The sequence below is a fragment of the Methylobacterium sp. J-077 genome, assembly GCF_022829365.1.
In the GTDB taxonomy this organism is placed as follows: Bacteria; Pseudomonadota; Alphaproteobacteria; order Rhizobiales; family Beijerinckiaceae; genus Methylobacterium.
Genome location: NZ_JAKSYJ010000215.1, coordinates 1 through 55,929 on the forward strand (window position 1 = coordinate 1; position 55,929 = coordinate 55,929).

The 55,929-nt window shown below is 71.4% G+C and carries 52 protein-coding genes, 1 tRNA gene and 2 riboswitches (1 of these 55 only partly in view); of the genes, 27 read left to right on the forward strand and 26 right to left on the reverse strand.

Annotated elements, in window-relative coordinates:
* Positions 1-63 precede the first annotated feature (63 nt).
* The 5 genes from MKL11_RS25970 to MKL11_RS25990 all read left to right on the forward strand — a co-directional run bounded on the left by MKL11_RS25970 (position 64) and on the right by MKL11_RS25990 (position 4,485).
* Positions 64-140 (forward strand) — tRNA-Met (locus tag MKL11_RS25970).
* Positions 141-604: 464 nt separating this feature from the next.
* Positions 605-814 (forward strand): hypothetical protein, encoded by a 210-nt coding sequence (locus tag MKL11_RS25975; RefSeq protein WP_243948523.1) that lies wholly within the window; start codon positions 605-607, stop codon positions 812-814.
* 169 nt (positions 815-983) lie between these two features.
* Positions 984-1,469 (forward strand): MucR family transcriptional regulator, encoded by a 486-nt coding sequence (locus MKL11_RS25980; RefSeq protein WP_243948539.1) that lies wholly within the window; start codon positions 984-986, stop codon positions 1,467-1,469.
* A 127-nt stretch (positions 1,470-1,596) separates the two neighbouring features.
* Entirely contained in the window at positions 1,597-3,054 is a 1,458-nt protein-coding gene (locus MKL11_RS25985) for a Do family serine endopeptidase (protein ID WP_243948542.1), read from the forward strand.
* An 87-nt stretch (positions 3,055-3,141) separates the two neighbouring features.
* Positions 3,142-4,485, forward strand: a complete 1,344-nt coding sequence (locus tag MKL11_RS25990) for a replication-associated recombination protein A (RefSeq protein ID WP_243948544.1) — start codon at positions 3,142-3,144, stop codon at positions 4,483-4,485.
* Positions 4,486-4,493: 8 nt separating this feature from the next.
* Here the strand turns inward: MKL11_RS25990 and MKL11_RS25995 are convergent, their stop codons facing one another.
* A complete protein-coding gene (locus MKL11_RS25995) occupies positions 4,494-4,958 on the reverse strand; it encodes an Lrp/AsnC family transcriptional regulator (RefSeq protein ID WP_243948688.1) in 465 nt (154 codons plus the stop codon).
* Between the two features lie 196 nt (positions 4,959-5,154).
* Here MKL11_RS25995 and MKL11_RS26000 point away from each other — a divergent pair, with 196 nt between their 5' ends.
* Positions 5,155-6,165: a 1-aminocyclopropane-1-carboxylate deaminase gene (locus tag MKL11_RS26000; protein ID WP_243948546.1), complete on the forward strand. Its 1,011-nt coding sequence runs from the start codon at positions 5,155-5,157 to the stop codon at positions 6,163-6,165.
* A 217-nt stretch (positions 6,166-6,382) separates the two neighbouring features.
* Positions 6,383-8,152 carry a gamma-glutamyltransferase gene (gene ggt / locus MKL11_RS26005; protein WP_243948548.1) on the forward strand — a complete coding sequence of 590 codons (1,770 nt, stop codon included), beginning with the start codon at positions 6,383-6,385 and terminating at the stop codon, positions 8,150-8,152.
* Between the two features lie 67 nt (positions 8,153-8,219).
* On the opposite strand, the gene purD is transcribed toward ggt, so the two are convergent.
* From purD to MKL11_RS26020, 3 genes are all read right to left on the reverse strand, one after another.
* Positions 8,220-9,497 carry a phosphoribosylamine--glycine ligase gene (purD, locus tag MKL11_RS26010; RefSeq protein WP_243948555.1) on the reverse strand — a complete coding sequence of 426 codons (1,278 nt, stop codon included), beginning with the start codon at positions 9,495-9,497 and terminating at the stop codon, positions 8,220-8,222.
* A gap of 94 nt (positions 9,498-9,591) precedes the next feature.
* Positions 9,592-9,900: a hypothetical protein gene (locus MKL11_RS26015; protein WP_243948557.1), complete on the reverse strand. Its 309-nt coding sequence runs from the start codon at positions 9,898-9,900 to the stop codon at positions 9,592-9,594.
* A 76-nt stretch (positions 9,901-9,976) separates the two neighbouring features.
* Positions 9,977-11,218, reverse strand: coding sequence for an oxalate decarboxylase family bicupin (locus tag MKL11_RS26020; protein WP_243948559.1), 1,242 nt, complete (start codon positions 11,216-11,218; stop codon positions 9,977-9,979).
* 283 nt (positions 11,219-11,501) lie between these two features.
* Between MKL11_RS26020 and MKL11_RS26025 the strand changes: the two genes are divergently transcribed.
* Both MKL11_RS26025 and MKL11_RS26030 read left to right on the forward strand, forming a co-directional pair.
* Positions 11,502-12,788: an efflux RND transporter periplasmic adaptor subunit gene (locus MKL11_RS26025; protein WP_243948560.1), complete on the forward strand. Its 1,287-nt coding sequence runs from the start codon at positions 11,502-11,504 to the stop codon at positions 12,786-12,788.
* A gap of 163 nt (positions 12,789-12,951) precedes the next feature.
* Entirely contained in the window at positions 12,952-15,381 is a 2,430-nt protein-coding gene (locus tag MKL11_RS26030; protein WP_243948563.1) for a membrane-bound PQQ-dependent dehydrogenase, glucose/quinate/shikimate family, read from the forward strand.
* Between the two features lie 65 nt (positions 15,382-15,446).
* Here MKL11_RS26030 and MKL11_RS26035 read toward each other — a convergent pair whose 3' ends face one another.
* The 9 genes from MKL11_RS26035 to MKL11_RS26075 form a co-directional block, all read right to left on the reverse strand.
* The gene (locus MKL11_RS26035) at positions 15,447-16,394 is read right to left on the reverse strand and encodes a dihydrodipicolinate synthase family protein (RefSeq protein WP_243948565.1); all 948 of its coding nucleotides are present in this window, start codon (positions 16,392-16,394) and stop codon (positions 15,447-15,449) included.
* Between the two features lie 109 nt (positions 16,395-16,503).
* A complete protein-coding gene (yjfF, locus tag MKL11_RS26040; protein ID WP_243948567.1) occupies positions 16,504-17,517 on the reverse strand; it encodes a galactofuranose ABC transporter, permease protein YjfF in 1,014 nt (337 codons plus the stop codon).
* Positions 17,517-18,488, reverse strand: coding sequence for an ABC transporter permease (locus MKL11_RS26045; protein ID WP_243948569.1), 972 nt, complete (start codon positions 18,486-18,488; stop codon positions 17,517-17,519). The genes yjfF and MKL11_RS26045 overlap by 1 nt, the downstream gene beginning before the upstream one ends.
* Positions 18,488-20,026: a sugar ABC transporter ATP-binding protein gene (locus tag MKL11_RS26050; RefSeq protein ID WP_243948571.1), complete on the reverse strand. Its 1,539-nt coding sequence runs from the start codon at positions 20,024-20,026 to the stop codon at positions 18,488-18,490. The genes MKL11_RS26045 and MKL11_RS26050 overlap by 1 nt, the downstream gene beginning before the upstream one ends.
* Positions 20,027-20,061: 35 nt before the next feature.
* The gene (gene ytfQ, locus MKL11_RS26055) at positions 20,062-21,027 is read right to left on the reverse strand and encodes a galactofuranose ABC transporter, galactofuranose-binding protein YtfQ (protein WP_409565914.1); all 966 of its coding nucleotides are present in this window, start codon (positions 21,025-21,027) and stop codon (positions 20,062-20,064) included.
* A gap of 833 nt (positions 21,028-21,860) precedes the next feature.
* Positions 21,861-24,119, reverse strand: coding sequence for a xanthine dehydrogenase family protein molybdopterin-binding subunit (locus MKL11_RS26060; RefSeq protein WP_243948573.1), 2,259 nt, complete (start codon positions 24,117-24,119; stop codon positions 21,861-21,863).
* A gap of 11 nt (positions 24,120-24,130) precedes the next feature.
* Positions 24,131-25,171 (reverse strand): FAD binding domain-containing protein, encoded by a 1,041-nt coding sequence (locus MKL11_RS26065; protein ID WP_243948575.1) that lies wholly within the window; start codon positions 25,169-25,171, stop codon positions 24,131-24,133.
* Positions 25,168-25,668: a (2Fe-2S)-binding protein gene (locus tag MKL11_RS26070; RefSeq protein ID WP_147856504.1), complete on the reverse strand. Its 501-nt coding sequence runs from the start codon at positions 25,666-25,668 to the stop codon at positions 25,168-25,170. The genes MKL11_RS26065 and MKL11_RS26070 overlap by 4 nt, the downstream gene beginning before the upstream one ends.
* A 121-nt stretch (positions 25,669-25,789) precedes the next feature.
* The gene (locus MKL11_RS26075; RefSeq protein WP_243948577.1) at positions 25,790-26,011 is read right to left on the reverse strand and encodes a DUF2945 domain-containing protein; all 222 of its coding nucleotides are present in this window, start codon (positions 26,009-26,011) and stop codon (positions 25,790-25,792) included.
* Positions 26,012-26,166: 155 nt separating this feature from the next.
* On the opposite strand from MKL11_RS26075, the gene MKL11_RS26080 reads away from it, so the two are divergent.
* Both MKL11_RS26080 and MKL11_RS26085 read left to right on the forward strand, forming a co-directional pair.
* A complete protein-coding gene (locus tag MKL11_RS26080; protein ID WP_243948578.1) occupies positions 26,167-26,418 on the forward strand; it encodes a type II toxin-antitoxin system ParD family antitoxin in 252 nt (83 codons plus the stop codon).
* A complete protein-coding gene (locus MKL11_RS26085) occupies positions 26,415-26,729 on the forward strand; it encodes a type II toxin-antitoxin system RelE/ParE family toxin (RefSeq protein ID WP_243948579.1) in 315 nt (104 codons plus the stop codon). Before MKL11_RS26080 ends, MKL11_RS26085 begins: the two co-directional genes overlap by 4 nt.
* Before the next feature lie 5 nt (positions 26,730-26,734).
* Here the strand turns inward: MKL11_RS26085 and MKL11_RS26090 are convergent, their stop codons facing one another.
* Positions 26,735-26,998: a hypothetical protein gene (locus tag MKL11_RS26090; protein WP_243948581.1), complete on the reverse strand. Its 264-nt coding sequence runs from the start codon at positions 26,996-26,998 to the stop codon at positions 26,735-26,737.
* Positions 26,999-27,247: 249 nt separating this feature from the next.
* Between MKL11_RS26090 and MKL11_RS26095 the strand changes: the two genes are divergently transcribed.
* The 3 genes from MKL11_RS26095 (at position 27,248) to MKL11_RS26105 (ending at position 30,907) form a co-directional block, all read left to right on the forward strand.
* Positions 27,248-28,444 (forward strand): sensor histidine kinase, encoded by a 1,197-nt coding sequence (locus MKL11_RS26095; protein ID WP_243948693.1) that lies wholly within the window; start codon positions 27,248-27,250, stop codon positions 28,442-28,444.
* 141 nt (positions 28,445-28,585) lie between these two features.
* Positions 28,586-29,614, forward strand: a complete 1,029-nt coding sequence (locus MKL11_RS26100) for a patatin-like phospholipase family protein (protein ID WP_243948583.1) — start codon at positions 28,586-28,588, stop codon at positions 29,612-29,614.
* Positions 29,615-29,770: 156 nt separating this feature from the next.
* The gene (locus MKL11_RS26105; RefSeq protein WP_243948585.1) at positions 29,771-30,907 is read left to right on the forward strand and encodes a hypothetical protein; all 1,137 of its coding nucleotides are present in this window, start codon (positions 29,771-29,773) and stop codon (positions 30,905-30,907) included.
* Between the two features lie 557 nt (positions 30,908-31,464).
* Here the strand turns inward: MKL11_RS26105 and MKL11_RS26110 are convergent.
* The 6 genes from MKL11_RS26110 to MKL11_RS26135 all read right to left on the reverse strand — a co-directional run bounded on the left by MKL11_RS26110 (position 31,465) and on the right by MKL11_RS26135 (position 39,013).
* A complete protein-coding gene (locus MKL11_RS26110; RefSeq protein WP_243948592.1) occupies positions 31,465-33,138 on the reverse strand; it encodes a DEAD/DEAH box helicase in 1,674 nt (557 codons plus the stop codon).
* Positions 33,139-33,217: 79 nt separating this feature from the next.
* Positions 33,218-33,985: a precorrin-6A synthase (deacetylating) gene (cobF, locus tag MKL11_RS26115; RefSeq protein ID WP_243948594.1), complete on the reverse strand. Its 768-nt coding sequence runs from the start codon at positions 33,983-33,985 to the stop codon at positions 33,218-33,220.
* Between the two features lie 84 nt (positions 33,986-34,069).
* On the reverse strand, positions 34,070-35,023 hold the full coding sequence (locus MKL11_RS26120; RefSeq protein WP_243948596.1) for an ornithine cyclodeaminase family protein: 954 nt from the start codon (positions 35,021-35,023) through the stop codon (positions 34,070-34,072).
* 129 nt (positions 35,024-35,152) lie between these two features.
* Positions 35,153-36,274, reverse strand: coding sequence for a DSD1 family PLP-dependent enzyme (locus tag MKL11_RS26125; RefSeq protein WP_243948605.1), 1,122 nt, complete (start codon positions 36,272-36,274; stop codon positions 35,153-35,155).
* A gap of 53 nt (positions 36,275-36,327) precedes the next feature.
* Complete coding sequence (locus MKL11_RS26130; RefSeq protein WP_243948695.1) at positions 36,328-37,461, reverse strand: pyridoxal-phosphate dependent enzyme; 1,134 nt, start codon at positions 37,459-37,461, stop codon at positions 36,328-36,330.
* A gap of 289 nt (positions 37,462-37,750) precedes the next feature.
* Positions 37,751-39,013, reverse strand: a complete 1,263-nt coding sequence (locus tag MKL11_RS26135) for a D-amino acid dehydrogenase (protein WP_243948607.1) — start codon at positions 39,011-39,013, stop codon at positions 37,751-37,753.
* A 70-nt stretch (positions 39,014-39,083) separates the two neighbouring features.
* A riboswitch (glycine riboswitch) is annotated at positions 39,084-39,190 on the reverse strand.
* Positions 39,191-39,193: 3 nt separating this feature from the next.
* Positions 39,194-39,297, reverse strand: a riboswitch (glycine riboswitch).
* Between the two features lie 145 nt (positions 39,298-39,442).
* Here MKL11_RS26135 and MKL11_RS26140 point away from each other — a divergent pair.
* The 3 genes from MKL11_RS26140 to MKL11_RS26150 all read left to right on the forward strand — a co-directional run bounded on the left by MKL11_RS26140 (position 39,443) and on the right by MKL11_RS26150 (position 41,307).
* Positions 39,443-39,778, forward strand: a complete 336-nt coding sequence (locus MKL11_RS26140) for a hypothetical protein (protein ID WP_243948609.1) — start codon at positions 39,443-39,445, stop codon at positions 39,776-39,778.
* 281 nt (positions 39,779-40,059) lie between these two features.
* Positions 40,060-40,485, forward strand: a complete 426-nt coding sequence (locus MKL11_RS26145) for a GFA family protein (protein WP_243948610.1) — start codon at positions 40,060-40,062, stop codon at positions 40,483-40,485.
* Positions 40,486-40,701: 216 nt separating this feature from the next.
* Positions 40,702-41,307, forward strand: coding sequence for a glutathione S-transferase (locus MKL11_RS26150; RefSeq protein WP_243948613.1), 606 nt, complete (start codon positions 40,702-40,704; stop codon positions 41,305-41,307).
* Positions 41,308-41,471: 164 nt separating this feature from the next.
* On the opposite strand, the gene MKL11_RS26155 is transcribed toward MKL11_RS26150, so the two are convergent.
* Positions 41,472-41,939: a DoxX family membrane protein gene (locus tag MKL11_RS26155; RefSeq protein ID WP_243948616.1), complete on the reverse strand. Its 468-nt coding sequence runs from the start codon at positions 41,937-41,939 to the stop codon at positions 41,472-41,474.
* Positions 41,940-42,119: 180 nt separating this feature from the next.
* A complete protein-coding gene (gene argE / locus MKL11_RS26160; protein WP_243948617.1) occupies positions 42,120-43,304 on the reverse strand; it encodes an acetylornithine deacetylase in 1,185 nt (394 codons plus the stop codon).
* A 157-nt stretch (positions 43,305-43,461) separates the two neighbouring features.
* On the opposite strand from argE, the gene MKL11_RS26165 reads away from it, so the two are divergent.
* From MKL11_RS26165 to MKL11_RS26195, 7 genes are all read left to right on the forward strand, one after another.
* Positions 43,462-43,761 (forward strand): hypothetical protein, encoded by a 300-nt coding sequence (locus MKL11_RS26165; RefSeq protein ID WP_243948619.1) that lies wholly within the window; start codon positions 43,462-43,464, stop codon positions 43,759-43,761.
* Between the two features lie 40 nt (positions 43,762-43,801).
* Entirely contained in the window at positions 43,802-44,236 is a 435-nt protein-coding gene (locus MKL11_RS26170; protein ID WP_243948622.1) for a GlcG/HbpS family heme-binding protein, read from the forward strand.
* A gap of 80 nt (positions 44,237-44,316) precedes the next feature.
* Positions 44,317-45,183, forward strand: a complete 867-nt coding sequence (locus tag MKL11_RS26175; RefSeq protein WP_243948624.1) for an alpha/beta hydrolase — start codon at positions 44,317-44,319, stop codon at positions 45,181-45,183.
* Between the two features lie 160 nt (positions 45,184-45,343).
* Entirely contained in the window at positions 45,344-47,224 is a 1,881-nt protein-coding gene (locus tag MKL11_RS26180; RefSeq protein WP_243948626.1) for a sensor histidine kinase, read from the forward strand.
* Between the two features lie 271 nt (positions 47,225-47,495).
* Entirely contained in the window at positions 47,496-47,795 is a 300-nt protein-coding gene (locus MKL11_RS26185) for a hypothetical protein (RefSeq protein WP_243948628.1), read from the forward strand.
* A 162-nt stretch (positions 47,796-47,957) separates the two neighbouring features.
* Complete coding sequence (locus MKL11_RS26190; RefSeq protein ID WP_243948630.1) at positions 47,958-48,635, forward strand: carbonic anhydrase; 678 nt, start codon at positions 47,958-47,960, stop codon at positions 48,633-48,635.
* Between the two features lie 258 nt (positions 48,636-48,893).
* Complete coding sequence (locus MKL11_RS26195) at positions 48,894-49,184, forward strand: hypothetical protein (protein ID WP_243948632.1); 291 nt, start codon at positions 48,894-48,896, stop codon at positions 49,182-49,184.
* Positions 49,185-49,199: 15 nt separating this feature from the next.
* Here the strand turns inward: MKL11_RS26195 and MKL11_RS26200 are convergent, their stop codons facing one another.
* The 3 genes from MKL11_RS26200 to MKL11_RS26210 all read right to left on the reverse strand — a co-directional run bounded on the left by MKL11_RS26200 (position 49,200) and on the right by MKL11_RS26210 (position 51,570).
* Positions 49,200-49,418, reverse strand: coding sequence for a hypothetical protein (locus MKL11_RS26200; RefSeq protein WP_243948641.1), 219 nt, complete (start codon positions 49,416-49,418; stop codon positions 49,200-49,202).
* A 264-nt stretch (positions 49,419-49,682) separates the two neighbouring features.
* A complete protein-coding gene (locus tag MKL11_RS26205; protein ID WP_243948643.1) occupies positions 49,683-50,333 on the reverse strand; it encodes a hypothetical protein in 651 nt (216 codons plus the stop codon).
* Positions 50,334-50,463: 130 nt separating this feature from the next.
* The gene (locus MKL11_RS26210) at positions 50,464-51,570 is read right to left on the reverse strand and encodes a replication protein RepA (RefSeq protein WP_243948646.1); all 1,107 of its coding nucleotides are present in this window, start codon (positions 51,568-51,570) and stop codon (positions 50,464-50,466) included.
* A 749-nt stretch (positions 51,571-52,319) separates the two neighbouring features.
* Here MKL11_RS26210 and MKL11_RS26215 point away from each other — a divergent pair.
* Together MKL11_RS26215 and MKL11_RS26220 are read left to right on the forward strand one after the other, a co-directional pair.
* A complete protein-coding gene (locus MKL11_RS26215; RefSeq protein ID WP_243948648.1) occupies positions 52,320-53,150 on the forward strand; it encodes a TrmH family RNA methyltransferase in 831 nt (276 codons plus the stop codon).
* A gap of 126 nt (positions 53,151-53,276) precedes the next feature.
* Entirely contained in the window at positions 53,277-53,531 is a 255-nt protein-coding gene (locus MKL11_RS26220; protein ID WP_243948650.1) for a hypothetical protein, read from the forward strand.
* Positions 53,532-53,661: 130 nt separating this feature from the next.
* Here MKL11_RS26220 and MKL11_RS26225 read toward each other — a convergent pair whose 3' ends face one another.
* The gene (locus MKL11_RS26225) at positions 53,662-54,561 is read right to left on the reverse strand and encodes a polysaccharide deacetylase family protein (protein WP_243948651.1); all 900 of its coding nucleotides are present in this window, start codon (positions 54,559-54,561) and stop codon (positions 53,662-53,664) included.
* Between the two features lie 143 nt (positions 54,562-54,704).
* Here MKL11_RS26225 and MKL11_RS26230 point away from each other — a divergent pair, with 143 nt between their 5' ends.
* Positions 54,705-55,929: the 5' portion of an MFS transporter gene (locus tag MKL11_RS26230; protein ID WP_243948654.1), read on the forward strand. 167 nt of this gene lie beyond the right edge of the window; 1,225 of the gene's 1,392 nt are visible here — the first part of the coding sequence; its start codon is at positions 54,705-54,707; the stop codon falls past the right edge of the window.

The following is a 55,929-nucleotide window of genomic DNA, read 5'->3' on the forward strand; positions in this document are numbered from 1 at the left end:
CGCTACGGCCCCGGACCGCGCCACAACGCGCAACGCCAGCCCGGACCAGCCGAACAACCTTGGCGCGGGGTGGAGCAGCCCGGTAGCTCGTCAGGCTCATAACCTGAAGGTCACAGGTTCAAATCCTGTCCCCGCAACCAACCATCATCAAAACACCCACACACCACTCGAAACCCGGCCCGCTCAACGCGGCCCGGGTTTTCTGCGTTCCAGGGCCGCGTCTGTCTGCGTGAACCGCTCCATGGATCGGATGGCACCGGGCTCGTGAGCCTGGATTGATGAATCGTTCGGCCTCAGCCTGATTGCGCATCGGCCCGAACGGTGGGTGCAAGCTTTCGGGACGACGCGGGATCAGGGACCGACAGCACCGTTCCGGATCCGATGCCCGAGACGATGGCGTGCCTGACCGTTCCAGGCGGGTATGGCCGCTCTCCGCAGCGCGTTCAGCCCCAACACCGGATCGGTCTTGGACTGCGCCAAGCCGGACGCTCGATAGCGGCAGATGCTCGGTGCCGCCGCCGACGCAGGGTCCCTGATGTGACAGGCGGAGAGGCCCTGTAGCGAGGTCGCCACGTCAGCCGACGGGCACGCTGGAGTTGCGCTGGTGGCTGCGATTGCAGCCAAGCGCTGGTGCTTGCATTCCGCACTGCAGCATACCGGCACGACCAAATACCGATCCTGGAAGAAACCAAGTCTTTATTTCATCACTCATGGCCAGTTTCTGTCAGTTGTGGGCTGCTACGCTTCGGCTTGCGGATCGATGCAGCAGTTTCGATTGCGCGCAAGCAAGATTGCCGGCGACCATTTTCCTTGAGGTTGAGCGCCTAATGCGCCTGTTCTTGTGCTGTTTCTGATTGTATATAGCGATATCGAATTTGAGACTTGACGGGTCATTGAAAAGCGATTGTATCGACCCGCGAGATCGCGACGCTGTGCTTGCGTTCTGGCCAGTTTCGACATGACGAGAAGGCGGCGTACACGATATGACTCGACCCGATGGCGATAAGAGCCGCTTCGTCGCGCTCGCATCCGAGATCGTCTCGGCCTATGTGAGCCACAACCACGTGCAGAGCGCGGATCTGCCGAAACTCCTCAACGACATCCACGGCGCGATTCAGGGCGTCTGCGCCGGCGGCGCGACCGCGGCGGCCCCCAGCAAGGCGACCGCCCACGAGGTCCGGCGCTCGGTGACGCCTGATTTCCTGATCTCGTTCGAGGACGGCAAGCCCTACAAGACCCTGCGCCGCCACCTGACCCTGCGGGGCCTGACGCCGGAGGCCTATCGCGCCAAGTGGGGCCTCGACCCCGATTACCCGATGACCGCCCAGAGCTATTCGGCGCAGCGCTCGCAACTCGCGCGCTCGCTCGGCCTCGGCCAGCAGCGCCGGAAATCCGCCGCGCCGCCGGCTCCCGAGCCCGCCCCCCAGGCCGCCAGGAAGCGGACAGTACGCCGCAAGGAAGACGCCTGACCGGTATGGCCTGCAGGCTTGCGGCGACGGTGTCGCGGGCCTGCCGCAATCGGCTCCGATAGCGTAGGCCGCACGGCACGCCGCCGCCGATCCGGACGGCGCGCCCGACCCGCCGCCGGAGCCCCGCATGCTGATCCGCCTCGTCCTGCCCGCCCTCGTCGCAACCCTGCTGGCCGCCGGCCCCGCCGGGGCGCAGATGGCCCGCACCGAGGCTCCCGCCGCCCCGAAGGAGGGGACGGCCAAGACGGTCCCGCTGAGCCGGACCGACATCCAGCTCTCGTTCGCCCCCGTGGTGAAGCGGGCCGCCCCCTCGGTGGTGAACGTCTACGCCTCCCATGTCGAGAAGCGCTCCACCGCGCGCGCCAGCGCCATGGAGGAGTTCATGCGCCGGTTCTTCGGCGAGCCGGAGGGCGGCCGCGGCCCCCGGGGCGACCGGGCTCAAAGGTCGCTCGGCTCCGGCGTGCTGGTCGATGCCGACGGCCTCGTGATCACCAACAACCACGTCATCGACAACATGAACGAGGTGCGCATCGCGCTGTCCGACCGCCGGGAGTTCGAGGCGACGATCGTGATGCGCGACACCCGCACCGACCTGGCGGTGCTCAAGCTCAAGGAGGCCCCGAAGGGCCTGGTGCCGATGCCGTTCGGCGATGCCGACGCCCTAGAGGTCGGCGACTTCGTGATGGCGATCGGCAACCCGTTCGGCGTCGGCCAGACCGTGACGCAGGGCATCGTGTCGGCGCTGGCGCGGACCCAGGTCGGCTCGGCGGACTACCAGTACTTCATCCAGACCGACGCGGCGATCAACCCGGGCAATTCCGGCGGCGCGCTCGTCGACCTGCGCGGCCAGCTGGTCGGCATCAACACTGCGATCTACTCGCAGTCCGGCGGCAGCCACGGCATCGGCTTCGCGATCCCCGTGGGCATGGTCAAGGCGGTGGTCGATGCGGCCCGCGACGGCGCGAGCGTGGTGCGTCGGCCCTGGCTCGGGGCGCGCATCCAGAGCGTCACCCCGGACATCGCCGACAGCATGGGCCTCGACCATCCGACCGGCGTGCTGGTGGCGAGCCTGCAGCCCAAGAGCCCCGCGGACGAGGCCGGGCTGAGGCGCGGCGACCTGATCCTGACGGTGGACGGCCAGGAGGTCGCCGACCCGGAGGCGTTCGGCTACCGCTTCGCGCTGAAAGGTGTCCAGGGCCAGACCCGCTTCGGGATCCTGCGCGGCACGAACCGCCAGACGGTGACGGTCAAGCTCGCCCCCGCCCCGGAGACACGCCCGCGCGACGTGCTGAAGGTGCGGACCCGCTCGCCGTTCCAGGGCGCGACCCTGGTCAACACCTCGCCGGCGGTGGCCGAGGAGTTGCAGGTCGACTTCCCGGCCGAGGGCGTGGCCGTGCAGGCGGTGGACGAGAATTCCATCGCGAGCCGGCTCGGCTTGGCGAAGGGCGACATCATCGTGGCGGTCAACGGCGTGCCGGTGGCGACCACCAAGGACCTCGACCGGGTCACCCGCAACACCCTCAATTCCTGGGAGGTGGTGATCAACCGCAACGGCGAGATCATGACCTCGGTGTTCGGCGGCTGAGCCGGACGGTCGACATCCGGGCCATGGCCGTGGGCAAGGACCGGATCCCGGCTTGCGCCCGCCGCCGGGCCCGGTGTTGATGCGCGGATGTCCGACCTGTTCGCCTCCGCCGAGCCCCCATCGGCCCCGGATTCCGGCCAAGCCCCCGTCGCGGAGGCGAGCCGCCCGCTCGCGGACCGGCTGCGCCCGCAGAGTCTCGCGGAGGTGGTCGGCCAGGAGCACCTGACCGGGGAGGGCGGTAGCCTCACGCGCCTGCTGCGCGGCAAAAGCCTCGGCTCGCTGATCTTCTGGGGACCGCCCGGCACCGGCAAGACCACGGTGGCGCGGCTGCTCGCCCAGGGCACCGATCTGCATTTCGAGCAGATCTCGGCGATCTTTTCCGGCGTGCCGGACCTGCGCAAGGTGTTCGAGGCCGCCCGCAAGCGCCGGGCGGCCGGGCAGGCGACCCTGCTGTTCGTCGACGAGATCCACCGGTTCAACCGGGCGCAGCTCGACGCCTTCCTGCCGGTGATGGAGGACGGCACCGTCACGCTGGTCGGCGCCACCACGGAGAACCCGTCCTTCGAGCTCAACGCCGCCCTGCTGTCGCGGGCCCGGGTGCTGCTGTTCCGGGCCCTCGACCCGGGCGCGATCGCGCGGCTGCTGGTCCGGGCCGAGGCGCTGACGGGCCAAGCTCTGCCGCTGACCGAGGAGGCGCGGGGCGTGCTGGTCCGCATGGCAGACGGCGACGGCCGCGCGGCGCTGACCCTGGCGGAAGAGGTCTGGCGCTCCGCCGGCCCGGGGGAGACCCTGGATGCCGAGGCGCTGCAGGAAATCGTGCAGCGGCGGGCGCCGATCTACGACAAGGCCCAGGAGGGCCACTACAACCTGATCTCGGCGCTGCATAAGACGGTGCGCGGCTCGGATCCGGACGCGGCGCTCTACTACCTGTGCCGGATGCTCGATGCCGGCGAGGACCGGCTGTTCATCGCCCGCAGGCTGGTCCGGATGGCGGTGGAGGATATCGGGCTCGCGGACCCGCAGGCCCTGGCGGTGGCCAACGCCGCCAAGGACGCGTTCGACTTCCTCGGCAGCCCGGAGGGCGAGCTCGCTCTGGCGCAGGCCGCGATCTACCTGGCCTGCGCGCCGAAATCGAACGCGGTCTACGAGGCCTACAAGGCCGCGACGCGGCTGGCCAAGGAGGCCGGCTCCCTGCCGCCGCCGCGCACGATCCTCAACGCGCCGACCAAGCTGATGAAGCGGATCGGCTACGGCGCGGGCTACCGCTACGACCACGACGAGCCCGACGCCTTCTCGGGCCAGGATTACTGGCCGGACGCCATCGGGCGCCAGCACCTCTACGCGCCCACCGAGCGCGGCTACGAGACCCGCATCGCCGAGCGCCTCGCCCGCTGGGAGGCTTTGCGCCGGCAGCGGCGCGAGGAGGGGTAGGCGCGTCCTCACAGGGCGAGCGGGGCGTTGTCGATCACCTCCTTCATCACGAAGAAGGTCCGGGTCTGGCGCACCCCCGGCAGGCCGATCAGCGTGGCGCTGTGGAGGCGGTTGAAGTCGGCCATGTCGGAGACGCGGACCTTCAGGATGTAGTCGAAATCGCCGGCCACGAGGTGGCAGTCGAGCAGCACGGGGATCGCCCGCACCGCGGCCTCGAACGCGGAAAAGCTCTCGGGCGTCGAGCGGTCGAGCACGACGCCGACGAAGACCAGGGTGCCTCGGCCGACCCGGGCCGGATCGACCAGCGCCCGGACCGCCCGCACGAATCCGTCCGTGAACAGCCGCTGGATCCGGCGATGGCAGGTGGCCGCGCTGGTGCCCGAGCGCTCGGCGATCTCGGCATTGGCCATGCGCCCGTCCGCCTGCAGCAGGCGCAGGATCTTGAGGTCGATCCGGTCGAGCCCTGCGGACATGGCGAATTCTTTCATTTTTTGAGCGTTTCCGGACGATTTCTCGTCCCGCGCTGCAAGCGATGCAAGCACGTTGCCATCGGCGGACCGAGAACGAGAGCACTTTTCAGGCGATCCGGGGTAGTTTTCTGCCGTACCCCGAAGGCGGCCGCGCTGGGTGGAAAACGATCCCGGCGGTCGGAAGACCCGGAGAGACCCGATGCTGCAAGACTTCGAGCGCTACCCCCTGACCTTCGGCCCGACGCCGATCGAGCCGCTCAAGCGGCTCACGGACCATCTCGGGGGCGAGGTCGAGATCTACGCCAAGCGCGAGGATTGCAATTCGGGACTTGCCTATGGCGGCAACAAGCTGCGCAAGCTCGAATACATCGTGCCGGACGCGATCAAGAGCGGCGCCGACACCCTGGTCTCGATCGGCGGCGTGCAGTCGAACCACACCCGCATGGTCGCGGCAGTGGCCGCCAAGATCGGGATGAAGTGCCGGCTGATCCAGGAAGCCTGGGTCCCCCACGAGGATGCGGTCTACGACCGGGTCGGCAACATCCTCCTGTCGCGGATCATGGGCGCGCAGACGCAGCTAGTGGATGACGGCTTCGACATCGGCATCCGCGATTCGTGGAAGCGGGCGCTCGCCGAGGTCGAGGCCGAGGGCGGCAAGCCCTACGCGATCCCGGCCGGCGCCTCGGTGCACAAGTATGGCGGGCTCGGCTATGTCGGCTTCGCCGAGGAGGTGCGCAAGCAGGAAGCCGAGATGGGCCTGCGCTTCGACTACGTCGTGGTCTGCACCGTCACCGGCTCGACCCATGCCGGCATGCTGGTCGGCTTCGCCGCGGACGGGCGCGCCCGCAACGTCATCGGCATCGACGCCTCCTGCACCCCGGCCCAGACCAAAGCCCAGGTCCTCGACATCGCCCGGAACACCGCCGCCCTGGTCGGCGCGGGCGACATCGTCGCCGACGACGTCGTGCTCAACGAGGATTACGCCTACCCGGTCTACGGCGTGCCCTCGAAGGAGACCGTGGAGGCGATCCGGCTCTCGGCCCGGCTCGAGGGGATGATCACCGACCCGGTCTACGAGGGCAAATCCATGCAGGGCATGATCGACCTCGTGAAGAAGGGTTTTTTCCCGAAGGGCGCGAAGGTGCTCTACGCCCATCTCGGCGGCGCGCCGGCGCTGAACGGCTACAGCTACACGTTCCGCAACGGCTGAACCGGTCGGCCCAGCGCCGCGCCTCCCACCCATACCCCTCATCCTGAGGCGCCCGCGCCAGCGGGCCTCGAAGGAGCCCTCCAGAACGCGCGAGACTCCTGGAGCCCTCTTTCGCTGCGCTTCGGCACCTCAAGATGTGGGTGTGGTTGAGAGAGCCGCGACTCCGGCGCACGGCCCCCTATATGGCACCGCCGGACCCGCATCGGAGAGAGCCTGGATGATCGCACCGGCACGCGCGCTGCTCCTCGGGCTTCTCGTCGCCCTCGGAGGCTCCGGGGCCCGGGCTGCCTCGGGGCCGGCCGTGGAGGCCGAGACCGGCATGGTGGTGTCGTCCCAGCGCCTCGCCTCCCAGGTGGGCGCCGACATCCTGAAGGCCGGCGGCAACGCCATCGATGCCGCGGTGGCGGTGGCCTATGCCGAGGCGGTGGTGAACCCGTGCTGCGGCAATCTCGGCGGCGGCGGCTTCCTGGTCCTCCACCGGGCCGATGGAAAGAGCTGGTTTATCAACTTTCGCGAAAAAGCCCCCGGGGCGGCCAGAAGCGACATGTATCTCGACGCCGCCGGCAATGTCGTGAAGGGCGCGAGCCTGCGCGGCTGGAAGGCGGCGGGCGTGCCCGGCACCGTGCTCGGCCTGAACACCGCGCTCGCGGAATACGGCACCCTGCCGCTGGCCCGGGTGATGGCCCCGGCGGTCGCGCTGGCCCGGGACGGCTTCGTGCTCACCCGCGGCGACACCGACATCCTGGAATCCGGCACGAAGCTGTTCGCCGGGCAGGCCAATGTCGCGCGCGTCTTCCTGCGCCCGGACGGCAGCCCCTGGCGGCCCGGCGACCGGATGGTCCAGGCCGGCCTCGCCCGCACCCTCCAGGCCATCGCTGACGGTGGTTCCGACGCGTTCTACACAGGCGCGATCCCCCGCCAGGTCGAGGCGGCGTCCCGGGCCGGGGGCGGGCTGCTGACGGCGTCCGACTTCGCCGCCTACACGGTGACCGAATCCGAGCCGCTGACCTGCCGCTACCGGGGCGCCACCATCCTGTCGGCGCCCCCGCCCTCGTCCGGCGGTACGACTTTGTGCGAGATCCTCAGCATCCTCGACGGCTACGACCTGCAGGCGGCCGGCTTCAATTCGGCGCGGAGCGTGCACCTGATGGTCGAGGCGATGCGGCGCGCCTATGCCGACCGCAACATCCTGCTGGGCGACCCGGATTTTGGGCCGAACCCGGTGGCGCAGCTGCTGTCGCGGGCCTACGCCGAGCAGCAGCGGGCCACGATCCGGCCGGACCGGGCGACCCCGTCCGCCGAGATTCGCCCGGCCCCCGAAAGCCTCCCGCAGGAGAAGCCCGAGACCACCCACATCTCGGTGATGGACAGGGCCGGCAATGCGGTCTCCCTCACCTACACGATCAACGGCTATTTCGGCGCCGGGGTGATGGCCGGCGAGACCGGGTTCTTCCTCAACGACGAGATGGATGATTTTACCGTCAAGCCCGGGGTGCCGAACCTGTTCGGCCTGGTGCAGGGCGCCCGGAACGCGATCGCGCCGGGCAAGCGGCCGCTCTCGTCGATGGCGCCGACCCTCGTGCTGCGCGACGGCCAGGTCGTCCTGGTGGCGGGCTCGCCGGGGGGCTCGCGGATCATCACGATCAACGCTCAGACGCTCATCAACATGCTGGATTTCGGCATGGAGCCGCAGGAGGCGGTGGACGCCCCGCGCATCCACCACCAGTGGCTGCCCGACACGGTCTATGCGGAGCCGTTCGCGCTCTCGGCGGATACGCAAGCGATCCTGCGGGGCATGGGCCACACGCTCGTCGAGCAGAAACCCTGGGGCGCGCAGGAGCTGATCGCGGTCCGCGCCGCCGCGCCGGATTCTGCCGAAGCCGCTTCCTCGGGCAATGACGCGACGCGCACCGAGCGGATGCGCCCAGGCCTGCTCTACGGCGCCAACGACAACCGCCGTCCGGCCGGCGCCGCGATCGGCGAGTAAGGGGTTCCCAAAGGGCAAGCCCTTTGGTGGGGGTTCAGGGGGGCGGAGCCCCTGAGATACCGGGAGCTTAACCCTGTTCGGCGGCTTCCCGGGCGACTTCGCGGAAGCCGATGTCCCGGCGGCAGAAGCCTTCCGGCCAGTCGATCCGGGCCACCGCCGCGTAGGCGCGGTCCTGGGCGTCGGTGACGCTGTCGCCGAGCGCCGTGACCGCCAGCACCCGGCCGCCATCGGCAAAGAGCTGTCCGCCCTCGTCGCGGGTGCCGGCCTGAAACACGAACACGCCCTCGCCCTCGGCCGCTTCGACGCCCCGGATCGCCGAGCCCCGGACCACGGCGCCCGGATAGCCGGCCGCAGCCATGACCACGGTGAGGGCGGCCCGGTGCGCGTCGAATTCGAGGGTGACTCCGGAGAGGTCGCCTTCGCTCGCCGAGAGCAAAGCCGGCACGAGGTCGGAGGCGAGGCGCGGCATCAGCACCTGCGCCTCGGGATCGCCGAAGCGGGTGTTGTACTCGATCAGCTTGGGGCCGTCCGCGGTTAGCATCAGGCCAGCGTAGAGGATGCCCGTGAACGGGCAGCCCCGCGCCCGCATCCCGGCGAGCGTCGGCAGGATGATCTCGGCCATGACCCGGGCCTCGATCTCCGGGGTCACCACCCGGGCCGGGGAATAGGCGCCCATGCCGCCGGTGTTGGGGCCGCGGTCGCCGTCGAACACGCGCTTGTGGTCCTGCGCGGTGCCGAGCGGGATCGCCCGGGTGCCGTCGCACAGCGCGAAGAAGCTCGCCTCCTCGCCGAAGAGACATTCCTCGACCACCACCTCGGCGCCGGGCTCCTCGAACAGCGACGCCAGGGCATCCTCGGCCTGGTCCAGGGTCTCGGCGACGGTGACGCCCTTGCCGGCGGCCAGCCCGTCGGCCTTCACGACGATCGGGGCGCCCTGCTGGCGGACATAGGCGAGCGCCGGCTCCAGGGCGGTGAAGCGCGCGAAGGCGGCGGTGGGAATGCCGCAGGCGGCGCAGAGATCCTTGGTGAAGCCCTTGGAGCCCTCCAGCCGCGCCGCGTCGCGGGTCGGTCCGAAGGTGCGGATCCCGGCGATCTTGAGGTCGTCGACCAGCCCGGCCACCAGCGGCGCCTCGGGGCCGACCACCACGAGGCCGATGGACTCGGCCGCGCAGAAGGCCGCCACCGCGGCGTGGTCGGTGACCTTGAGGTCGGGCAGGTTGGTGCCGTGCCGTGCGGTGCCGGGATTGCCCGGCGCCGTGAACAGGCGGGTACAGAGCGGGCTCTTGGCCAGACGCCAGGCCAGCGCGTGCTCGCGTCCCCCCGAGCCGATCAGCAGAATGTTCATGCGCGCGCCACCATGGGCCCAGCTTCTGGGCTAAGCGTGCGGACGGGAAAAGGGTTTTTTAGGACTGTCCCCGCTATGCCCGGACCCGTGTTGTTCAGCAGCCGGTGCAGACGCTCGTGTTGATCCCGCCCCGGGGCGCTCGCACGATCCCGTGCCGGCCGACCCGGCGCCTGCCATAGACCCCGTCATACGGCCCATAGGGCTGGAACTGGACGTTGCGCTGGAATTGCTGGTTCAGCGTGTTGTAATCGCTGACCCGCTGCTGGTTGAGGGTGCGGATCTGGCTCTGCAGGGCGAACGAGGAATTGGCCGCGTTCGGGTCGTTCTGCTGAACCTGCGCCCAGGCGGCGCCCGCCGGGAGGGCGAGCGCCAGGGTGAGGAACGCGCGGGCGAGGGCGCGCATCGGTCTCTCCGTGATCAAACCTGAATACGATCTCTCACCGTCGACGCGTCGAGGCTCCATCAGGTTCCTGGCCGCGTCAACCCGGCACCACCGGCGCCTTGGTCTGGCGTAGGGCGTCGACCTGCTTGGGATCCATCCCGAGATGGGCCTCGACCAGCGGGTGCGGGGTCAGCGCCAGCCACTGCGTCAGCGAGACGTCGGCGTAGCGCGGGCTCTTGAACATTTCCAGGAAGGTCAGCGTCGTGTCGCCGGTATTCTCGATGTAGTGGCCCATGGCGAAGGGCACGTAGCCGACGTCGCCGGCCTGGTAGTCGAAGGTGCGGGCCTTCGATTCCGAGCCGAACACCGTCATCCGGCCCTTGCCCGAGAGGTAATACTGCCACTCGTCGCCGTTGGGGTGCCAGTGCAGCTCGCGCATGCCCCCGGGCTCGACCTCGACCAAAGCCGCCGCGATCGTCGCCGAGGCCGGGAACACCGTGGAATCGGTGATGCGCACGCGCCCGCCCCTGGTGCGGATCGGCTCCTGGGCCAGCATCCGGTGGCTGAAGGTTTTCGGGATCTGGCCGGCACCCCCCATGAGGTCGGCCGAGAGCGGGCCGGGCGTCGGCCCGGGGAAGATATAGAGTTCCTTCTCGGGGATCTTGGCGAAAGCGCTCTCGGGCAGGCCGAAATTCTTGGCCAGGATGTCTTTGGGGGTGTGCGCCAGCCAGTCGGTGAGCAGGAAGGTCGAATCCTCCGAGAAGCCGCCGTCGTCGAACACCAGCAGGAACTCGCAGCCGTCGACCCCGTCGGCCGAAAGCCCCTGGATCGCGTGCGGGATGCCGCCCGGGAAGTACCAGAGGTCGCCCTCGCCGACATCGTCCGCGAAGGTGCGCCCGTCCTGGTCGACCGCGGTGATCCGGGCCTTGCCCTTGATCATGTAGGACCACTCGGCTTCCTTGTGCCAGTGCATCTCGCGGACGGCGCCGGCCTTCAGCCGCATGTTGACCCCGGCCATGGCCTTGGAGATCGGCAGCTCGCGCAAAGTGGTCTGGCGTGCCCAGCCGCCCTCCTCCAGCCGCATGTGGCTGTCGCTGAACGACCATTTCAGGTTCGGCATCGTGCCGTGGTCGGTGGCCGGCGGCGCCTGGGTGAACGGCTCCTCGGCAGCCCGGGGATCGTTGGTCGGGCCCAGGATGTCGGCGCCCTTCGAGCCGCGCTGGGGCAGGGGGGCAGCGACGGGGGCGGCGACGGGGGCGGCGGGCTGGGCCAGGGCGGGGGACGCCATCATCGCACCGCCGGCGGCGGCGATCATGGAACGTCGGGAGATCTCGGTCATCGTATCTCGGTCTCTGGAGCGCGCCGCCGAAGCGGGGACCGGTTCGGCGTCAGCGCGTGCATGGGAACAGGGGCCTGGATCCGGGCCCGTCGCGGGGTAACCGGCCGCGGCACCGGAGGATCCAGCACATGATCGTGCACTGCGGCATCTCGCCCGGACCCCGGGCGTGGTCTATGAATTGAATACGATATCGGATGTGTCCCGGCCGGTCGGCGGGTGTCGGCCCGCGGGGCAGGGCGCCGGTGGTGCGGTGCAGGACGCTTAGCATGACCCGAGGACCAGGATGGCGGACCGGGACAGTTCAGCGGCGGGCGAGGCCGGCGGCCCCGCGCGAAGCGGCCGCCTGTGGATCGGCCTGCTGGCGCTGGCGGGCATCGGCTTCCTCGGCTACCGCCACTGGCCGGACCCGTCCCGGGCGGCGAGCCCACCGCCGCACGCGGCGGCCAAACCGCAGACCGTGCGGGTCGCCACGGCCCAGCGGGCCTCCGACACCCTCAGCCTGACCCAGACCGGCACCACCCAGGCCTTCGACACGGCGAGCCTCTACCCGCGGGCCACCGGCTACATCGTCGAGCGCAAGGTCGATATCGGCTCGCACGTGAAGAAGGGCGACCTGCTGTTCCGGATCAGCGCCCCCGATCTCGATCAGCAGCTCGTCCAGGCGCAGTCACAGATCCTGCAATTGCAGGCGGCGCTGATCCAGGCGCGTGCCATGGTCGACCAGGCCGAAGCCAACCGCCACCTCGCGGACGTCACCAACCGGCGGACCTCGACGCTGGCCGGCAGCGGCGCCGAGACCCGGCAGAACGCCGACACCTCGCAGGCCGGGGTGCTGGCCCAGACCGCCAATGTCGACGCCGTCAAGGCGGCCGTGAAGGTCGCCGAGGCCAATATCGCCGCCCAGGAGGCCCAGGTCGCCCGGCTCAAGGTCCTGACCGGGTTCGAGGAGATCCGCGCGCCCTTCGACGGGGTCGTGACCACCCGCAACAACGATGTCGGCGACGCGGTCACGGCGGACACCAATACCGGCCCGCCGCTGCTGACCCTGGCCCGGGACGACGTGCTGCGCATGGCCGTGAACGTGCCGCTCTACGCAGCCGACGGAATCCGCGACGGCCTGGAGGCCAAGGCCGAGGTGGCCCAGCTCCCCGGAAAGGTCTTTCCCGGCCGGGTCTCGCGCTCGTCGTCCACGCTGCTCTACGCCTCGCGCATTCTGGTGACGCAGGTCGACATCCCCAACCCGGACGGCGCTTTGCAGGCCGGCCTCTACATCACCCTGACGCTGGCGATCCCGCGGGTCTCCCCCGCCGTGTCGGTGCCGAACGACGCCCTGATCTTCGACCAGGCCGGGACCCGGGTGGCGGTGGTGGAGGCGGCCCAGGACGGCAGCCAGCAAGACGGCAGGCAGGTGGTGCGGATGCGCCCGGTCACGATCTTCCGCCAGACCGGGACGGTGCTGGAGTTGCGCACGGGCTTGAGCGGCGGCGAGCAGGTCGTGGTCGGACCGCCGGCCTCCCTGCGCGACGGCGACCCGGTCGCCCTGCGGGCGGAGGGCAAGGCCGGGACGTGAGGGACGGCCAAGCCGTCCGTCCACCGCCGCACCGACAGCACAGCTTGGGACTAGCTACAGCGAAGATAAGCCGCCCGACTCGGGGGCTCCATGCGCGTATTCCGCCCGGAACCCTCGAAGATCCATCGTCATCGTCCGGATCACGCGCGCGGATTTCATCGCCATGGCAGTCAAAATCCTGGGCCTGCTGACTGCAATACTGGGTTTGTCCCTGATCGGCTTCGGATACAAGCTTGCGGCGGTGGGCGGGTCGCCGTTCTACGTCGGGATCGGCCTCGGCCTGCTCGCCGCCGGCATCCAGCTCGCCCGGCGCCGCCAGAGCGGCTTCTGGCTCTACGCCCTGACGCTGGCAGCCGCCTTCGCCTGGACGATCCAGGAAGTCGGGTTCGACAAGTGGCAATGGATCCCGCGCGGCGCGCTGATCCTGTTCCTCGGCCTGCTGCTGTCCCTGCCGTTCGTGCCCGGGGGCGTGCGGAACGGGCCGGAAAGTCCCTGGGCGCCGAGCCTGCGGAACGGGCCGCTGGCGCTGCGCGCCGTCGTGGCGCTGCTGGCGATCCTGGGCGTGGCGGCGTGGTTCGTCGATCCGGTGGAGACGAAGGGCAGCCTGCCGAAGGTCGCGCAAGCCGGGGACGCGGCGGTCGATCCGAGCGGCGTCGCCTATCCGGCCGACGACTGGGTCGCGTATGGCGGCACCAATCTCGGCCAGCGCTACTCGGCGCTGAAGGACATCGACACCGGCAACGTCCGGGGCCTCAAGGTCGCCTGGGAGCACCATACCGGCGACCTGCGCGAGGGCGACAGCAGGGATTCGAAGGAATACACCTTCGAGGCGACGCCCATTAAGGTGAACGGGCTGCTGTATTTCTGCACCCCGCACAGCATCGTCCGGGCCCTGGAGCCGGAGACCGGCCGCGTGGTCTGGTCCTTCGACCCCAAGATGCAGCGGGACGCCCAGTACCAGCACCAGACCTGCCGCGGCGTGTCCTACAACGACTCGACCGGCTTCGTGCCGCCGGCCGAGACCGATCCGGCTCAGGCCCAGGCGGCCGCGGCGGCCATCGCCGAATGCCCACGCCGGATCATCGCGGCCTCCGTGGACGCCAAGCTCTACGCCCTGAACGCCGAGACCGGCGCCCCGTGCAAGAGTTTCGGCACCGACGGCGCGGTGGACCTGAAGGCGCAGATGCCGGGCCTGCAGCGCGCGACCTACCAGCAGACCTCGGCGCCGCTGGTGACCCGGGACCTCGTGATCCTCGGCAGCGCCATCGCCGACAATTACTACGCGACCAACCCGTCGGGGGCGATCCGCGCCTACGACGTGCGCACCGGCGCGATCGTGTGGAAGTTCGATGCCGGCAAGCCCGACGACACCGCGCCGCTGAAAGCCGGGGAACTCTACGAGCCGAACTCGGCGGTGGCCTGGACCCAGCTCGCGGCCGACGAGGGCTTGGGCCAGGTCTACGTGCCGTTCGGCAACCGGTCGCCCGATCAGGTCGGCGTGACCCGGTCCAAGGAGGACGAGGCCTTCATCGACGCCCTGGCGGCCCTCGACCTGAAGACCGGCCGGCTGATCTGGAAGTTCCAGACCGCGGCGCACGACCTCTGGGACCGGGATAACCCGTCCCAGCCGGTGCTGCTGACCCTGCCGCACAAGGGTGCCGCGGTGCCGGCGATCCTGGTCCCGACCAAGATCGGCAACGTCTGGGTCCTGGACCGGCGCACCGGCGAGCCGATCGTGCCTGTGGAGCCGGTCAAGGTCTCCACCGAGACCGACATCCCGGGCGAGACGCTCTCGGCGACCCAGCCGATGTCGGCGCTGCGCTTCACCCCGGCCCCGCTGACCGAAGCCGCCATGTGGGGCACGACGCCGTTCGACCAGATCCAGTGCCGGATCACGTTCCGGTCGAACCGCTACGACGGCAACCCGTTCACGCCGCCGCAGGCGTCGGGGGGATCGATCGTGTGGCCGGGCAATATCGGGGTGTTCAACTGGGGCTCGGTGGCCGTCGATCCGGTCAACCACTGGATGATCGCGACCCCGCAATACCTGCCCTACATCTACCAGCTGTACCGGCGTCCCGCGGGCGAGCCGAACAAGCGCCTGTTCTCGACCGACCCGGACTCGAAGCCCGGCAACGAGAATCTCGGCGGCCCCTACGCGGTGTCGATCGCCCATATGCGCTCGGCCCTCGGCGTGCCCTGCAACGCGCCGCCCTGGGGCGTGCGGGTCGGGGTGAACCTCGCGGACGGCACCACCGCGTGGAAGCACCGCAACGGCACCGTGGCCGGGCAGAAGGTCGCCGGCGTCACGTTCCCGATCCCGTTCGAGATGGGCATGCTGGCCCATGGCGGCACCCTGACCACGGCCGGCGGCGTCGCCTTCGCGGGGGCGGCCCTCGACGACCTGATCCGGGGCTACGACATGCAGACCGGCGAGACCCTCTGGTCCATGAAGCTGCCCGCGGGCGGCCAGGCCACGCCGATGACCTACCGGGGCAAGGACGGCAAGCAATACGTGGTGATCGCCGCCGGCGGCCACGGCTCGCTGGGCACCACGCCGGGCGACTCGGTCATCGCCTACCGGCTCGACTGAGCGCCCGGATGGGTTTCCAAAGGGCTGAGCCCTTTGGCAGGTCGTCAGGGCGGAGCCCTGACAGGTCACAGACCTTGTGCATCCAGGAGCCTCGCCCGCGCATCCGTGCGGGCGAGGCGGGCCAGCAGGTACTCCACCTCGGCCTTGGCCTGCGGGGTGAGCGCCTGGGACGGCTTGCGCTGGGCGTCGGAGGCGAAGATTCCCCGGCGCTGGAACACGTATTTGCGCACCGCGAGCCCCAGCGGGCCCTGCTGCTGCTCGTAGCGCAGATAGGGCAGGTGGGCGTCGAACAGGTCGTGGGCGGCGTCGCGCGCCCCCGCCCGGCCGAGGCGGACCACGTCGACCAGCATCTCCGGGAAGGCGTAGCCGGTATTGGCCCCGTCGGCGCCGCGCTCGGTCTCGAAATCCAGGAACAGGCCGCCATTGCCGACCAGGATGCTGATGTGGCGCATCGAGCCGTCGGCCTCGAAGCCCCGCAGGGTCGAGATCTTTTCCAGCCCCGGCCAATCCTCGTGCTTGAGCATCACGCAGGAGGGGTTCTCGGACACGATCCGGCGGATCACGCCGGGCGTCATCTGGACCGAGAAGGTGAGGGGGTAGTCCTGCAGGACGAAGGGCACGTCCGGCCCGATCGCCTCGACGGCGTTGCGGTAATAGCCGACCACCTGGTCGTCGGTGCGCAGGGTGTTCGGCGGGGCGATCATCACGCCGGCCGCGCCCATCGCCATCACCTCGCGGGCCAGCGCCCGCATGGCGGCGAAGCCCGGCGCGGTCACGCCCACGATCACCGGCAGGCGGGTGCGCCCGAGGACCTGCTTGGCGACGGCGAGCCCTTCGTCATGGTCGAGCTTGCCGGCCTCGCCGAGCTGGCCGAGGATGGTCAGGCCATCGACCCCCGAAGCCCCGAAGAAATCGGTCATCCGGTCGAGGGAGACCGCGTCGATCCGGCCGTCCGGGTGGAACGGCGTCGGGGCGATCGGCACGACGCCGCGGAGCTCGCTGGTGAGGGGCATGCCGGTTCTGTCCTCCGTCGCGCGGCCAGGGGGTGGGCCGCGCGGGCGGGGATCATAGGGCATCCCTCCGAAAGGTGGTCGCCGGCTTCGCCAAAAAGATCCGCCCCTGTCAGGGGCGGGCCTCCGCCGGCCGGCCGACCGGCTGTTCCGGGCGGGGGCGGGCGGCCCGGCCGGGCCGCCCGGCGAGCGCCACCGAGCCCTGCTGCAGGGCGATGAAGGCGAAGAGCAGCAGGCCGGTGGCGATCTTGGTCCACCAGCTCGACAGGGTGCCGTCGAAGGTGATGGCCGTCTGGATCAGGCCGCCGATCATGACGCCCAGGAACGTGCCCAGGATGCCGCCCTGGCCGCCGGTGAGCAGCGTGCCGCCGATCACCACCGCCGCGATGGCGTCGAGCTCGACGCCCACCGCCGAGAGCGGGGTGCCCGAGGCGGTGTCGAGGGAGAACACGATGCCGGCAAGCGCGGCGAGCAGGCTCGACAGGGCGTAGATCGCGATGGTGTTGCGCCCGACCCGCACGCCCATCAGCCCGGTGGTGTGGCGGCTGCCGCCGAGCGCGTAGATTGTGGCGCCGAAGCGCGTGGCGTGGAGCAGCACCCCGCCCACCAGGAACACGGCGAGCATCACGCAGGCCGTCAGGGTCAGCCGCCCGCCGCCGGGCAGGCTCACCGACAGGTCGGCGACCGCGCCGTAGAGCGGCGCGGTGATCGGCACCGACTCGGTGGAGAGCAGGAAGCCGGCGCCCCGGGCCAGGAACATGCCGGCGAGCGTCACGATGAAGGGCGGCATCGCGAAGACGTGGATCAGCGCGCCCATCGCGGCGCCGAACAGGGCGGCGGCCCCGAGCACGATCGCGAAGGCGGCGAGCGGCGGGATCCCCCAGCGGTCGATGGCGAGCGCCAGGAACACCGTGGTGAAGCCGACCACGGAGCCCACCGACAAGTCGATGCCGCCCGAGATGATCACGAAGGTCGTGCCGACCGCGACGATGCCCAGGAAGGCGTTGTCGGTGAGCAGGTTGCCGACGACCCGGGTGGTCAGGAAGGCGGGGAACTGCGTGGCGCAGAGGCCATAGCCGACCGCGAACAGGAGCGCGGCGACCAGGACCGGGAGGTTGCGGCTCATCACGGCTTCCGCAGCAGCAGGGTGAGGCCCGCCAGGCGGGGCGACTGGACGAGGAGCACCACCAGCACCACCGCGGCCTTGACCACGAGGTTCAGCTCCGGCGGCAGCCCGGAGAGCAGGATGCCGGTGTTCATCGCCTGGATGATGAAGGCGCCGAGCACCGCCAGCCACAGGCTGAACCGCCCGCCGAGCAGCGACGAACCGGCCACCACCACGGCCAGGATCGCGTCGAGCTCCAGCCACAGCCCGGCATTGTTGGCGTCCGCCCCCAGGATGTCGGCCGCCGCGACCACGCCGGCCAGCGCCGCGCAGAGGCCGCTCCAGGCATAGACCGCCACCGTCACCGCCCTTGTGTCGATGCCGGCGAGCGCGCTGGCCCGGGCGTTGCCGCCGGTCGCCTCGATCATCAGGCCGAGCGCCGAGCCGCGCACCAGGGCCAGCGTCAGGAGGAGCATGGCGAGGACCAGCACCACCGGCATGGGGACGCCGAGGACGGCGCCGCCGCCCAGGAAAGCGAGATCCGGCGAGGCGAAGGTGACGATGCGCCCCTCAGTGATCAGCTGGGCGATGCCCCGGCCGGCGACCATCAGGATCAGGGTTGCGACGATCGGCCGGATCCGCAGGCTCGCCACCAAAAACCCGTTCCACAGCCCGCAGGCGAGCCCGGTGCCGAGGGCGGCCGCGAGGACCACCGGCAGCGGATAGGTGTCGGCGAGGCTCGCCGCCACCGCGCCGGCGATGGCCATCACGGCGCCCACCGACAGGTCGATGCCGCCGGTGGCGACCACCAGCACCATGCCGAGCGACAGGAGCGCCACCGGCGCGCCGCGGTTGAACACGTCGACCAGGCTGCCGAACAGGCGCCCGTCCTGGAGATGCACCGCGAGGAATTGCGGCGACGCGAGCCGGTCGGCGAGCAGCACGGCCGCGAAGGCGAGGAGCTGGGGCGCTCCGGAGCGAAGGGCGCGCATCAGGCGGGCTCCGGGACCGGTGCGGGCGCCGCCTCGGCGGCGATCGCCCGGAGGATGGCGGTGAGGTCGACCGCGCTGCCGGCGAGCTCGGCCACCTGGGCGCGGTCGCGCATCACGATCACCCGGTCGGAATAGGTCACGATCTCTTCGAGCTCCGAGGAGATCACCAGGAGGGCGAGGCCCTCGTCGCAGAGCCGCCGGATCAGGCGGATGATCTCGGCATGGGCCCCGACATCGATGCCGCGGGTCGGCTCGTCGAGGATCAGCAGGCGCGGCTCGGTGGCGAGCCAGCGCGCCAGCAGGGCTTTCTGCTGGTTGCCCCCGGAGAGGAGCCCGATCGGCCGCTCCGGATCGGGCGGGCGGATGTCGAGCATCGCGATGAAGTCGCGGGCGATCCTGTCCTGGGCCGCCCGGCCCAGCGGCCGGAACGGGCCGCGCCGGGCCTGCAGGGCCAGCACGATGTTCTCCCGCACCGTCAGGTCGGCGACGATACCCTCGGTCTTGCGCTCCTCCGGGCAGTAGCCGAACCGGTGGCGCAGGGCGTCCCGGGGACCGGCGATCCGGACCGGCTTGCCGTCGAGCCGGATGCGGCCGCGATCGGCCCGCTCGGCGCCGAACAGCAGGCGGGCGGTCTCCGTCCGGCCCGAGCCGAGGAGGCCCGCGAGGCCGACCACCTCGCCGCTCGCCACCGTGAGGTCGACCGGCCGGAGGTAGCCGGCCTTGCCGAGCCCTTCGGCCTGCAGGACCGGCGTCCCGGCCTCGTTCCGCGACGGCCGGTCCGCCGGCTCGGCCCGGGCCTCGGTCTCGGCGAGATCGTGGCCGAGCATCGTGTGCACCAGCTCGAGGCGCGGGAAGCGCGCGGTCTCCCGCTCCGTCACCAGCCGGCCGTTGCGCAGGACCGTGATCCGGTCGGTGATCGCGTAGACCTGCTCCAGGAAGTGGGTCACGAAGACGATGCCGATCCCCCGCTCGGCGAGGCGGCGCATCACGCCGAACAGCACCGTGACCTCATGGGTGTCGAGGCTCGCGGTCGGCTCGTCGAGGATCAGCGCCCGGGCCGAGAGATCGACCGCCCGGGCGATCGCCACGAGGTGCTGCACCGCCACCGGGTAGCGGCCGAGCGGCGCGCCGACATCGATCGACAGGCCGAAATCCGCGAGCAGCGCGGTCGCGCGCCGGCGCATCTCCCGGGTGCGCACGAGGCCGAACCGGGTCGGCTCGCGGCCGAGGAACAGGTTCTGGGCCACGGTGAGGTTCGGCAGCAGGCCGACCTCCTGGTAGACCGTGGCGATGCCCGCCCGCGCCGCGGCTTCCGCCGAGCGCGGGGCGATCGGCGCGCCGTCGAGCCAGACCTCGCCGGCATCGCGCCGGACGACGCCGGTCAGGGTCTTGATGAAGGTCGACTTGCCGGCGCCGTTCTCGCCGAGGAGGGCGTGGATCTCTCCCCGGCGCAAGATGAAGTCGACCCCTGCGAGGGCCTGGTGCCCGGCGAAGCTCTTCGAGAGCCCGCGGACGGTGAGCAGGATTGAATCGGGCACGATGCGATCGCAGCGGTCGAGCGGCGCGGGACGCGTCAGTAGCCGAGGTTCTTCTTGCTGTCGTAGACCTTCATCGGATCGTCGGCGGCGGTGTAGAGCTTTGACTCGGTCTGGATCCACTTCGGCGGGACGGTGCCCTTGTCCTTGTAGGCCTTGAGCGCGTCGAAGGCGGGACCGGCCATGTCGGGGGTGAGCTCGACGGTGGCGTTGGCGTCGCCCGCCGCCATCGCCTTGAAGATGTCGGGCACGGCGTCGATCGAGACCGTCAGGATGTCCTTGCCGGGCTTCAGGCCCGCTTCCTTCATCGCCTGGATGGCGCCGACCATCATGTCGTCGTTGTGGGCGTAGACCGCGCAGATCGAACGGCCGCCCTCGGCCTTGATGAAGCTCTCCATCACCTCCTTGCCCTTGGCGCGGGTGAACTCGCCGGTCTGGCTGCGCACGAGCTTGAGGTTGGCGTGGGGCGCGATGGCGGCGTCAAAGCCCTTCTTGCGGTTGGTGGCGACGCTGGCGCCGACCGTGCCCTGGAGCTCGACCACGTTGCAGGGCTTGTCGCCAACCGTCTTGGCCAGCCAGGCGCCGGCGACCCGGCCCTCCTCGACGCTGTCGGAGGTGACGGCGGTCAGGTAGAGGTCCTTGCCGGCGGGATCGATGTCGCGGTCGAGCAGGATCACCGGGATCTTCGCGTCCCGGGCTTCCTTGAGCACGGAATCCCAGCCGGTGGCGACCACCGGGGCGAGCAGGATCGCGTCGACTCCCTGGGCCACGAAGGAGCGGATCGCCTTGATCTGGTTCTCCTGCTTCTGCTGCGCGTCGGCGACCTTGACCGTGATGCCGCGCTTCTTGGCCTCGGCCTTGGTCACGGTGGTCTCGGCGGCGCGCCAGCCGGATTCGGAACCGATCTGCGAGAACCCGACGGTCAGCGAAGCGGCCTGGGCCGCGCCGGCCCACGCGAGAAGCGCGCCCGCGAGCATGGCCTTGATGGAAATCGTCCCTCTCATCGACATCCCCCCGTTTGAATGCGTCCGCCGCCTCTTCAGGGCGATCGGTCGGCATATGTATGACATATGCACGGCGCGTTGAACAGCCGGTCTCGCGACGCATCCCCGGGGGCGCCGGGTCTGTGGGTAAGGCGACGGCGCCGATACTATTCGGGCCGGAACAGCGGCGGCACGCCCGGGGAAACAGCGGCCTATCCTAGGCGATTGTCATCGTTTCGTGATTTCGGAAGGGCGGAGGCTGTCCGTCCGCATCGGGTGTCCGAGGCGCGCCTTTCGCCTTCGCCGTCGCGCGGTCCGGCAGATGGGTTGGCGCGCCTGTGCCGGCTTGCCGACGAGGGGCGGGTTGGTGATTCGCCGGGCCGGCCGTTCTTCGATGATAGAATTGTATGAGTTTATGAGGAGCCGCATAGGGCCCACGCGGCTCTCCCTCCCCCGCAAAGGCTACGATGTTCACGCAACGCGTAGAGCGAGGCTCGACGCGCCCCCTCTCCCGTGCGGGAGAGGGTTGGGGTGAGGGGCCGGGTCTATCCGGAGAGGTCGCATCCCTCACCCGGCTCTCTGCGAGAGCAGACCTCTCCCGTGCGGGAGAGGGGACCTGCGCCTCACCTGCCCGCGTGTCGCCCAGCCCGATGGGTGAATCCAGTAGCCCGCAAAGGGGGGAGGGCGCAGCCTCTCTGGGGCGACCTTCTTTCCAAACCGCGAGCCTGTGCCGTCACTCAGCCGGGGCAAGCGGCCCGGCAAACAATAAAAAACCCTGCCCGATCGGGCAGGGTCTTGGCCGTTCAATCCGTCGGACGCGGGGAGACAGAAAAAATCCGTCCGGCCCGCCGGGATCAGCCCAGAAGCTTGTCCAGGGTGATCGGCATCTCGCGCACCCGCACGCCGGTGGCGTGCCAGACCGCGTTGGCGATGGCGCCGACCGTGCCGGTGATGCCAATCTCGCCGACGCCCTTCACGCCCAGCGTGTTCACCACGGAATCGTCCTCGTGGACCAGGATCGCCTCCAGGGCCGGGATGTCGGCGTTCACCGGCAGATGGTACTCGGCCAAGTTGTCGTTGAGGAAGCGGCCGGTGCGCGGGTCCATCTCGGCCCGCTCGTGCAGGGCGAAGGACAGGCCCCAGATCATGCCGCCGTAATACTGGCTCTGGACCAGCCGGGGGTTGATCACCCGGCCGGCCGCGAAGGCGCCCACCAGCCGGCTGACGCGGATCTGGCCGAGATCGGGATCGACCTTCACCTCGGCGAAGACCGCCCCGTGGGCGTGCATCGCGTAGGATTTCTGGGCCGCCGGGTCGGCTCCGGCCTTGCCCTGGCCCTCGATGCTCGCCCGTCCGGCCCGCTTGAGGATGTCGGCGAACGCCTCGCTCCGGCTCGGGTCGTCGCGCCGGGTCAGGCGGCCGTCCGCGGCGGTGACGCCGGCATTGCCGGCGCCGTAGAGCGGGGAGGCGGGATCGTCGGTGGCGAGCTTGGCCAGCTGGGCGATCACGTCCTGGGCTGCCGCGTGGATCGCGTTGCCGGCCGTGGCGGTGTGGCCCGAGCCGCCCGCGATGCCGGCATTCGGCAGATCGGAAGACCCCATCCGGAAGGTCAGCGCCTCCATACCGATCCCGAGCCCGTCGGCGGCGATCTGAGCGAGCGCCGTCCAGGCGCCCTGGCCCATGTCGATCGCCCCGAGCTCCACCGTGCCGGTGCCGTCGGCGCGAATCTCGGCCCGGGCCATCCCTTCGAAGATCAGGGCCGGGAAGGTGGCGGTGCCCATGCCGATGCCGACCAGAAACCCGTCCTTGTCCCGGGTCTGGCGGGGCTGCAGCGGACGCCCAGCCCAGCCGAACGCCTCGGCGCCGCGCTGGTAACACGCGCGCAGGGCCTTGGACGAGAACGGTTTTCCCGTGATCGGCTCAACCTCGGCGTAGTTGGCCAGCCGGAACTCCAGCGGGTCCATGCCGAGTTCGTGCGCCATCTCGTCCAGCGCGCTCTCCAGGGCGACGCTGCCGGTGGCCTCGCCGGGGGCGCGCATGAACAGCGGCGTGCCGGTATCGAGCCGCACCGCCTCGTGCCGGATGGCGATGGCCGGGCTGGCGTAGAGAGTGCTGGTCGCCCGGCCGGCCGGCTCGAAGAAGTCGTCGAAGCTCGACGAGGCGGTGAGGATGTGGTGGTCCAAAGCCGTCAGCTTGCCGGCCGCATCGGTGCCCAGCCGCAGCGTCTGCCGGGTCGGGCCGCGATGGCCCATCGGGCCGTACATCTGCGACCGGGTCGGCACGAGCTTGACCGGCCGCCCGACCATCCGCGCCGCCATGCAGGCCAGCACCTGCGGGCCCGAGGGCACGCCCTTCGAGCCGAAGCCGCCGCCGAGATAGGGGCTCTCGATGTGGATGTCGTCGGGCTTGATCCCGAACAGCCCGGCGAGCCTACCCTGCGAGATCGCCAGGCCCTGGGTCGGCATGTGGAGGGTCAGCCGATCGCCGTCCCACTGGGCCAGGGCCGCGTGGGGCTCCATGGCGTTGTGGTACTGGGCCGGCGTCTCGTAGGTGGCCGCGATGGTGCTGGACGCAGCCGCCAGGCCCGCCTCGACATCGCCGTCGCTCTCGGCCGGGGGCGCACCGACGCCGACGGCATCCGGCGTGAACACGTCGCCCGCATCGAGGCCGATCCGGGGCGTCTCGGCCGCGTAGGTCGGCGCCAGCAGCCGCGCGCCCTCGGTGGCGGCCTCCAGCGTCTCGGCGATCACCACGGCGATCGGCTGGTTGGCGTAGCGGACCCGGTCGTTCTGCAGCAGGTCGAGGCGGAAGATGAACGGCCCGGCCTTGGCGTCCGGGTCCTGGGCGAGTTTCGGGGCGTTCTCCGGGGTCATCACCGCGACGACGCCCGGATGGGCCTCGGCGGCGGACCGGTTCAGGCCGGTGACCCGGCCCTTGGCGATCCGGGCGACGCAGAGCGCCGCGTGGAGCGTGCCGGGGGGCAGGTTGTCGGCGGAGAACCGGGCCTGGCCGGTCACCTTGAGCGGGCCGTCCCGCCGGGTCAGCGGCTGGCCAATGCTGGAGCCGTGGCGCGTGCCGGCGGCGGGATTCAGGGGGGTGGCGGTCGCGGTCATGCGGTCTGTCCTCAGACGATGCCGAACGGGGAGGCGGGAAGCGCCGGGATCCGGGCCGGGGTCCCGGCGGCGGCCAGCGTCAGCGCCCGGACCGCGACGCGGCGGGCGAGTTCGATCTTGAAGGCGTTGGCCTCGCCGCTGGGCTTGGCACCGTCGAGCGCCAGGGCGGCGGCCCGGGCATAGGCCTCGGGGGAGGGTGCCTGGCCGGCGAGCGCGGCCTCGGCCGCCTCCACCCGCCAGGGCTTGAGCGCCAGCCCGCCGAAGGCGAGCCGGGCCCGGCCGATTTTTTCGCCGTCGAACGTAACGGCGGCCGCCGCCGAGACCACCGCGAAGGCGTAGGAGGTGCGGTCGCGGACCTTGAGGTAGCGGGCGTTGCCCCGGAACGACGCCGCCTCGGGGGGCAGCCGCAGGGCGGTGATCAGCTCGGCCGGGCGGAGCGCCGTCTCGCGCTCCGGGTGGTCGCCGGGCAGGGTGTGGAACGCGGTCAGCGGCACTTCGCGCGCGCCGTCCGGCCCGGCGATCTCGACCACGGCGTCGAGGGCGGCGAGCGGCACGCAGAAATCGGACGGGTTGGTGGCGATGCAGTGCTCGCTCCAGCCCTGGACGGCGTGGATCCGGGTGGCGTGCCCGAGCGCCGCGCAGCCGGAGCCGGGTTCGCGCTTGTTGCAGGGCGAGACCGCGTCGGTGAAGAACGGGCAGCGGGTCCGCTGCATCAGGTTGCCGCCCACGGTCGCGGCGTTGCGCAGCTGCGCCGACGCGCCGGCCAGCAGGGCCTCGGCCACCATCGGGTAGGTTTTTTCGAAGGCCGGGTCGTGCGCGAGGTCGCTGTTGCGCACGAGCGCGCCGATCCGGGTGCCGCCGTCCGGCAGTTGCTCGATGCTGGAAAGACCCGGCAGCCGGGTGATGTCGACGATCCGGGCCGGGGCGGTGACGCCGCCCTTCATCAGGTCGACCAGGTTGGTGCCGGCGGCGAGATAGGCGGTGTCGGGAAGCTGCCCGGCCGCGACGGCCTCCGGCAGGCTCGCCGGGCGGATGTAGTCGAACTGCCTCACGCCGCGTCCTCCCGATGCTCGACCTGTCCGGTGGGCCGCGACGCCTCCTGCACCGCGTCGAGGATGCCGGCATAGGCGCCGCAGCGGCAGAGGTTGCCGCTCATGCCCTCGCGGATGCGCTCGGGATCGGTGCCGGCCTGGCCCTCGCGGATCAGGCCCACCGCGCTCATGATCTGGCCGGGGGTGCAGAAGCCGCACTGGAAGCCGTCATGGGCGATGAAGGCGGCCTGGACCGGGTGCAGCCGGTCGCCCTCGGCCAGCCCCTCGATGGTCAGGATCTCGGCGCCGTCGAGGCTCACGGCGAGCGTCAGGCACGCATTGATCCGCCGTCCGTCCACCAGCACCGTGCAGGCGCCGCACTGGCCGCGGTCGCAGCCCTTCTTGGCGCCGGTCAGGCCGAGCCGTTCGCGCAGGAGGTCGAGGAGGGTGACGCGCGGATCGTCGAGGGCGATCTCGCGGGCCTGCCCGTTCAGGGTGAGCCTGAGGGGAATATTCATGCTGGATCCCGGCTGGCAAAGGCTGGAACCGTTACAGATAGCCGCCGCCCCGCCCCCGGCGAGGCCCGGGGCGGGGATCATGTGCGCTACCTCACCCGCTGGGCGGCCTGCGCGGATCGGCTTACTTGACCGTCACCTCGGAGACGGACTTGAGCACGCTCTTGCCCTTCTCGGTCTTGATCTCCACGGCGGGCTCGTCCTTCGAGGCCGCGCGCTTGACCGTGTTGCCCTTGATGGTCTTCTCGACGTCCTTGGTGTGGACCTTGGTGACCTCGCCTTCGACTTTGCCCTTGCCCCACTTGTAGGTCACGTCGTCCCCGGCCTTCACGTCCGCCTTGCTCATCCGCGCGCTCCATCGTCTCGGTTCGGGAGAAGGCCGCCGGGGGCGGGGGCGTTCCCGGGCTTCCACGGCCGGAATGCCGCAGGTCCGGGCGCGCGGGGTACCCCGAACGGCGCGATCTCTGGTATCCTGCCGGCCATCCTGAGGAGGGTGGCGCCATGGACGTCCGCGTCGAGGATCGCTGGCAAGGCTTCATCGAGCGCGTCATCCGCGAGGGCCGCTACGGCTCGGCGAACGATGTGGTCCGGGAGGGGCTGCGCTTGGTCGCGGAGCGTGAAGCCCAGCTTCAAGCCCTGCGCGAGACGCTCGACGCCTCCATCGCAGCCGGCGGTCAAGTCAGCGAGGCCGAGATCGATGCGGCTCTGGACGCCGCGGATCGCGCGTTGGAGGCACGCGGCTTCGGGGAATGAGACGCGTCGTCTTCCTGGCCGCTGCGCAGGCGGACCTCGTCGACATCCTTGTTCGTGTCACGGAAGCCAGCGGCAGCCGCGCGACCGGTCGCAGGGTCGTGGCGAGCCTGCGTGCGCAATGCCAGAAGCTCGCGGCATTGCCGGGAACGCTGGGCCGTCCCAGACCGGATCTGAGACCCGATATCCGCAGCTTCCCGCACCGAAACTACGTGATCTACTTCCGAGCCCGCGACGACGTGCTCGAAGTGATCAACGTCCTGCACAGCCGCCGCGATCTCGCGGACCGCTTCGCCGCGCCGGAGGAGCCGTAAGCCCCTCAGCGCCCGACTTCCCCGCGCAACGCCGCCACCATCGCTTCTACGGTCGCCTGGGCAGTGTCGCCGAGGTCGATATCGGTCTCGCCGGCGGTGACGAGACCGCGCTCCTCGAGCTCCTTCACGCCCTGCGGATCGGCCTCGTGACCGGCGCCGTCCTTGCGGATCACCGAGGTGACCCGCTCGCCGCTGACGAGGCGATGATAGGCCGCGAAGGCGAAGATCGAGAGCGCCCTGTCGGAGAGTCCGTTCACATCGTCGGCCATGTCGGTATCCATCGGGACGGGTCGGACTGACGGAACGCAGCCCGGCGCCGCAGGGTCCGGGGGCGAGCAAGGGTGCGACGATCCGGTGCGACGATCCGGTGCGACGACGGGTGCATCGGAGGATACGGCCGAGCCTGAGGGCCCGCGTCGCCCCGGAACCGCCTTCCTGCTACTCTGCCGCCGCCCATGACCGTACAGATCGACCAGACCGCCGTGGAACCCAGCCCGGACGCCCCCGAGGATCCTGTCGTGCCGGGTCTGGCGCCGCCCGATCTCGGCTATCGCCTGCGCCAGCAGGTGATCCTGTCCGAGTTCGGCGTCGAGGCCCTGCGCGGCACCGATGTCGACCACCTGCTGCAGCGGGCCGCGGAGCTGTGCGCCCAGGGGATGGGCGCCGAGTTCTGCAAGGCGCTGGAATACCGCCGCGGCGAGGACATGCTGCTGGTGCGCGCCGGCGTCGGCTGGGGGCCGGACGTGATCGGGCAGGCCCGGGTCGGGGCCGACCTCGCCTCCCCGGCGGGCTTCGCCCTCAAGACCGGACGGCCGGTGATCTCGAACCATTTGGCCGAGGAGACCCGGTTCCGCACGCCCCAGCTCATGGCCGAGCACGGCATCCGCCGGGCGATCAACGTGCTGATCGAGAACCGGGACGGCGCCTTCGGGGTGCTGGAGGTGGACGACACCCGCGAGGGCATGTTCGAGGCGGCGGACATCGCCTTCATGCAGGGCTTCGCCAACCTGCTCGGCGGCGCGATCGAGCGCCAGCGCACCGAGAGCCTGCTGCGCGCCGCGCTGGCCCGGCAGGACCTGCTGGCCCGCGAGATGAGCCACCGGGTCAAGAACAGCCTCGCCATCGTGGCGAGCCTCCTCGCCCTCCAGGCCCGGGCCGCCGAGGCCGAGCCCGCCGTGCAGGCGGCCCTGTCGGATGCGCGCAGCCGCGTCGAGGCGATCGCCGGCGTCCACGACCAGCTCTGGCGGCAAGGCGACAAGACCGGGGACGGCGCAGGGGACGGGGAGGGCGTGCCCGGCGAGCTCGACCTCGCGCCCTTCCTGGAGAAGCTGGTGGCCAATCTCGACAGCGGCGCGCCGGGCCTGCGCCTGACCTGCACGGCGACACCGCAGCGGATCTCGGCGGACCGGGCGATCCCGATCGGGCTCCTGGTCAACGAGCTCGTCACCAACGCGCTGAAATACGCCTACCCGCCCGAGACCCATCCGGAGGGCGGCGCGATCCGGGTCCGGGCCGAGCGCGACCTCGACACCCTGGTGGGCGCAGTCGCCGACGATGGCGTCGGGCTGCCGGCGGATTTCGAGATCGGGCGCGCCTCGAAGAGCCTCGGCATGCGGGTGGTCGGCAGCCTCAGCCGGCAGCTCGGCGGCACGATCACGGTGCCGCGAACGGGGCAGGGGACCTGCTTCCGGCTGGAGGTGCCGCTGGAGACGTAAGCGCGCGAACAAATCCCAAAGGGTGCAGCGATCGGCGGGCCGGCGCGTTGCCGCCGGCGCCGGGTCTTCAATGCGCATCGTTCCGATAGCCGACACCCACCTTTCGGGATGACGCCCGCGCGCGCAGGATCGGCAGACACGATGGCAGAGATGAAACCGCGCGTGGCCCTCGGGCTCCAGGGGGGCGGCTCCTACGGTGCCTATGGCTGGGGGGTGATCGACCGGCTTCTGGAGGAGCATATCGAGATCGTCGCGGTCAGCGGCGCCAGCGCCGGCGCGCTGAATGGCGCCGCCCTGGTGGCGGGGCTGGCCACCGGCGGCGATGACGGCGGCCGGGACGCCCTGGAGCGGCTGTGGCGGGCGACCGCCGAGCGCTCGCCCCTGCGCGGCTTCGAGGGGTTCGGCGCCGCGTTCGACCCCTTCCTGGACCCGTTCGTCGCCCGGTCCCTGGCCCTGTTCCGCGAGGCCTCGGCCTATATCGCGCCGTTCCTGCCGACGTTGCGCGACATGCACCTGTTCCAGGCGGTGGTGCGCGCCAGCATCGACCTCGAGACCGTCGCCCGGCAGGAGCGGGTGCCGCTCTACGTCTCGGCCACCGACATCCTGACCGGCGCGGCCCGGCTGTTCACCGGGCCCGAGGTGACGCTGAAGGCGCTGATGGCGTCCTCGTGCCTGCCGGAGCTGTTCGCCCCGGTGGAGATCGACGGCCGACGCTACTGGGACGGGGGCTACGCCGCCAACCCGGCCCTGGAGCCGCTGGTGTTCAACGGCCACGGCGCCACCGACCTGATCGTCCTGCAGCTGACGCCGTTCGTCACCGACGCGATCGGCCTGCTGCCCTCCGAGATCGCCGGGCGGGTCAGCGACATCAGCTTCAACGCCTGCCTGATGCGCGACTTGAAGGCGCTGACCGAATTGCAGCGCTACGCCCGGGAGACGCAGACCCAGGATGCCCGGATGCGGGCGGTCGCCGACATCAACATCCACCTGCTCCAGGCGCCCTGCGCGCTGGCCGGCGGCGAGATCAGCAAGCTCGACACCCGCTGGTCGACGATCGGCGCCCTGCGCGACCTCGGCCGCGCCACCGCCGAGCGCTGGCTGGCGGAATCAGGCCATGCGATCGGGTCCGATTCGAGCCTGCAGACCCTCGAGGCGGCGATCGCCTCCTGAAGCCGGGGAGGGGGCTTCACTGCACCGGAGGGCGGGAAACACCCCTCCTCCCGGGCCGGGGCGCCCCGTCCGCCATGCGCGGGCGGGGCTGGACAAACCCGCACCGAGTTCGCGATCTGCCGCCGAAGGGCTTGGCGGGATCGAGAGCGGACGACAGTGACCGAAATCAGGAACGCGGCGGCCGCGATTCTTTCGGAGCGGCTCCACGGGTTTCGGAGCCTGGGCGACAATTGCGAGTTCGGCTTCGTGCAGCGTTACGGCGGCGTCGAGCCGTCCGGGCTGCTGCGGTTCTCGTACACGCCGATGGCGGACCTGATCCGCGGCCTGCGCTGCGGCTTCGCGGATTTCGGCGCGCCGGGGGACCTGCGCATCGCTGTCAGCGCCGGCGGCACCTATTACTGCCACAGCGTGGCCTACAACATCTGGTCGAACACCGGGCACCCCGCCGGCTCGATCGACCCGGAGGTGCTGGTCGCGCGCGAATACGGCCGCCTCGCCCACCTGAAGCGCAAGATGCTCGACGACCTCGCAGACGGGTCGAAGATCCTGGTCCGCAAGGTCGGCCGCGACGACCCGGATTCCGCGTTCGACCGCCTGGCCGAGGCGGTCTGGGCGCACGGCCCCTCGACGCTGCTGCGCGTCACCGAGGCCGGGCCGGATTGGCGCCCGGAGCCGGCCATGCGGGTCGCCGAGCGGGTGATCGCCGGGCGGGTGCGCCGGTTCGCTCCCACCGAGCAGGCCTGGGAGATCGATCTCGAGCCCTGGCTCCACTTGGTCGACAGCGCCTACGCGCTGGCGCACGGCCAGGCGCCGACCGACCTGGGCGCGGGGGCCTTCGCGGACGCCCTGACCCTGCCGGGCGGCCTGCGCCGGCATGCCGGCCGGCACCCGGACAAGGCGCTCAACGCCTATACGCGGGCGGTCGACCCGGCCGGCCTCGGCACCGACAGGGCTTACGTGTTCTCGACCTGGGTGTGGATCCCGGAGACGTTCGGCGGCGAACGCGTCTTTGCGGTGACCGGCCATGACCGCCTGGGCTGGCGCGACGCCGACCTGTCCCGCCGCGGCTGCTGGCAGCGGGTCTGGGCCGGCGGGCGGATGCGCCCGGGCGTCGACCGCGAGCCCGTGGGTCTCGGCATGATCGGCACTCAGCGGGATGCGTTCTGGTCGTTCGGCGCGCGCTTTCACGAGGGGCCGATCCCGGAGGAGGGGGCCGCGCCCACCATCCGGATGCCGCCTGCCCGCTTCCCGGGGCGCCGCCTGTTCGGCTGGCTGCGGTCCCGGTTGCCGTAACGCCCACGGTCCTGGTCGCGGCCGTGTCGGCGTGCCGGAACGGAGTCCGGGGCGTCGCACCGGCGCTCGATCGGCCGCCACTCCAGAATCCTGCGGGCAAGCCCGGTCCTGACGAGACCGCCGGAAGCGGCGATCGCGGCCGCCGACGGCGCACACGACATCGACCTGTCGGCGGTTCTGGATCCCGGGCGCCACTGCGCGGCCCCGGCATGATGGGGTGGTTCTGGACGCTGCTGCCCAGATCCTGCGCCAGAGCCTTCAGAAAACATCTCGGACCAGCCATCGACCACCCCGGCCACACCCGATCCAAAGTTCGCATAAGATATATTATGGAACCAAGGCCCTCGATCCGACCGGGCGAGGGGGCTGGTATGCCAAATGCCCAGTTGGCGGACAGAACCGGATCTGCGGTTCGGTTCGGGCGCGGAACGCCGGCTCGGTCCTTGGCGACGCTGCGTGACGGCGCAGCGGCACGGCTCCCCCCGGCAAGCGGCAGTGCCGCGGAACCGGGTGAGGGCGGTTCGAGCAACCCCGGCCAAAGCGCCCTCCCCGCGGGCTCACGCGGCGCGCCCGGCGAGCCGGCTCTGGTCGGCGAAGATCCGGCCGTCCTGGGCGCGGCACTCGATCCGGTCCGACAGCCGGCCCGGCCGGATCCGGATCGCCGCCGGCCGGGCCAGGGCCTCGGCCTGGTCCAGGAAGCCGGCGGCATCCATCGGCGCGTCGCGCCCGCCGCCGAGCCCGCGCCACCACAGCACCGCCTTCTCCCGCTCGTAGCCGCTGCGCTCGGGCCGCAGCCGCACCCGCCAGGCGGCCGCGGCCGCGCCGTCCCGCCAGCCGAGCACGAGATCGAGACCGTCCGGGGCCGCCTCCAGGCTCAGATCCGTCACCGGATGCCAGGGCGCGTCCGGGGCAGGGCTGGTCGCCACGATCTCGGCCGAGAGGATCGGCAGTTCGTCCTCGGCCGCGGCGTCGTGCAGGGCGTCCGGGTCGGCCTCGGCCTCCGGCTCGGTCCAGCAGGCCTCGCACGTGGAGGCGTTCAGGGCGATCAGGGCGCCGCAGCCGGGGCAGGGCTTGGCGCGCAGCCCCCCTGCCCCGCCGAGAACCTGCGCGGCACTCTGCGCCGTCACGGCGTCCACCGGCCCGTGCATCCGCACCAGGCCGGCATAGTCGAGGATCAGCGCGTCGGCCTTGGCCGGCGCGCAGCGCAGCGCCCGGCCGACTTGCTGCACGTAGAGGCCGGTGCTGCGGGTCGGGCGCAGCAGCGCCACGAGGTCGACCTCCGGGGCGTTGAAGCCGGTGCCGAGCACGCCCACCGAGGTCAGGCAGCGGATTGTTCCGGCCCGGAACGCCGACACGATCCGGTCGCGCTCCCGGCGGGGCGTCTCGCCCGAGACCGTCTCGCAGGAATAGCCCTCGGCCCGCACCGCGTCGCGGACAGCCTCGGCATGGGCGAGGCCGGCGCAGAAGGCGAGCCAGGCCCGGCGGCCGCAGCCGTATTCCGTGAGTTCCGCCACGGCGGCCCTGGTGATCCAGTCGCGGTTGACCGCCGCCTCCAGCTCGCCCGGGATGTAGTCGCCCCCGCGCCGGCCGACCCCGGAGACGTCGAGCTGGGTCAGGGTCGCCTTGGACACGAGGGGCGCCAGAAAACCGCGCCGGATCAGGTCGCCGGTCTCGGCCTCGTAGGCGATCCCGGAAAACAGGCGGCCGGCGCCTGCGTCGAGCCGGCCGGAATCGAGCCGGTAGGGGGTCGCGGTGAAGCCCGCCACCCGCATCCCGGGGGTCAGCGCCTGCAGGCCCGCCAGGAACCGGCCATAGCGGGTCTGGGCGGCGCGGGGGATCAGGTGCGCCTCGTCGACGATCACGAGATCGCGCGGGCCGATCGCGTCGAGCCGGTCGGCCACGGACTGGATGCCGCAGACCAGGACCTGCGCCCCGGCCTCCCGCCGCCCGAGCCCGGCGGAGAAGATGCCGGCCGGCGCCTCCGGCCAGTAGCGGGTCAATTCCGAAAAGTTCTGGGCGACGAGCTCGCGGCTGTGGGTGACGATCGCCACCCGGGCGAGGGGGTTTTGTGTGACCGCCTCCCGGGCCAAGGCGGCGATGACCAGGGCCTTGCCGGCCCCCGTGGGCAGCACGACCAGATGGCCGGGCGCCGCCGCGTCGCCCCCTCCCCGCCCCCAGGCGGCCGCGAGCGCGTCGAGGCTGGCGCGCTGGTAGTCCCGCAAGCGCAGCATGGCGGCGGGTCTAGCCGGGTCGGGCCGCCCTGTCCGTGGCGGCGGGGTCACGGCGGGGGGCGCTCGGTCCCTCCCGGGCTCAGAGCCGCCGGAGCAGATAGATGTCCATGATCCAGCCGTGCCGTGCCCGGGCCTCGGCCCGGACCCTTCGGATCTCGGCGCCGACGGTGCCGAGGCGGCCGGAAACCAGGATCTCGCCCGGGCTGCCGAGATAGGCGCCCCAGTAGATCGTCAGATCCGGGTCGAGATCGGCGAAGCTCGGATCGCCGTCGAGCATCACAACGACGCTGTCGGCCCCGTTATCGGCTCCTGCGGGCCAGCCCGCGGCGAGGCGGCGGCCGGTGGTGATCAGCACCGGGCCGCCGATGGCGTTGAGCGGCACGCCGTGGCGGGCGGCCAGGACCTGCACGCTGGAGAGGCCGGGGATCACGGCGCAGCTCAGGGCGAGACGCCCGCGCGCAGAAATCCGGTCGAGGATCCGCAGGGTGCTGTCGTAGAGGGCCGGGTCGCCCCAGACCAGGATCGCCCCGACCTGGCCGGCCTCGAGCTCCGTCGCGAAGGCCGCCTCCAGCCGCGCGGCCCGGGCCGCGTGCCAGGCCTCGACGGTGGCGCCGTAATCGGCCGGGCGGCGCTCCCGGGGCGGGTCCTCGACGGTGACGACCCGATGCGGCTTCCGGATATGGGCGGCGCAGATCCGCTTGCGGATCTCCACGAGGTCGGCGGTCTCGGCGCGCTTGTCGAGCACGAACACCGCGTCGACCTCGGCCAGCGCCCGCACCGCCTGGAGGGTCAGGTGCTCGGGATCGCCCGTGCCGATGCCGATGACCCGGATCTGCCTGTCCTGCATGCGCAATCCTGGTTTCAAAAGGTCCCCGACCTTTTGCGGGTGCAGGGCGGCCCCCTGCTCGTCTTCATCAGGGCTCCGCCCTGATTACCCGCCAAAGGGCTCATGCCCTTTGGAAACCCATTTTGCCAGGATCGCCCGGGCGATGGTCAGGTCCTGCAGGGCGATGCCGGAGGAATCGAACACCGTGACCGCCTCCGGGTCGATCCGCCCGCCCTCCCCGCTCTGGAGCACCGCGCCGATCGCCCGCAGGCCCGCCCGGGCCCGCTCGGAGGCGTGCTGGAACTCGCCGATGGTGCGCGCCTGCTCGGGCAGGTCGCAATAGAGGGCCGCGCGCTCCAGCAGGGCCGGCGGCAGCTCCTGCTTGCCCTTGGCGTCGGCGCCCATGGCGGCGACATGGGTGCCGGGCCGGACCCATTCGGCCTCGAACAAGGGCGCCCGCGCGGGCGTCGCCGTGACGATCACGTCGGCGGCCCGGCAGGCTTCCTGCGGGTCGACCGCCCGCACCTCGACCGCGGCCCCCTGCCCCCGCAGGCGCTCGGCGAACCCCGCGACCTTGTCTCGATCCCGAGCGACCACCAGCACGGTCCGGATCGGCAGGACCCGGGCTAGGGCCGCGCATTCGAACGCCGCCTGGTTGCCGGCCCCGAATACCGCCAGCACCGCCGAATCCGGCCGGGCGAGCACGCTGGCCGCCACCGCGTCGGCGGCGGCGGTGCGGTAGGCGTTGACGCGGCCCGCCTCGATCACCGTGTCGACCCGGCCGACAGCCTGGTCGAACAGCAGGATCACCGAATTGTGCCGCGGCAGGCCCCGGTCGGGATTGCCCGGCCAGAACGAGCCGACCTTCAGGCCGGCATAATCGGCCGTCGATCCCGACTTGATCGAGAACCGGTTGTTCGGCTCAGAGCCGTGCCCCAGCACAGCCGGGAACAGGGTGGTCCCGGGCGCGACCGCGGCGATCAGCGCCTCCCGGGCCGCGTCGAACGCCAGGGCGTGGTCGACCAGGGCGGCGGAGTCCTCTTCCGAGATGAAGCGCATGACGTGACGATCTCCAAAGTCACGGTTTCAAAAGGTCTGCGACCTTTTGCGGGTGCAGGGCGGAGCCCTGCCGTGATGCATCAGGGCTCCGCCCTGCACCCGCCAAAGGGCTCGCCCTTTGGAAACCCGTTACAGGGTCATGCCCCGGGCGGTGACCGGCCAGACCGCCTCGACCCGGCCGTCCCGCACGCCGACATACCAGTCGTAGACGTTGACGGTCGGGTCGCAATGGCCCGGGATCAGCTTCAGGCGGTCGTTGAGCTTGAGCACGTTGCCGGGATCGCTGATCACCCCGTGCTCGTCCGAGCACTTGACGTATTCCACGTCGCTCCGGCCGAACACCAGGGGCAGGCCGCTGTCGATGCTCTGGGCCTTCAGGCCGGCGTCGCAGATCGCGACATCGGCCTTGGCCTTGCTCATGATCGACGTGACGATGAACAGGCTGTTCTCGAAGTCGCCGATCGGCTGACCGCTCGCATCCTTCACCCGCTGATAGTCGGCATCCATGAACACGTAGGAGCCGCATTGCAGCTCGTTGTAGACGCCGCTGCCGCCCTCCAGGGCGAAGCTGCCGGTGCCGGCGCCCGCCACGATATCGCAGGCGAGCCCCTCGGCCTTCAGCAGGTCGACGGTGCGCTTCGTCTCGTCGATCGCCGCCTGGATCAGGGCCTTGCGCTCGGCGTAGTCGCGCACGTGCTGCGCCTTGCCCTGATAGGCCTGCAGCCCGGCGAACGTGAGCCCCGGCGCCGCCGCGATTTTTTTCGCGATCGCCACCGCGGGCTCGCCCGGGGCGACGCCGCAGCGGCCGGCGCCGACATCGATCTCCACCAGGGCCTCGAGGGTGACGCCGTACTTGACCGCCGCCGCCGACAGATCATCGACATTGCCGAGGTCGTCGACGCAGACCAGCACCCGCGCCCGCTTGGCGAGCGCGGCCAGGCGCTCGATCTTCTGGGGCGCCACGACCTGGTTCGACACCAGCACGTCGCGGATGCCGGCGCTGACCAGGGCCTCGGCCTCGCTGACCTTCTGGCAGCAGACGCCGCAGGCCCCGCCGCGCTCGATCTGCACCGTCGCGATGTCGGAGGATTTGTGCGTCTTGGCGTGCGCCCGGTGGCGCAGGCCGTTCGCCTTCATGAAGCGCCCGAGCTTGTCGACGTTGCGCTCGAACGCGTCGAGATCGACCATCAGGCAGGGGGTGTCGACCTCCTCCACCGGCATGCCGACGCGGGCGGGAATGTTGTTGCGCATGGGTTTTTCCTCCAGGTCGTCGCGTCTTATGGTTTCGCAGTCCCGTCAGGGGCTCATGGGGCAACACCCAAAAGCTCGGCGATGCGCGGCGTCGCCTTGATGCCGGTGCCGGTGAGCACCGCCACCACGGTCTCGTCGGGCCCGATCGCGCCGCTGGCGGTCAGGTCGGTCAGCGCCGCCGCGGCCATCGCGCAGGTCGGCTCGACGTAGAGGCCGGAGCGGGCGAGCTCCATCAGCGCCGCCTCGATCGCCGGCTCGGACACAGCCACGGTGCCGCCCCCGGACCGCCGCAAGGCCGCCAAAACCGCCCGGCCGCGGACCGGCTGGGCGATCGAGGCGCCCTCGGCCAGCGTCGGGCCCGGGGTCACCGGCAGATAATCCTCGGCCTCCGCCTGGAAGCCGGCATGCAGGGGCGCGCACTGGGCCGGCTGCACCGCGTAGAGGCGCGGCAGCCGGGCGATCGCCCCCCGGCGCAGCAGCTCCGAGAAGCCGATGTCGCAGCCGAGCACGTTGCTGCCCGCCCCGCACGGGATGATCACCGCGTCGGGGGCGCTGAATCCCAGATCCTCCCACAGCTCGTAGGCGAGGGTCTTGGTGCCCTGAAGGAAATGCGCCTGCCAATTGTGGCTGGCGTAGAAGATGTCATCGGCCTGCCGCACGGCCGCGTCCGCGGTGTCCTGGCGGGTGCCGGGGATCAGCTCGACCTCGGCGCCGACGGCGCGCATCTGCACGGTCTTGGCCGGCGAGGTCGAGGCCGGGACCAGGATCTTGGCCCGCATCCCGGCGGCGGCCGCGTAGGTCGCCACCGCGGCGCCGCCGTTACCGGACGAATCCTCCAGCACCGCATCGATGCCCTGCTGGCGCAGGATCGACAGCATCACGGAGGCGCCGCGATCCTTGAAGCTGCCCGAGGGGGCGAACCATTCGAGCTTGAAATGCGCCTGGCGCCCCCGCCAGGGCCGGCGCACCAGCGGCGTGCAGCCCTCCCCCAGCGAGACCGGATCCGTGACCGCCACCGGCAGCGACGCGGCGTAGCGCCAGAGCGAGCGCTCCCCGGTATCGATCTGCCCCCGCTCGATCCCGGGCAGCGGCGAGATCATCAGCGGGCCGCCCGACTCGCCGCGCCAGCGCGGGATCTCGATCGGGTAGGAGGCGCCGGTCGCGGGGTCGATATAGGCAGGGGGCATGCGCATCACGGCTCGGGAATCCGGGGCGGCTCGGCTAGAGCATCGTCCCGGGGACCAGGACCGGGACGATGCTCTAGGCCTTTGATTTTGCATCATATTTTCCGAAAGCCGGAAACCACCTTTCGGGATGATGCTCTAGTGTATACAGAATAATCCGGTCTGGCACGTCGGCCGTGGGACGTCCGGGATCTCGTCGGGTGCGGAGCGAAGCTCGCCCGCCTCATCAGGGCTCCGCCCTGATCACCCGCCAAAGGGCTTGCCCTTTGGGAACCCCGACTTCCAGGCTGCATCAGGCCGCCAGGTTCAAACTCACGGCCTCCGGCGCGTGCTCGGCGGCCACCGCCTCGGCCAGGAGCTCGGCGGTGGCGCCCGAGAGCGTCCAGCCGAGATGGCCGTGGCCGGTGTTGTAGAACACCCCCGGCCGGCGGCCGCGGCCGACCTTGGGCAGCATGTTCGGCAGCATCGGGCGCAGGCCGCTCCAGGCCACCACCCGGTCGGTGTCGACCAGCGGGAACTGCGCCCGGGTCCAGTCGATCAGCGGCTGCACCCGATCGTGGCGGATGTCGCGGTTGAAGCCGTTGAACTCGGCGGTGCCGGCGACCCGCAGGCGCTCGTCGCCGAGCCGGCTGGTGACGATCTTGGCCGCCTCGTCGAGGATGCTCACCTCCGGAGCCGCCTTCTGCGCCTGCGGGGTCAGCAGGTTCACGGTGATCGAGTAGCCCTTCACCGGGTAGACGTTGACCCGGTCGCCCAGCATCGCGGCAAAGCGCCGGCTGGCGCAGCCCGCGCAGATCACCACCGCGTCGGCCTGCAGCGCCTGCGGGTCGGCGGCCGGCCGGTCGGCTTGACGCCAGCCGATGGCGTAGCCCCCCGCCCCGGCCGCGATCGTCTCGACGCTGGCGTCGTGGACGAAGCGGACGCCCTGGCGGGCGCAGGCGGCCGCGAGGCCCCGGGTGAATTTGTGGATGTCGCCGGTGGCGTCGGATGGCGTGAAGAAGCCGCCCGCGTAGGCGCCGGCGAGCGTCGGCTCGATCGCCCGGATCTCCTCCGGGGTCACGGCGTAGCGCTCGAGGCCGCCCTCCCGCAGCAGGGCGTTGACGGCGTGCGCCTTCTCGAAGCTCGCCCGGTCCCGGTAGAAGTGCAGGATGCCGCGGGTCTTCAGGTCGAAATCGATGCCCTCGGCCTCGGCCATGGCGAACAGGGCCGCGCGCGCCTTCAGCGCCAGCCGTACGGTCTCCACGGTGTTCTGCCGGTAATGGGCGATCTCGCGCATGAACTCCGCCATCCAGGACAGCTTGTGCCAGGAGGGGGTGGGGTTCATCAGCAGCGGCGCGTCGCGGCGCAGCATCCACTGGACGCCGTGGAGCACGGTGGAGAGCTTGTTCCAGACCTCGGCGTTGCAGGCGGAGAGCTGGCCGCCATTGGCGAAGGAGGTCTCCATGGCGGCGTAGCGCTGCCGGTCGAGGACGGTGACGCGGTAGCCGCGCCGGGCGAGCGCATAGGCGGTGGTCACGCCGGTGATGCCGGCGCCGATGATGGCGATATGGGTCATGCTGTGGGACTCCGGGACGTGCGGACGCGGTGAGGCCCTCCCCTTGCGGGTCGGCCGGTTGTCGCGCCCCATCTGTCCCGGTGCCTGAGAGCTTGATCCGGCCGGCCCTGGCGAGGCTGGCACGGACGTCCCCTTCGGCGGGTGCCCACGGAAGATCCGCTGCACCGCTCTCCAGATCGCCCTGACGACACGGTTCCGGTGCCTGAGAGTTTCCGGGGCGGTTGCTCCGTCGGCGCCGGGTCCCCCTCTGGCGGGTGGATCCCGGTCTCTCCCGCATCGTCGCGATGGGCTGAGGATCCGATATCCCGATTCGGGGGCGCGGGAGAAGGCCGAAACTCCCGCCCCGGCGGACAGCGCGGCCGCCCTGTCACCCGCCGGGAGCGATCCCGGCGCTCGGCGGTTGACCGCGCGACGCTCAGGAGAGGCCCGATGCTGACCAGGACCGCGATCTACGAGGGCACGGTGCGCGACGGCCGCGAGGACGAGTTCTTCCGCCGGGTCCGGGACGAGCTGGAGCCGTTCTGGCGGCGCTTCCCCGGGGTCACCGCGGTGCGGGTGCAGCGCCTCATCTCCAAGGATGCCGACGCGCGGCCGATCGCCATGATCCTGGAGATGGATTTTCCGGACCAGGCGGCGCTGGACGCCTGCCTGGCCTCCTCGATCCGCCCGGAATCCCACGCCGCCACCGAGGCGGTGATGCAGATGTTCGACGGCCGGTTCTACCACCTCGTCAATGAGGCTCGGAGCCTGGACGTGGCGGGTTAGCGGATGCCGGATGCGTCCGCTTCGAAAGAACGGGCCACGCACGTGGCAGATCTATGCACGCGGATCAGAGTGCGTCAGCGCCGCGTGGGCTCAGGTCTTTGTGCCAGTTGTAGACCGGCTGCTGCCATACGGAGAGCAGGAATGATCACAGGTTGATCTGCCCGCCGCTCTCCGGCGTGCCGTCGCGTGCGTTTTCCTCACGCGCCGCGTGAGGGTTTCATGGATTGTCCGGCCCGGATTCCGGGGATACCTCAGGCGGGATCCGAACGGGACCGGGCACCATGACCCTCCAGGCTGGCCAATGCCATTGCGGCGCGGTGCGCTTCCGGGCGACCCTCGGCGACGGCTTCGACTCGATCCGCCGCTGCACCTGCTCCTATTGCCGGATGCGCGGCGCCGTGGTCGCCATGGCGGAGGCGGGCGGGATCGAGATACTGGCGGGCGCGGAGACGCTGACGAGCTACCGCTTCCACACCGGGACGGCGGAGCACTTCTTCTGTTCCCGCTGCGGGATCTACACCCACCACCAGCGGCGCTCGAACCAGGCCCTCTACGCGGTGAACGTAGCCTGCCTGGACGGGGTCAGCCCGTTCGACTTCCCCGCGGTGCCCGTGATGGACGGGGTCAACCACACCAGCGACACCGGCCAGCCGACCCGCCGGGCCGGCACGCTGCGGTTCGACCCGGCCGGCACGGATCGCGCATGAAAGGCCCGGTTTCAAAAGGTCCGTGACCTTTTGCGGGTCCAGGGCGGAGCCCTGGTGCCGGGCTTCGCCCGATCCGCCGGGGCCACGGCCCGGAGATCTTGCCCCAAGACCCCGCCAAAGGGCTGAGCCCTTTGGAAACCCGGCTGCCGCGCCGGGGCTGGATTCCGGCCGGCAGGGGTGCAAGGTCGGGGCGTCACCACGAACCGGGACGGTCCGATGAAGCTCCTCTACTCCCCCGCCTCCCCGTATGCCCGCAAGGTGCTGGTGCTGGCCCACGAGACCGGGTTGATCGACAAGATCGCCGTCACCGCCGCCGGGGCCTCGCCGACCGGCCCCTCCCCGGAGGTCGCCGCCCACAATCCGCTCGGCAAGATCCCGGCCCTGGTGCTGGAGGACGGCACCGCGCTCTACGACAGCCGGGTGATCTGCGAATATCTCGACGGGCTGTCGGCCGGCCCGCGCCTGTTCCCCGAGGGTCCGGCGCGCTGGGACGCGCTCACCCGGCAGGCGCTCGCCGACGGCCTGCTCGATGCCGCGCTGCTCACCCGCTACGAGCGGGTCCTGCGCCCGGAGGCGCAGCGCTGGGAGGCCTGGGAGGCCGGCCAGGTGGCCAAGATCACGGCGGCGCTCGACCGGTTCGAGACCCTGGTCGCCGACATGCCGGTCCTGGATATCGGCACGGTCGCGATGGCCTGCGCGCTGGGCTATCTCGACCTGCGCTTCCCCGACCTCGCCTGGCGCGAGGGGCGCCCCGCCACCGCCGCCTGGTCCGCCGTGTTCGAGGGCCGGCCCTCGATGGTCGCTACCGTGCCGAAGGTGTGAGGCCTCGGGGCTTCGCGCCCCGAACCCCGCCAAAGGGCCGCGGGCCCTTTGAAAACCCCGATTCGAGAGCATCGCCCCGAAAGGTGGCTGCCGGCTTTCGGAAAAGGCGATGCAAAATCAAAGACCTAGCGCATCATGCCGGTTTCGATACCCGGCACGATGCGCTAAGGCCGGGCCTGGACCGCGTAGGGGTGGGACGAAGCGATCGGGTCGGCGAAGAAATCTTGGACCGTTCCGGCGCCCGTCCCGAAGGTGATCAGCAAAAACCCCCCCGCCAGCGCGAAGTTCTTCAAGAAGTCCCAAAAAAGCTCGCGGCCCTTGCCGCCGGCCCAGAAGTCGCCGGGCGCCCAGAATTGCTTCCACAGCAGCGCGGTGACGCCGCAATAGCCGGCCAGCACGAAGGCCGCCGCCCGGTCGGCGGTGCCGGTGAGGATGCACAGCGACATCCCGATCTCGACGCCGAGCCCGATCAGGATCAGCAGGGTCGCCGGCGCGGTGGCGTGCACCGCCTGCCGGGCCTGGCCGACCGCGCCCTTGAAGTTGAGGATCTTGTCGAGCGCGCTGAACGGCAGGAACAGCAGCACCAGGAGCAGGCGCACGCCGAACGCGATCGCGATGCTGAGGCTGGCCATGCGCTGTCCGCCGATTCCCGATCCGGCCCCGCGGACCGCCGCTGCTCCAAGCCGCGAGCGGCGCAAAGGTTTCGGTGTCGCCGCCCGGCATGTCTTCGCGGGACCGGCCATCGGGGGCCGCGGCCGGCGCACGCTGCGCGGGCTCTGCGCGGGGAAGGCCGCGCCAGGCTTCGACGTAATTCAGCCCCGGCAGTCCCGGATCAGCCGCCGGACGAAGTCCGCGCAGGCGGCGAGCTCGTCCCGGGTCACGTATTCGTCGGCCTTGTGGGCCCGGGCGATCGAGCCCGGGCCGATCACCACCGCCGGCACGCCCCCCAGCCGCGCGAACAGCCCGCCCTCCGTGCCGTAGGAGACCTTGCCATGGGCGTTGCGCCCGGCCAGCCGCTTGGCGAGCGTCACGATCGCCGCCTCCGGGTCGGTGTCGAGGCCGGGATAGTCGATCAGCGGCTCGACCTCGACGCTGCAGGCCGGGTCCGTCTCCCGCATCAGCGGCGCCAGGGTTTCGGTGGCGTAGGCGATCGCGGCCGCCGCCAGCGCCCCGGCATCGTCGGCGCCGATCGCCCGGACCTCGAACTCGACGCTGCAGGTGTCGGGCACGATGTTGAGCGCCGAGCCGCCCCGGACCACGCTCGACAGGCCGGTGGTGTGGGGCACGTCGTAGAGCGGGTCGCGGGCGCCGTCCCGGGCGATCGCCTCCGCGGACAGCCGGACATGCTCGATGAAGCGGGCGGCGTATTCCACCGCGTTGACGCCCGCGGGCGCCAGGGCCGAATGGCTGGCCTTGCCCCGGAAGGTGAGGCGGGACGCGGACTTGCCCTTGTGCCCGACCACCACGCCCATCCCGGTGGGCTCGCCGACGAAGCAGCCGAGCGGGCGGGGCCCCCGCTCCAGCATCCGGGCGATCAGCGGGCGCACCCCGAGGCAGCCGACCTCCTCGTCGTACGAGATCGCGATGTGGAGCGGCGTCGCAAGCTCGGCCGCCACCATCTCCGGCAGCAGCGCCAGGCAGACCGCGAGAAAGCCCTTCATGTCGGAGGTGCCGCGTCCGTAGAGCCGGCCCGCCTCCTCCCGCAGGACGAACGGGTCCGACGACCAGGGCTGGCCCTCGGCCGGCACCACGTCGCTGTGCCCGGAGAGCACGTAGCCGGCCCGCGTCTCGAACGGGCCGACGCTGACGAGGAGGGCCGCCTTCGCCCCGGTGGCGTCTGGCACCCGCGCGATGGCGGCGCCGTGAGCGCGGCAATAGCCGTCCGCCCACTCGATCAGCGGCAGGTTCGAGCGGGCGCTCACGGTGTCGAAGGCCACCAGGGTCTCGAGCAGATCAACCGGATCCTGCGCGGGAGCGTTCTGGGCGGGGATCGGCATCGGGCAGCTCGCATCTTGCGGGTGAAGGCGCCCGGTATCCTACGGGGTTTTCGCGGGTTCCGGACCGGCAAAAACCTCCCTGCCATCAGGATCGCCCCGGAACCGGAAGCGCGCAGCGGCGTAGGCGGCGGATAGCCCGCGCAGCCGAGCCAGAATCATGCGCCCCGCGCCCGTCCCGATCCTGTCGGTCCTGCTGCCGGCGGCGCTGCTGCTGACGATCGCCCCGGTCGAGGCCCGCCCCCGCCCGAGGGAACCGCACCGCCGAGCGGCATCCGACATGGACGCGACGCTGGCCCGCATGGCCGAGCGCGACCGGCTCCGGGGCTGGCGGGCCTGGCAGGAACCGCGGCCCCTGGCGCGCGTCCTGCCTCCAGCCACCCGGGAGCGGGTCGCGGCTCCGCCCTTCACCGGCTGGGGCTATGGCGGCACGGTCCCGGGGGCCTGGCCCGGCTTCTGACCCGCCCCCTCCCCCGCCGAGACCGCGTCCGAGACCTGCGATGACCGCCACCACCCGTCCCGCCGCCCGGCTCACCCATGCGGCGGCGCTGACCGCCCTCCAGGCGGCCGTCGCCCATGCGGAGGCGATCGGGGTGCCGGAGAACGTCGCCTTGGTCGATGCCGACGGCAATCTGCTCGCCTTCCTGCGCATGGACGGTGCCAAGCTGCTGTCGCGGGAGAGTGCGCTCGCCAAGGCGGTCACCGCCGCCTCGAACGGCGCGCCCACCGGCCGGCTCCCCGCCGACCTCGCCGTGACGGTCGCCCTCGCCTCCGGCGGCCGGCTGACCAACCTCCCGGGGGGCCTGCCGATCGTGATCGGCGGCGCCTGCCTCGGCGGCATCGGGGTCGGCTCCGGCGCCAGCGACCAGGATGTCGCGGTGGCCCGCGCCGCCCTGCGGGCGATCGGCGCGCAGGATCCCGGCGTGGCTCCCTGAGCCGGGCGCCTCGACGACCTCTCTCGACCCTTGCCCGGCGGGCTGTCATGGTGTGGCGGGAGGCCGGGAGACAACCCACGATGGTTCTGGATTTCCGCCTGGACGATCCGACTCCGGCCGATCCGCGCCGCCGCTGGGCCGCGTTCGACCGGGACGCCCGCAGCGCCTGCTACGACAACACCCGCGCGGTCGCCGACAGTGCCGCCCAGGTGGCCGCCCGCGACGCCGCCTCGGCTGCCTACCGGGCCGCGCATCCGGCCGGTCTCGACATCCCGTACGGCCCGGGCGCCCGCAACGCCCTCGACCTCTACCCGGCTCGCGACGCCTCGGCCCCCGCCCTGGTCTTCCTCCACGGCGGCTACTGGCAGCGCGGCGCCCGGGAGCTGTTCGCCTGCTTCGCCGAGGGCCCGAACGCGGCCGGCTGGTCGGTGGCGATGGTCGGCTACACCCTCGCCCCGGAGGCGAGCCTGACCCGGATCGCGGCCGAGATCGGCGCGGCGCTCGACTGGATCGGCAGCCACGGACCCGCGCACGGGATCGGCGGCCCCCTGGTGCTGGCCGGCTGGTCGGCGGGCGCGCTGCTGGCCGGGCTGCATCTCGGCCACCCGGCGGTCGCCGCGGGGCTCGCGATCTCCGGCGTCTACGACCTCGCGCCGATCCGCCAGACCGCCCTCGACGACACGCTCAGCCTCACCGAGGCGGAGGTCGAGACCCTGTCGCCCCTGCGCCTGCCGGTGGTGGTCAAGCCGCTGTGCCTCGCCTACGGCAGCCGCGAGCTGCCGGCCCTGATCCACGACGCCCGCAACCTGCACGCCCTCCGGGCGGCGGCCCATGCGCCGGGTCCCCTGCTGCCGGTGCCCGGCGCCGAGCATTTTTCGGTGCTCGGCGAGTTGCGTCGGCCGGGCGGGATCCTGGTGCGGGCGGCGCATGCGCTGCTCGGGGGCTGAGCCCACGGGCGAGGCCGGGGATGCAGGAGGGGTGCATCTGCGCAACACACGATCGCACGACCGATGGCCCCGCGCCGGTACGGCCTTGCTGAGGCCCCCCGCGCGTGCTGAGACGGGCCGGCCCGGAGGCGGGCAGCAAGCCGGGTCCCGGGGAGAGCGGATGCAAGCAGTCGCCCGATCCGGGCCTGCAGCGGCGTCGGGATCGCAGGGCGAGCCGGCGGACCTGACCGATCCCGGCCGCCGGAAGTTCATGGTGCCGCGGTTGCGCCTGGTGCTGGCGCTGGGCTTCGGGACGCTCGGGTTCCTCGCCGCCCTGGCCTTGGCCATCCTGGTGAGCCGCGAGGCGACGCATCGGCTCGAGGCCGAGGTCGGCGGCCAGCTCGCCGAGATCGCCGGGCAGATGGCGCGCAGCCTCGATCTCGGCATGTTCGAGCGCTGGCGGGACATCCAGATCGCCGCCGCCTCGGACAGCCTGCGTGATCCCGGCACCGGGGCCGAGGCCAAGCGCGCCGTGATGGAGCGCCTCCAGGCGACCTACCCGGCCTACTCGATCATCGGGCTGATCGATCCGGACGGGCGCGTCGCGGTCACCAGCACCGGCGCGCTGGAGGGGGCCGACGTCTCCGGCCGCGATTATTTCCAGAGTGCCCGCGAAAGACCGTTCGTGGGAGACGTGCATCCGGCCAAGCTCCTGCAGTCCGCGCTGGCGCCGAGGACGCCTGACGCCGCGGCCCGCGAGCCCCTGCGCCTCCTCGACCTCGCCGCCCCGGTCCGGGCCCCGGACGGGCGCTTCGTCGGGGTGCTCGCCGCCCATCTCGACTGGACCTGGGCGCGCGACACGGCGCGCATCCTCGAAGGCGCGCTGCGGAGCCACCGCAGCGGGGCCGAGATCCTGATCCTGTCCCGGGACGGCACCGTGCTGCTCGGCCCCCCGGCCCTGCAGGGCACCCGCCTCCCCGAAACCGTGCTGTCCGGCGGGCGCGCCCTCGACCCGCAGGGCACGAGCCGGCTCGGACCCTGGCCCGACGGCCAGGCCGGCTATCTCAGCGCGAGCGCGCGCACGAACGGATACCGCGCCTATCCCGGCCTCGGCTGGCAAGTGGTGGTGCGCCAGACCGAGGACCGTGCACTGGCCGCAGTGGCGGCCCTGCGCTGGAACATCCTGGCCGCGGGCAGCGCGGTGGCGCTCGCGGCGGCCCTGCTCGCCTGGCTGCTCGCCGGCCTGATCGCCCGGCCGCTGCGGGATCTCGCGGCGGCCGCGGAGGCGCTGGGCCGCGACGCGCCGCTGCCGCCCCTGCCCCGGGCGATCGTGCGCGAGGGCGCGATGATCGCCGACGCCCTCACGGCGGCGGCGGCCGAGCTCGCCCGGCGCGCGGAGGCGCACCGCCTCCTGGTCGACGAGCTGAACCACCGGGTGAAGAATACCCTCGCCACCGTGCAGTCGATGGCGGCCCAGAGCCTCAAGCATCTCGGCGACGGCGCGGCGGCCGGGCGCGAGGCCTTCGAGGCGCGGCTGCTCAGCCTGTCCCGGGCCCACGACATCCTGACCCGGGAGAGCTGGATCGGCGCCGACCTGCGGGGGATCGCCGACCAGGCTTTTCGTCCGTTCCAGGGCGAGGCGGCGCGCGTCACCCTGGACGGGCCGGACCTGCGCCTGCCCCCCGAAATGGCGCTCGCGCTCACGATGATCCTGCACGAATTGTGCACCAACGCGGTCAAGTACGGCGCCCTCTCGGTCCCGGACGGGCGGGCGGTGCTCGGCTGGGCGCTGGAGGCCGCCCCCGGGGGCGGCCGGACCCTGCGGATCACCTGGCGCGAGCGCGGCGGCCCGCCGGTCGCCACGCCGTCGCGGCGCGGCTTCGGCACCCGCCTGCTGGAGCGCGGCTTGGCCGGACGCGACAGCGCCACCCTGGTCTACGCGCCGGGGGGCCTCGTCTATGCGGCGGCCGCACCGTTGCCCGTCGCCCTCGGACCGGACCCCGCCGCCCTGCGGATGGTCGCCCCGGTGGGCGACATCCGGCACGGGCATGGGCTGGACTGATCCGGCCCCCGTCCGCCGATCGGGACCGGCTCGCGCCCCGCCCCGCAGCGGCCGCTTGCATATGCGCGAGGCCGATTCATCCCGGCCTTCGACAGATGTCGCAGTGCCGAGGTGCGGATCCGCACAAATAAGCCGGCGATAGGGATTAAATTTTACGTTGTTTTACTGTGTTGGTCCGCACATCGACTTCGAACGGCGGCGGCTATGTTCGATTCATCGGCACGGAACGCGGTGTCCCGAGCCAGCATGACGAACACGGGTGGAGCCTTACATGACGCGCATCACGACCCGGCGCTTCCTCACCCTCGGCCTCCTGGCCGGTGCCCTGGCCGTGCCGATGGCGGCCCAGGCCGGCGAGGGCAGCCGGCAGCCCGCGGGCGGCGGCCACATGAGTTCCTACGTCAGCGATCCCGCCCACGATCCGCGCTCCCTGCATTCGCAGCGCATGGGCAGCGGCCAGATCCTCGGTGCCCCGATGGTGCATGACGGGGCCGGGGCCACGGTCTCGCGCGGCAGCGTGGTCGATCCGCACTGGGCCTCCGGCCGTGCGGAACGCCGCGCCCGGCGCTGAGCAGCCCCAGGGCCGCCCCGACCCCGGTCGGGCGGCCTCCTCCGATCTCCCGCAGGCTCGACCCGCGATGCAGTGCCGAGACGGCGCAGCGCCCGGGGTCCCGCGTGCCGATCCCCGTCCGAACCACTCTCGACCCAATTCCCTGCCGCAGAGACCGCATCCGTGAACAGCATCATCCAGGGCATCGCCAGCTTCCAGGGCAGCGTCTTCCCGGGCCAGCGCCAGATGTACCAGCAGCTCGTGCGCGACGGGCAGCACCCGAGCGCCCTGATCATCGCCTGCGCGGATTCCCGGGTCTCGCCCGAGCACATCACCCAGGCCGGGCCGGGGGACCTGTTCGTCTGCCGCAACACCGGCAACATCGTGCCCCCCGCCTCCGACGTGGTCGGCGGCGTCTCCTCGGCGATCGAGTACGCCGTGATGGCCCTGGGGGTGCGCGACATCGTCATCTGCGGCCATTCCGATTGCGGCGCCATGAGCGGCCTGATGAAGCCGGACCTCCTGAAGAAGATGCCCAGCGTCGCGGCCTGGCTGCGCCACGCCGAGGCCGCCGAGCGCATCGTCTGCGAGGCCTATCCCGAGGGGATGGACCCGCAGGAGCGCCACCGGGCGCTCGCCCTGGAGAACGTCGTGGTGCAGCTTGCCAACCTGCGCACCCATCCGAGCGTCGCCGCCGGCCTGGCCAAGGGCTCCCTGCGCCTGCACGGCTGGTTCTTCGAGATCGAGTCCGGCGCGCTCCTGGCCTATGACGGCGTCACCGGACGGTTCCGGCCGATCGCCCAGGCGGACATGCCGGTGGCCCAGGCGCCCCTGCCGGGCGACCGGATGCGGGCGGCATAGGCGCCCTGCCCTGCGCCGGACCCGCCCGTTCGGCCCGGACGGGATGTTTTCCGGGGTGTCTCGAAGCGCCGACGATTGATCGACACCCGGGCCGACGACTTTGTCCGCCTGTATAGAGTCTTCGATCCACGATCTTGGCATCCGGTTAAGCCTGAATCTTCGCGCCCTTTTAAGATGCCGTCGTCACACTCGCCCGGTCCGGCCGTCCCGTGAGTTCGGGATCCGCCGGACGCGCGTCCTCGGCAGGGAGCTTCGTCGATGCTCAGGTTCCTCGCGGCCCCGATCGTCTGCCTGGTCCTGACCGGGGCCGCCCCTGCGCAGGACCGGCCCGACGGCGGCCCCTCGATGGCGGCGAGCCTGGGGTCCGAGCCCCGCATCCTCCTCGACAGCCTCGCGCTGCGTCACCCGGAGCCCGAGGCCGCCCAGACCACCTCGGCCCTGAAGAGCCCGGCGGACCTGCCCAAGGAGGCGCTCCGGGCGGCCCCCAGGCCCTGGTGCGCGCAGGACAGGCGCGTCGGCACCGGCGCCGGCTTCTGCCTGATCAACTGAGGCCCGATGGGTCGCTCACGAGCCTGCGGAAACCGGGATTGGCTCCAAGACCTCGTCCGCCTCCGGGGCGCAGGCGAGGGAGGCGACGAGCAGCACCAGGACGGCCGCGACGATCACCGCGGCGACGAGCATTCGGGTGAGGATCTCCGCGTGCCCCCGGGCGGCGTGGATCACCGCACAGCCCAGCGCGAAGGCGCAGGCCTGCACGGCCGGGGCGACCAGAGCCGTCGTCACGGCCCTGCCTCCGGTCCGGCCGAGCGGGATCGCGTGTCGCTGTGCATGGCTCCCGATCTCCCGCTCACGATCCCCGGGCCGCCAGTCTCGATCGACCGACCGCGCCCGCGACGATTCGATTCGGGCGATCGGGGATTCTACGGGGCGGGATCGCGGCCGCGCGTCCCCCAAATGGGTCAACAGGAGCCATGATCGGCTCAAGGGCGCGCGGCGTCACGCCATCGTGACCGGCCCGCGGCGATACACGCTCCCTCCGTCACATCCTCAGGCCTCCGGATCGTGGCTCCCCGCGGACGAAGAATCCGCCTCCCCGGCCAGGGTATAGGTGGCCTCGGCGACCCGGCGCAGGGGTCCCCCGGGGCCGGCGCGCTTCCACAGGCGGGTGTTGAGGGCCGCCACCGGGTCGCGCCCCGGCAGGGTGAAGCCGCGGACCAGAAGGATCTCCAGGATCTCGCCCGCATGCAGCGGCCGCCCCGCCGCCAGGATCGCCCCGCAGGCCGCCTCCATCAGCGCCCGGCCGTAGCGGCGGGCCCCCGCCGCATCCTCCGTGAAGGCGATCGCCGGCGGGATCCCGTCCGGCTCCTCGCGCGCCGGGAGGGGCCGGGCTCCGTGCGGTGCGGCGGACCAGGCCTCGGGCCGGGTCGGGTTCGGGACCGGCCGAGCGGTGGACGGCGGACCGGGATCGACCGGGATGTCGCGGGCCGTACCCCCCCGCGGTTCCGGCGCCGGACGGGCCGTGCGGCCTGCGCCGACGTCTTCGTCCCGATCGGGGGCGGCCGGCCTGCTCGCCGCACCGCTCAGGCGCCGGCCGAGTTCCAAGTAGAGCACGAGATCGGCGATCTCCCGGTCGAGCGCCTCGCGCTGCCGCCGCAGCACGGCGAGCCGCGCCTCGATCTCGTCCTCCGACAGGCCCATACCGTGTTCCCTTCAGCCGGACGGAACAGGTAGCGTATTCCGCGCTGGTTGGGAATAGATTTCGCCGTTCCGTCTGATAGGGAATTTTGTGCTCGGAAAAGAATAAGCGGATCCCCGTTCCATTCCCAATTCAGGCGCTAAAGTCCCTGCGCCGGGCCTTCGTTCCCTTCACGGAGGTCGGTCGCGGCGGCACCAGCAGCGCGCTCGGATCGGCCGGGTGCAGGGTCAGGCCGCCATCGTCGAGCACGATCGGCAGGCGCGGGAACACCTCGCGCAGATGCGCCAGATCCGCCTTGAACGCCTGCCGGAAGCTGCGGATCGAGGCGTTCTCGGCCCCGAACTGCCCGTGCAGGTTGGTCCAGGTCAGCCGCAGCGGGCGCTGCAGGGACCGCAGCCGGTAGCCGGTCCAGAACAGCAGGTCGAGCTTGCGCGCCGAGCCGGAAAACGCCCGGGCCGCCCGCACGTCCACCGGCAGCGCGTGCTTGATCAGCGTCTCGTAGAATTCCGGATCGAACCGCACGGTCCGTCCCGCCTCGTCCTCGCCCTCCCCGGCCCGGGGCTTCCACAATTCCAGGCTGCGGAACGGTGGGACGTTGAGGGTGGTGGCGCTGTCGCGCCCGTCCCAGAGGCCGATCTGCATGGTGCAGGCGGCCAGCCGGTTGAGCTGCTCCTTGAACTGCCGGATGGTGCCACGCTCGCCCCCGGTGACGGCGAAGCCCATCTCGCGCATGAAGCCCGAGAGCGTCTCGGCGACCTTCACGGTCGGGCTGCGCTGGCGCACCGCCTCGGTGCAGAGGTGCAGCAGCACCAGCCTGGCCTTCGGCCCGTAGGGCAGCCCCTGCGGCTCGAAGGCGCCGGTCTCCGGATCCTTGATCCGCCCGGCCATCAGGCTCAGCGAATTGCGCCCGTAGGTGCGGGTGAATTCGCGCACCGGCCCGGGATCGCGATAGGGCAGGCCGCACAGAGCCAACACCGAGTGGATGTGCTGCAGGCTCGACGGCAGGGCCGGCTCGTTCTCGATGACGAGGCGCACCGCGTCGCGGCGGCGCTGGTCGCGCGACAGCTGGGCGCGGCGGAGTTCCTGCTCCCCGAGAACGGCGGCCTCGGCATCGCGTTCGCGCTGGCGGTGCAGCACGTGCTCGACGATCTGGGCGAACAGGAAGCCGCCGCGCGCCGCTTCGATCTCGGCCCGCAGATCCGCATCGTGGATCGCGGCGATTTTTTCCTCGACGCCCATCGCCCCTCAGCCCGAGCCACACGCGGGCCCACCGCTCTGGAAGGCGGAGCGACGGCCCGATCCTGCCATGCCACGATTCGCCGGCCGGGGCTCCGGTGGGATCCGGCTTGTCCCGGCAATCCCCGTTTCCCCGCCCCGTTTCCCCGCCCCGTTTCCCGGAGGCGGTGCCGGCGCAGAGTTGCATACGGGGGGATCCGGGCCTCCGATCTGCGCAGAGTTCGATACGCCCGGGGTCCGGCATTCTATCCCCGCATTCCACCGATTCAGCCCGGAATCCGCGCCGAATCCGATACGGAACCGCGCAGACTTCGATACGCGCACCGGCCGGATCCGCGCAGACTCCGATACGGGACAGCGCAGAGTCGCATACACACCTGCGCAGAGTCGGATACGGAAACAGCCTGCAAACCCTTGGTCTGCATGATAAAATCACCACTGCATATAGTCTTCCGAACTGACTCTCTGAAAGATTCTATCTTGATAGTTTTCCTACTTAACGGCGAGCTCGTTCGCTCTGAAGAACAAGTTGAGTTCCCTCGATCACCACACGGTTTGAAGGGAATATACCCGATCCATCCACAGACCGGAGGCCTGCGGACCGGAAAGACGGTGAGAGAATCGATCTCACGCCCGACCGTGGTGCGGTCTTTCAAGGAGCCTCGGCTTGACGCGGGCGACGCCGCCCGGTTTCTCGGCGCGATCCATTCAGAGAAGGCCGCGCCGATGCTCCCCTCCCCGATCGCGCTCCGATGACCGGCCGTCGCAACGACGGCCGCCCCGGCGGACCATCCCGCTCCGGGTTCCGACCCGGCTTTCGGCCCGGCGGCCGTCCCGGCGGATCCGGACCCCGGCCCGAATCCGGCGCACCCGACGGCTCGGCCGTGCTCTACGGCTGGCATCCGGTGGTGCAGGCGCTCGGCAATGCCGAGCGCGGGCTGCACCGGCTGCTCGCCACCGAGAACGCCGCCGCCCGGCTGACCGAGGAATTCGGCGACGGCCTGCGGATCACCCCCGAGCTGGTGCGGCCGAGCGAGATCGGCCGCCTGCTCGGGCCGGACGCGGTGCACCAGGGCCTGTATCTCGAGGCCGAGCCCCTGCCCGCCCCCGGCCTCGACGACCTGCCGGCCGATGCCCTGCTGCTGGCGCTGGACCAGATCACCGACCCGCACAACGTCGGGGCGATCGTCCGCACGGCCGCAGCCTTCGGGGTCGCCGGCATCGTCACCACGGTGCGGCACGCGCCGGGCGCCACCGGGGTCCTGGCGAAATCCGCCTCGGGCGGCCTGGAACACGTCCCCTTCGTCACCGTCCGCAACCTGGCGGAGGCGCTGATCGAGCTGGGCGAGCGCGGCTACACCCGGATCGGCCTCGATTCCGACGCGCCAGCGAGCCTCGACACCCTCACCATCGCCCGGCCGCTGGTGATCGTCCTCGGGGCGGAGGGCAAGGGCCTGCGGGAGCGGACCCGGACCTGCTGCGACATCCTGGCCCGGATCCCGTTCTCGGGGGCGATCCGCAGCCTCAACGTCTCGAACGCCGCCGCCATCACGCTCTACGCGCTCGGCCGGCCGCCGGCCTGAACTAGGCCCGGATACGGTCCGGAAACCAAAAATCGCCTGTCGAATCCGGGTGATGACCTAGGCAATTCCAGCAACGTCCCGTAGAAGATCACAGAGAGGGAGCGTTGACTGGTAGGCGTGCGCCGGATGCTGGACGATGCTTTTACGTATGGTGGTGGGGCCACCAGCCTGATCGCCGTCGGCGTGTGGCTATGGCTCGCCCGGCGGGCCGTTCCGAGCTTCGAATCCTTCGTGAAGGGTTTTGACGACGAGCTGCGTCTCGGCGCCACCGCGGACGAGCGCGCCCGCAGCGCGCGCTGGTACCAGATCCGCCAGGCGGCCGTGGCGCTGACCGCCGTGGCCGCCCTGTGCCTATCGATCGGCCTCGCGATCCCCGACTGAGCGGCAAGAATCCCGGATTCAAAAGGTCTGAGACCTTTTGCGGGACCAGGGCAGAGCCCTGGTCCATCGGGGCTCTGCCCCGAAAACCCCGCCAAAGGGCTGAGCCCTTTGGAAACCTCGTCTTTGACGGTCAGGCGATGGGCGGATCCAGGGCCGCGGCGTGCGCGGCGATCGCACCCGCCGTGGTGATCCAGATCCGGTCCCGGTGGGCCGCGATATGCGCGAGCGCCGCCCGCAGGGGCCGCAGTCGGTGGGGCTGTCCGACGATGTAGGGATGGAGCGCGATGCCCATCACCAGGGGCGCGGCAGCGGATTGGTCCAGCATCTCGTCGAAGGCGTCGACGATCGCGTCGGCGAAGTCCCGGCCGGTCTCCTTGCGGGCTACGATCGCCGGGATGTCGTTCAGCTCCTGCGGATAGGGCATGGCTAGGATCCGGCCGCCGCCCCGGGTCGCCATCCAGGTCGGCTGGTCGTCATGGCACCAGTCGAGCAGGTAGCGGTAGCCAGCCTCGGCCAGCAGGTCCGGCGTGACCCGCGATTGCGAGATCCACGGGCCGAGCCAGCCGGCCGGCGCCCTACCCTCCTCCCGGGTCAGGATCGCGGTGGCCTGCGCGATCAGGGCGCGCTCCTCCGCCTCGGACAGGGTCCCCTGCCGCTCGGCATTGGTGCGGCCGTGGCCGACGATCTCGTCGCCCCGGGCCCGGAACGCTTCGATCAGGCCCGGGCAGTCCCGATAGAGCCGGCTGTTGACCAGCACGCTGGCGGGCAGGCCGAGACCGTCGAGGGTATCCCGCAGCCGCCAGGCCCCGACCCGGTTGCCCCAGTCGCGCCAGGCGTAGTTGAGCACGTCGGGCTGCGGGCCGCCCGGCGCCAGCTCGGCCCCGAGCCCCGACCCGAAATCGAAGGTCTCGAGGTTGAGGCCGACATAGACGGCGAGCCGCCTGCCCCCGGGCCAGTCGTAGACCGGCCGGTCCGGAAGGGCGCTGTAGCGGTAGCGGCCGTGCTGCGCAGCCGAGGCAGAATCATCCATCGCGGGTCCAGTGTCCGGGGGCGCCCGAGCAGATAGGCCGGATCCGGGCCGCCGCCACGCCTGTTCCGACGGGCGGGCCTGCTGTACCGGGTCGGAAACGGGATCGCGGGCGCCGCGGTCCGGGTGCCGAGGAAGGATCCGCCGTGCCGTTGGCCGAGACATCTCAGGGAGACGGGCGAGCGGTCGTCTCGAACATCGCCGCGCGCCTCGAGCGACTGCCGATGTCGCGCTACCAGCGCAGGATCTTCGCGGTCATCGCGTCCGCCTGGCTGGTCGACCAGATCGACGTGGCGCTCCTGACCTTCCTGCTCGGCTCGATCGTGGTGGCGTTCGGGTTAAGCCCCACGGAGGCCGGCCAGCTCGCCGCCATGACCTTCGCGGGCCAGCTCGTCGGCAACGTCGTCGCCGGCACCGCCTCCGACCGGTTCGGCCGCAAGGCGGTGTTCCAGGTGACCATGGTGGTCTGGGGCCTGGCGAGCCTCGCGGCAGCCACCGCCTGGAGCCTGCCGGTGCTGATGGCCTGCCGGTTCCTGATCGGGGCGGGCGTCGGCGGCGAGGCGCCGGTGGCGCAGGCGATGGTCTCGGAAATCGTCCCGGCCCCCGTGCGCGGCAAGTACATCGCGATCCTGGAGGGGTTCTGGGCGGTGGGCTACGTCCTGTCGGGGGCGATCAGCTTCTTCGTGCTGCCCCATCTCGGCTGGCGCTGGGCCTTCGTGGTGGTCGGCCTGCTGTCGCTGGTGGTGCTCGCGGTGCGCCGGAACATGCCCGAATCGCCCCGCTGGCTCGCCGAATCCGGCCACCACGCGGAGGCCGAGGCGGTGATGGCCACGATGGAGCGCGCGGTCGAGCGCGCCACCGGCCGCCCCCTGCCCCCGGTCACCCCGCAGATCGCCGCCGCGGTGGCCGAGGCGGTCCCCGCTCCGCGGCTGAGCGCGGTGGCGACCTTGTTCGCGCCCGCCTACCGGATGCGCACCGTGATGGCCTTTGGGCTGTGGTTCTTCGCGTTGATCGGCTTCTTCGGGCTCAATTCCTGGATCGCGGTGCTGCTCAAGGAGCGCGGCTTCTCGATCGTCGGCTCGGTGGGCTTCGTGACCCTGATCACGCTCGGCGGCATCCCGGGCTTCGCCACCGCGGCCGTGCTGCTCGAGCGGATCGGCCGCAAGCCGACCACGGCCCTGTTCCTGATCTGCGCGGCCGCGGCGGCCTGGCTGTACGGCAACGCCGCCGGCGAGACCTGGCTGTTCGTGTCCGGCTTCGTGATGCAGTTCTTCATGTTCGGCATGTGGAGCTGCCTCTACGCCTACACCCCGGAACTGTACCCGACCCGGGCCCGGGCCACCGGGGCCGGCTTCGCCTCGGCCTTCGGGC

Bases quoted from the DNA above. Each gene is read 5' to 3' on its own strand.
- MKL11_RS25985 (WP_243948542.1), top strand. From the start codon at position 1,597: ATGCTGATCCGCCTCGTCCTGCCCGCCCTCGTCGCAACCCTGCTGGCC.
- MKL11_RS26075 (WP_243948577.1), bottom strand. From the start codon at position 26,011: ATGAGCAAGGCGGACGTGAAGGCCGGGGACGACGTGACCTACAAGTGG.
- MKL11_RS26135 (WP_243948607.1), bottom strand. From the start codon at position 39,013: ATGACCCATATCGCCATCATCGGCGCCGGCATCACCGGCGTGACCACC.
- MKL11_RS26085 (WP_243948579.1), top strand. From the start codon at position 26,415: ATGAGACGCGTCGTCTTCCTGGCCGCTGCGCAGGCGGACCTCGTCGAC.
- MKL11_RS26215 (WP_243948648.1), top strand. From the start codon at position 52,320: ATGACCGGCCGTCGCAACGACGGCCGCCCCGGCGGACCATCCCGCTCC.
- MKL11_RS26140 (WP_243948609.1), top strand. From the start codon at position 39,443: ATGCTGACCAGGACCGCGATCTACGAGGGCACGGTGCGCGACGGCCGC.
- yjfF (WP_243948567.1), bottom strand. From the start codon at position 17,517: ATGAGCCGCAACCTCCCGGTCCTGGTCGCCGCGCTCCTGTTCGCGGTC.
- MKL11_RS26150 (WP_243948613.1), top strand. From the start codon at position 40,702: ATGAAGCTCCTCTACTCCCCCGCCTCCCCGTATGCCCGCAAGGTGCTG.
- MKL11_RS26220 (WP_243948650.1), top strand. From the start codon at position 53,277: ATGCTGGACGATGCTTTTACGTATGGTGGTGGGGCCACCAGCCTGATC.
- MKL11_RS26080 (WP_243948578.1), top strand. From the start codon at position 26,167: ATGGACGTCCGCGTCGAGGATCGCTGGCAAGGCTTCATCGAGCGCGTC.
- MKL11_RS26125 (WP_243948605.1), bottom strand. From the start codon at position 36,274: ATGCGCAACAACATTCCCGCCCGCGTCGGCATGCCGGTGGAGGAGGTC.
- MKL11_RS26120 (WP_243948596.1), bottom strand. From the start codon at position 35,023: ATGCGCTTCATCTCGGAAGAGGACTCCGCCGCCCTGGTCGACCACGCC.
- MKL11_RS26130 (WP_243948695.1), bottom strand. From the start codon at position 37,461: ATGCCCCCTGCCTATATCGACCCCGCGACCGGCGCCTCCTACCCGATC.
- MKL11_RS26070 (WP_147856504.1), bottom strand. From the start codon at position 25,668: ATGAATATTCCCCTCAGGCTCACCCTGAACGGGCAGGCCCGCGAGATC.
- MKL11_RS26180 (WP_243948626.1), top strand. From the start codon at position 45,344: ATGCAAGCAGTCGCCCGATCCGGGCCTGCAGCGGCGTCGGGATCGCAG.
- MKL11_RS26170 (WP_243948622.1), top strand. From the start codon at position 43,802: ATGACCGCCACCACCCGTCCCGCCGCCCGGCTCACCCATGCGGCGGCG.
- MKL11_RS26110 (WP_243948592.1), bottom strand. From the start codon at position 33,138: ATGCTGCGCTTGCGGGACTACCAGCGCGCCAGCCTCGACGCGCTCGCG.
- MKL11_RS26225 (WP_243948651.1), bottom strand. From the start codon at position 54,561: ATGGATGATTCTGCCTCGGCTGCGCAGCACGGCCGCTACCGCTACAGC.
- MKL11_RS26175 (WP_243948624.1), top strand. From the start codon at position 44,317: ATGGTTCTGGATTTCCGCCTGGACGATCCGACTCCGGCCGATCCGCGC.
- MKL11_RS26000 (WP_243948546.1), top strand. From the start codon at position 5,155: ATGCTGCAAGACTTCGAGCGCTACCCCCTGACCTTCGGCCCGACGCCG.
- MKL11_RS26195 (WP_243948632.1), top strand. From the start codon at position 48,894: ATGCTCAGGTTCCTCGCGGCCCCGATCGTCTGCCTGGTCCTGACCGGG.
- purD (WP_243948555.1), bottom strand. From the start codon at position 9,497: ATGAACATTCTGCTGATCGGCTCGGGGGGACGCGAGCACGCGCTGGCC.
- MKL11_RS26045 (WP_243948569.1), bottom strand. From the start codon at position 18,488: ATGCGCGCCCTTCGCTCCGGAGCGCCCCAGCTCCTCGCCTTCGCGGCC.
- MKL11_RS26210 (WP_243948646.1), bottom strand. From the start codon at position 51,570: ATGGGCGTCGAGGAAAAAATCGCCGCGATCCACGATGCGGATCTGCGG.
- MKL11_RS26155 (WP_243948616.1), bottom strand. From the start codon at position 41,939: ATGGCCAGCCTCAGCATCGCGATCGCGTTCGGCGTGCGCCTGCTCCTG.
- MKL11_RS25980 (WP_243948539.1), top strand. From the start codon at position 984: ATGACTCGACCCGATGGCGATAAGAGCCGCTTCGTCGCGCTCGCATCC.
- MKL11_RS26165 (WP_243948619.1), top strand. From the start codon at position 43,462: ATGCGCCCCGCGCCCGTCCCGATCCTGTCGGTCCTGCTGCCGGCGGCG.
- MKL11_RS26185 (WP_243948628.1), top strand. From the start codon at position 47,496: ATGACGCGCATCACGACCCGGCGCTTCCTCACCCTCGGCCTCCTGGCC.
- MKL11_RS26205 (WP_243948643.1), bottom strand. From the start codon at position 50,333: ATGGGCCTGTCGGAGGACGAGATCGAGGCGCGGCTCGCCGTGCTGCGG.
- MKL11_RS26035 (WP_243948565.1), bottom strand. From the start codon at position 16,394: ATGCCCCTCACCAGCGAGCTCCGCGGCGTCGTGCCGATCGCCCCGACG.
- MKL11_RS26020 (WP_243948559.1), bottom strand. From the start codon at position 11,218: ATGACCGAGATCTCCCGACGTTCCATGATCGCCGCCGCCGGCGGTGCG.
- MKL11_RS25995 (WP_243948688.1), bottom strand. From the start codon at position 4,958: ATGTCCGCAGGGCTCGACCGGATCGACCTCAAGATCCTGCGCCTGCTG.
- cobF (WP_243948594.1), bottom strand. From the start codon at position 33,985: ATGCAGGACAGGCAGATCCGGGTCATCGGCATCGGCACGGGCGATCCC.
- ytfQ (WP_409565914.1), bottom strand. From the start codon at position 21,027: ATGAGAGGGACGATTTCCATCAAGGCCATGCTCGCGGGCGCGCTTCTC.
- ggt (WP_243948548.1), top strand. From the start codon at position 6,383: ATGATCGCACCGGCACGCGCGCTGCTCCTCGGGCTTCTCGTCGCCCTC.
- MKL11_RS26060 (WP_243948573.1), bottom strand. From the start codon at position 24,119: ATGACCGCGACCGCCACCCCCCTGAATCCCGCCGCCGGCACGCGCCAC.
- MKL11_RS26090 (WP_243948581.1), bottom strand. From the start codon at position 26,998: ATGGCCGACGATGTGAACGGACTCTCCGACAGGGCGCTCTCGATCTTC.
- MKL11_RS26145 (WP_243948610.1), top strand. From the start codon at position 40,060: ATGACCCTCCAGGCTGGCCAATGCCATTGCGGCGCGGTGCGCTTCCGG.
- MKL11_RS26015 (WP_243948557.1), bottom strand. From the start codon at position 9,900: ATGCGCGCCCTCGCCCGCGCGTTCCTCACCCTGGCGCTCGCCCTCCCG.
- argE (WP_243948617.1), bottom strand. From the start codon at position 43,304: ATGCCGATCCCCGCCCAGAACGCTCCCGCGCAGGATCCGGTTGATCTG.
- MKL11_RS26100 (WP_243948583.1), top strand. From the start codon at position 28,586: ATGGCAGAGATGAAACCGCGCGTGGCCCTCGGGCTCCAGGGGGGCGGC.
- MKL11_RS26030 (WP_243948563.1), top strand. From the start codon at position 12,952: ATGGCAGTCAAAATCCTGGGCCTGCTGACTGCAATACTGGGTTTGTCC.
- MKL11_RS26025 (WP_243948560.1), top strand. From the start codon at position 11,502: ATGGCGGACCGGGACAGTTCAGCGGCGGGCGAGGCCGGCGGCCCCGCG.
- MKL11_RS25990 (WP_243948544.1), top strand. From the start codon at position 3,142: ATGTCCGACCTGTTCGCCTCCGCCGAGCCCCCATCGGCCCCGGATTCC.